The following is a 47,727-nucleotide window of genomic DNA, read 5'->3' on the forward strand; positions in this document are numbered from 1 at the left end:
CCATCGGTGAATCCATCGATGGATTTCATGATCGAGACCCTATCCGAAATGCAATCCGCAACCCCCGCCTCGGAGCGCTGCGCTCCCTCGCCCGATACCCCGCCCGATAGCTCGACCTCGCAAGACAAGACAATCCTTCGCCTAAGCGATCTCTCGGTGAGGCTGACCGCGGCATCGGGTTCGGTGGACGTTCTGCGGAGTATCGATCTCGAATTGTCCGCAGGAGAGACGGTCAGCATCGTCGGTCCCTCCGGAGCGGGCAAGACCACCTTGTTGATGGTGATCGGGGGCTTGGAGCGACCCTCGAAGGGTCGCATCACGGTTGCGGGCATCGACCTCGCAAGCCTCGACGAGGACGGCCTCGCCGACTATCGGGCGCGGCATGTCGGAATCGTTTTTCAGTCCTTTCATTTGATCCCCACGATGACCGCGCTCGAGAACGTAGCGACCCCTTGCGAGCTGGCGGGAAGGACGGATGCCATCGATCGGGCGCGCGAAGAGCTCGAGTCGGTCGGTTTGGGTCATCGTATCGGGCATTATCCCGGTGAGCTCTCCGGCGGCGAGCAGCAGCGGGTGGCCATCGCTCGCGCCCTGATCAACCGCCCCTCCTTGCTGCTGGCGGACGAGCCGACGGGAAACCTCGATATCGATACCGGTCGTCAGATCGTGCACCATCTTTTCGCCCGCAGCACTGATCGCGGTGCGACCTTGGTCCTGATCACCCACGAGCCGAATTTGGCGGATCTCTGCTCCCGCACGCTGCGTATGGTCGATGGATGCGTGGTCGATGATCGCGCTTCGATCGACGAGAGCCTTGGTTGATCCGCCGAGGCGCCCCTTCGTTTTCGCGCATTGCAGCGAACGATCCCGCGCATGATTTTCCTTCGAGCCCCGGTGTCGGGGAGGGCCACGATATGACGACCGTACCCGCAATGGCTTGGCGGATCGCCCGGCGCGATTTGCGACCCGGGCTGCGCGGATTGAAGGGATTTCGGGTTTTCGTGGGTTGTCTTGCCCTCGGCGTGGCGTCCATCACCGGGGTGCAGTCGACCATGAGCGCGATCTTGGGCGGCTTGCGCGATGACGGACGCACGATCTTGGGCGGGGATATCGTGCTGCGCTCGGTTTATCGGGACCTCGCCGTCGAGGATCGGGCATTCATCGAGACCGAGGCCGCGCGCATCACCCACTTCGTGGAACTACGCACGATGGCGCGTCGTTCGGATCGGGTCGAGTCATCCGATACCGGCACCCTCGATCCGGCGGCGGATGCCTCCAACGAGAATTCCCCGGCGGTTCTCGTCGAACTCAAGGCCGTCGACGATCTCTATCCTCTTTTCGGCACCCTCGAAGCCGTGGATGGCCAAGGACGGGCCTTGTCTTTGGACGACGCCCTTGCGAATACCGGGCGTGGCTGGGGGGCATTGGTGGATCCGGCGCTGGCGAATCGTCTTGCGCTCGGCGCCGGCGATCGGCTGGTCTTGGGCGATATGACCTTCGAGGTGCGCGGCACGATCGTGCGAGAGCCCGATCGGGCGTCATCCGGCGGCCCCTTCGGATTCTGGCCGCGGGTGCTCACGAGCGCGCAGGCCATCGAGGATTCGCAGCTGGTGCGAGAAGGCAGTCTCATCTATCACCAATACGCCCTGCGACTGGATCCGGAGGGAGCGGCGGAGCCCGGGGATGCATCCGGCAGGCTCGACGATTCTCGCGAGCGGATCATCGAGCGCTTGCGCGACGAGGGGTGGGGGGTGCGCAGCTACGAGAATGCCGCTCCCGGTATCGAGCGGGCGACGACGCGCTTGGGTACGTTTTTGAGTCTGGTGGGGTTGACCGCTTTGTTGGTCGGAGGGGTGGGGGTCGGCAATGCGGTGCGGGCGTGGTTGGATAACCGCATCGAGACCATTGCGGTTCTCAAATGCCTCGGGGCCTCGCGCTCGGTGATTTTCCTCGCTTTGTTTTTTCAGCTGATGGTGATTGCCGCGATCGGCATTCTCGCCGGACTCGCCCTCGGAGTCATGGCCTCGGTCATGGCGGCGAAGATCGTCGGGGGAATGCTGCCGGTGCCGCTTAAAGTCGGTCTTTATCCCGAGGCGCTGATGCTCAGCGCGGCATTCGGGTTGTTGACCGCGATCGCGTTCACCCTCTGGCCTCTTTCGCGGGCGCAACAGACCCCGGCGACGACGCTTTTTCGCGGCGGGGGGCTCGCCGCCACCCGTGGAGGTCGTCCCCTTCACTTGCTGATGGCCCTGGCGATGGGCGCCGGATTGGCCGGGTTGGCGGCGGTGAGCGCTCAAAATCAGGCGTTTGCGCTGTGGTTCATCGCCGGAGCGGTGCTGCTGTTGATCCTCCTGCGCGCGATGGGATGGGTGACGGTGATCGTCGCCTCGGCTTGGAGTCGTTCGAAGCTATCCAGAACCGGCCGCATCGGAGCGCGATGGCGCATGGCCGTCGCCAACCTCCATCGTCCGGCGAACGCGACTTCGGATACCGTATTGTCGGTAGGCCTCGGGCTCAGCGTGTTGGTGGCGGTGGCATTGGTGGAGGGAAATCTGCGGCGCGGGATCGTCGATTCCCTGCCCGATGACGCCCCGGCCTTTTTCTTCGTCGGCGTGGAGTCGAGCAGGGTCGACGCCCTTGAATCCGCCCTCGAATCGGTGGATGGGGCGAGGGATTTCCTGGCCCTGCCCTTCTTGCGCGGACGCATCGTGCGGGTCAATGGACTCGACCCCCAGCAAGCCCTCGTCGATGACGAGCACGGTTGGCTGATCCGTGGCGATCGCGGCCTTAGCTATTCGGCGCAGGCCCCGGATGCCAAAGTCGTCGCCGGGCAGTGGTGGCCCGAGGACTATGCCGGCCCTCCCCTCCTCTCGGTGGATGTCGATGTCATCGACGCCTTCGACCTCGGGCTGGGGGATACGATCACATTGAGCGTCTTGGGGCGCGAGATCACCGCCGAAGTCCGGCATGTGCGGGAAGTCGAATGGGAGGGGATGCGCGTCGATTTCGCGCTCCTTCTCTCCCCGGAGCCGATGCGTCGCGCTCCCCATAGCGCGGTGGCCACGATCCGCGCCGACGAGGAGGCCGAAGCCCGGATCGAGCGGTTGCTGGCCGAGGAATTCCCCGAAGTGACCGCAGTGCGGACCCGCGAGGCGATGGCCAGGATCGGCGATCTGATGGGCAGTATCGCGACCGCGGCGCGCTCCGTGGGGGGGCTGACCCTGCTCGTCGGGGCGCTGGTCTTGGCGGGAGCGGTGGCCGCAGGTCATCGTCGACGCACCTTCGAAAGCGTGGTGCTCAAGGTGCTCGGGACCAAAAGGCGCGATGTGGCATTGATCCACGGTACGGAGTTCGCCTTGCTCGGTGCGATCACCGGCATATTGGCGGCGCTTGCGGGCACGCTGGGGGCGTGGGCCATGGTGACTCGGGTGCTGGATCAGGATTGGATTTTTCTGCCCGGCACGGTCGCGCTGACCATCGCTTTTTGCATGGCGCTGACCTTGGCCCTGGGCCTGTGGGGGACATGGCGGGCGCTGGGCGAATCGCCCTCCAACTACCTGCGCAATGAATGAGGGACGGACTTTTCTCGACCTTTCGATCCCAAGCCTCGGCGCGCGCTCCTTCGAAGCCCTTCGATCGCCTTGACAGGGCTTTCTCTTTTTCTCAGGCGATATTCGAAGGGATGCGAGAGAGGGGGTCTTGTCGGTAATAGGCCATCAGCTGATCGTGGACTGCGGGGTAGCATCCTTTGAGGATGGCCGGGCATTCGAAGAAATATTCGCTGACGACGGCGAAGAACTCATCCGGACTCTCGGCGGCGTAAGGGTCGATCTGGGTTTCGAGGCCGGCGTCGGTGCGGGCGCAAAAATCCTCGAAGGCGGCGCTGAAATCCCGATACCAGGATCCCCCGTCCATCCCGGGGTGTAGAAGGGGGAATCCATTGACATCCCCGCTTCTCATATCCAGTTTGTGGGCGATCTCGTGGATCACGACGTTGTAGCCGCTCTCGAGTTGTCCCGAGGCGAGGATATCGTCCCATGAGAGCACGATCGGCCCTCGTTCCCAGGATTCCCCGCTGCATCGCTCTTCCCATTGCGATTCGACGCCGGCCTCGTCCACCGCGATCCCCCGGGAGATGAACTCGCCGGGATAGACGATCACCGAACGCCATCCGTCGCAGGCCTCGATGCCGAGATTGAGCACCGGTAGACAGGCCATCGCGGCCACGATCAGGCGGGCTTCGTCGTCGAGCTCGAGGTTGCCTGCGCCCTCGATGGATTTTCGGCGCAGGAAGGATCCGGCGAGTCGGCGGAGTTCGAGCGTTTGCGGCTCCGGCAGGGTTGCGATGATCGGAAAATCATCCCGTAGTTTTTGCCATGCGCCATCGTCGATCGAATCCGGGAGCGCTTTTTCGCGTCGATGATGATCGGGCAGCAGTCTTTCGAATATGCGCATGGCGCCACGGGGAAACATCGAAAATCCTCCAGGAATCGAAAGATCGAACGCTTGGCCTTTAAGCCCGAGAATATCGCTCGCAATACCATCGGATGGTCATGAAAGGAGCGGGCGGCGGATGATTCGAATCGGCGTTCCCGAGATGATCGATCGATGGTGCCGGACTTTCGAACCGGGACTCGAAGATGGCATCGTCGATGGATCCGGTGCCGACGGGGCTTGGGCGAGGATCGTATGATCCCGATCATCTCATCGAAGGATCATACGAAGCCTTTTTCCTTTCGCACCCGTAGCCTAAGCCCAAGGGTGCGAAATCGCGCGGCTATCGCGATCGATCGAGCGCACGCTCGCAGCTCGGCTTTTTTCGTCGAACCCGACTCGTTCGATCATCCGATGATCGTCGAAGGGCGAAGATCCTTCGAATCCGAGCCGATATCGATCATCGCCGAGCGGCAACTCGACCACCGCAGGAGGGTTTGAATCATGCACAACGATACCCGTTTTTCACTCGATAAAGCGCAGGCGGGAGTGGGGATCGAGGATGCTCCTGCACTTTTTCGTTTGCGACAACGCTTCTTGCGACCGGTGGAGGATATCGAGGTTGCGGTTGCGCGCGAGATCGCCCCTTTTCTCGAGGGGGTTCGAAAGGGGCAGCGCATAGCGATCACCGGCTCGAGTCGGGGGATCGTCGATCTGCGTCGGATATTGCGCGCCTGCGTCGATGCTCTGCGCACAGTCGGGGCCGAGCCCTTCGTGGTTCCGGCGATGGGCAGTCATGGCGGGGCCACGGCCGCCGGTCAGCTACGGGTGCTCGAAGAGACCCACGGCATCGACGAGCGGAGCGTGGGATGTCCGATCGAATCGGATATGGAGGTGGTGCAGATCGGTACCACATCCACCGGATTCCCGGTGTTTCAAGACCGGCTTTCGTACGAGGCGGATGGGGTGCTCGTCGTCAATCGCATCAAACCCCATACCGGATTTACCGGTCGGGTGGAAAGCGGTATCTGCAAGATGCTGGTGATCGGGCTCGGCAAGCAGGCCGGGGCCTCGAGGATTCACCAGCAGGCTTTGCGCGAGGATATGGGTCGCTTGGTGCTCGAATCCACCCGCATCATCGTCGAATCGAAGCGTCCCCGCCTGATAGGGGCGATCGCTTTGTTGGAGAACGCTTTCAAGGAAACCGCCTCGGTGCGGGGCATCCCGGTGCACGATTTCGATGCTCTGGTCCAAGCCGAGAGCGAATTGTTGGATCAGGCCCGATCGCTTCTTCCGCGCCTGCCTTTCGAATCCATCGACGCCTTGATCGTCGACGAGATCGGAAAGAATATCAGCGGGTCGGGGATGGATACCAATATCATCGGCAAGAAGCAAGGGATGGATAGCCCTCGAATCGGGGCGATCTATGTCAGAGGATTGAGCGAGGCCACCCACGGAAATGCGACCGGGATCGGCAATGCCGATTTGATCCCGCGCGCCTTGTGGCCCGAGATCGATCTCTCATCGACCTATATGAACGCCTTCACCGCCAAGCGATTGATGATCGCGCGCATCCCGATGATGGTCGAAAACGAACTCCAAGCCTTGCAAGTGCTGCTCAACTTTCGCGCTCGACAAGCCCCCGATTCCTTGCGCTTGCTCTGGATTCGAAACACCTCCGCCTTGGACGAGATGTGGGCCTCGGAATCGTTGCTCGACGAGGCGCAGGCGGATTCCCGGATCGAGGTTTTGAGCCCCCCCGAACCCCTTGGCTTCGACGATAGCCTGGACTTCGTATTGCCGCCCCGGCCTTGAATCGACGGAAATCGCTCGGGTCTTTCGGTATTTCAAAAAATCATCGAAATTCGAAACCGTCGATGCCTTATCGTTCGGCAAGGCCGGCGCCGATGCGCCCCCGACGGGGGATAGGGTTATCATTGCAAGAATGAGACCTTGTGGCGAAGCGACGAGGTCGGTGATTTTCTCGCATGCGGGACCGGCGTTTTTTTGCCGATCCCCGCCTCATTTTCGAAGACCGCCTCGTTTTTTCGATCGAAGAGCCAAAAATTATGACCAGCGACAATCCCCTTTCCTCCCAAGGCAGTGCGATCACCATCGGTGGCGACGGCACGCTTTCGGTCCCCGATCGCCCGATCATTCCCTATATCAGCGGGGACGGCATCGGAGTCGATATCACGCCGGTGATGAAAACGGTCGTCGATGCCGCGGTGGAGCGGGCCTATCGAGGAAGTCGCCGGATCGAGTGGATGGAGGTTTTTGCCGGGGAGAAAGCCAATTCGTTGACGGGATCCTGGCTTCCGGATGAGACCGTCGAAGCCATGAGGAAATACTTGGTCTCGATCAAAGGCCCGCTGACCACTCCGGTCGGTGGAGGCATCCGCTCTCTCAATGTGGCGGTGCGCCAGATCATGGATCTCTATGTCTGTCTGCGACCGGTGCGCTGGTTCGAGGGAGTGCCCTCGCCGGTGCGCCACCCCGAGAAGATGAATATGGTGATCTTTCGGGAGAATACCGAGGATATCTATGCCGGTATCGAATTCGAGTCCGGTAGTGCCCAATGCGCGAAATTCCTGGAATCGTTCGAGCGGAATTTCCCCGAATCCTTCGCAAAAATTCGCTTTCCCGGCAGTTCCGGCATCGGCATCAAGCCGGTATCCCAAGAGGGCTCGGCGCGATTGGCGCGGGCCGCGATTCGCTATGCCATCGACAACGGCCGCAAGAGCGTCACCTTCGTCCACAAGGGCAATATCATGAAGTTCACCGAGGGCGCTTTTCGCAATTGGGGTTATGAAGTGGCCGACCGGGAATTCCACGATCGAACCTATACATGGGCGAAGTGGCAGCGGAGCGTGGATCGAAACGGGCAGGAGGCCGCGGATAAAGAGCAGGAAGAGGCTCTCGCCGCCGGCAAGATCCTATGCAAGGATGCGATAGCGGATATCACTTTGCAGCAGGTACTGTCTCGGCCCGGCACCTTCGACGTGATCGCCACCACCAATCTCAACGGGGATTATCTTTCCGACGCCTTGGCGGCCCAGGTCGGGGGTATCGGCATCGCTCCGGGGGGCAATATCAACTACGAAACCGGGCATGCGGTATTCGAAGCCACCCACGGCACGGCGCCTTCTTATGCGGGCCGCGATATGGTCAACCCCGGATCGCTCGTGCTTTCGGCGGAGATGATGCTGCGTTATATGGGTTGGAAGGAGGCGGCGGATCGGATCGTCGAGGCCATGGACGCAGCGATCGCCTCCAAGCAGGTCACTTATGATTTCCATCGATTGATGAAGGATGCGCGCAAGGTATCGTGCTCGGAATTCGGGGGCATCATGGTCGAGAGTATGCGCGCAAGCGATTGATCGCCTCGAATCCCTCGCTCGTTGGCAAGATGGATCGCCGCCATGACAAAGAGCACCGAGGGCGATGATTCGAATCACTTCCTACCGGAGCTTCGGATGATCGATCCCTCGCCGAAATCCGATCTTCAAGGCGTCCCTTAAGTATCCCGCAGACGGGCGCGAGTGCGAGCGGCGCGCCCGAACTCCTCGAAAAGCCGACGCGAGAGGGTATGCTCTTCCGGCTTCCACTCCGCATGCCATTGCACGCCGACGGTGAAACTGCGATCATCGCGCAGGCGCACCCCCTCGATCACCCCGTCGTGGCTGGTGGCCTCGACCTCGAGATCGTCGGCCAGTCGATCGATGCCCTGACCGTGCAGGGAGTTCACCATCACTTCCTCTTTTCCCGCAAGGCGCTCGAAGAGTCCGCCGGGAGTCAAGCGCACCGGATGGCGAAGTCGGAAGATCTCCTCTCGGCTGACATCCTCGCGCTGGGGCATCCGATGATCGTCGGTATCCTCCAACAGATGCAATCGGTAGTGCAGCGATCCCCCCAAAGCGACATTCATCTCCTGGATGCCGCGGCAGATCCCTAAAACCGGCACCTCGGCCGCGATGCATGCCCGCACCATCGTCAATACCACCGAATCCCGCTCGGGGTCGACGATCTCGTCCTCGGGAAAAGCCTCTCCTTGATAATGATGGGGTTCGATATTCGCCCGCCCCCCGGTGAGAAGTAGCCCATCGATACGGTCGACGAGATCGTCTTTCGCATCCGAATCGAGTCGCGCTCCCGAAGCCGGCAGGAGGAGGGCCAAGCATCCGGTGAAGCGCTCCACGCAATCGATATTGAGCGATCCGGTTGCGTGGATCGGATAATTCCCCCTTGCGGAGAGCATCGTGCTGGTCGAGATGCAAACGAGGGGTTTGGTGAATCGCTTGCGCGTCATTCCGATGTCTCCATGCGCGGATAAAAAAGAACGAGGATGCCCGAAGTGGATTCGATCTTCGATGAGATGGATAAGTGGATGTCTTATAAGATCGTAAGATCGTATGCAGGAAGATCGCAGGTGGTGGAGGGGTATTTTAGACGGCTTGTGAGTCGATGATCTCGGCTTTTCGAAGCGCGGCGTCGATTTCGAAGGGGCTTGCTTCGTCGATCTTAAGACTTATGCGATGATCGCCCTTGTCGCCCGCGGCGTAAAGGCGTCGATCCATTCGAACGATCCGGAGGCGAGATGGGAGGTTTTTACCGCAAGGATCGAGCATCGAAGCCTTGCCTCGAAGAGGGGCGAGGCGCGATCTTCGCCGATCCGAATTCCGATAACGAGGATATCGGGCGGGGCGGTGCGGACAATCACGATCCCGGCGAGTACGAATCATCGGCCTCGTCGAGATCGGGTCCGTCGAGGATCGAGGCGGTGATCGCCGGATGCGGCGATCTGGGGACCGCGCTGGGGTTGATATTGGCGGCCCGAGGAGCCCAAGTCACCGGTATTCGGCGATCGACGATCTCTCTCCCGGCCCCCTTGCGCACCCTTTCTTTGGATCTCGCCGATCTCGATATGTCGAAGGGTCGGCAGGTGCCGTCGCTGATGACCGCCGATATCGTGGTTTATGCGGTCGCCGCCGGTCGCCGGGACGAGGATGCCTATCGAAGAGCCTATATCGAAGGGGTCGATGCGCTGTCGAGGGTGCTGGAGATGCGCGATACCCCCCCCAAGCGGTTTTTTTTCGTCTCCAGTACCTCGGTCTATGGTGAATGCGCCGGTCGTCCGGTGGATGAGGATACCCCGCCGCAGCCGCAGGGTTTCCCCGGGGAGTCGCTTTTGGCGGGGGAGCGGCGAGTGTTGGAGAGCCCGCTTCCGGCCACGGTCGTGCGCTTGGGGGGTATTTACGGCCCCGGTCGCACTTGGTTGATCGATCGCGTTCGACAAGGCGGGCGATGCCTTTTCGATCCGCCCAAGTTCACCAATCGCATCCACCGGGACGATGCGGCCCAGGCCATCGCCCACCTTGCCGATCTTGCGCAGTCTCGGCCGATCGCCGACACCTATATCGCGGTGGATCACGAGCCGGCTGCCGAATGCGAGGTGATGGAATGGCTCGCAAAGCGGATCGGCGCTCCGCCGGTGGAGCGGGCTCGAGGATCGAAGTCCCTCGATTCGACGCCCGGGGCGGGCGGCGGGAAGCGATGTCGCAATGGGCGGCTTCTTTCCGAGGGCTATGTCTTTCGCTATCCGAGTTATCGGGAGGGTTATCGAGCCGTGCTCGAGGGAAAAGGAGTACGCTATCGCCCGGCGAAGGGCGGTCGAGGCGCGATCGTCGAGCCCGTGGAATCCGGCCCTTCATCCTCATGATCGAAGCGAGAGATCTTTTCAATGACGCTTTTTCGCGACGCCCTCGAGCGTTTCGGGGATCGATACCGCCGGGCGGCCGACTGCTCTTTGAACGAGCCGAGTGCGATGACCCTTTCCACGGTCGATGCCGACGGATGTCCGTCGGCCAGGGTGGTGCTGCTCAAGGGTTTCGATGAAAGGGGGTTCGTCTTCTATACCAATACCTTGAGCCGCAAGGGACGGGCTTTATCCGCCGACCCCCGCGCGGCATTGTGTTTTTTCTGGGATCCCTTGATGGAGCAGGTGCGCATCGAGGGTACCGTCGATACCGTATCCGATGCGACCGCCGATGCTTATTGGCAAAGCCGACACCCCGACAGTCGAATAGGCGCTTGGGCATCGAAGCAATCCGAGCCCTTGGAGAGCCGCCGAGCCTTGGAAGACAGGATCGAAGCCTTCGCCACCCGCTTCGAAGAGGAGGGAGATATCCCTCGTCCTGCGCATTGGTCGGGTTATCGCTTGCTCCCGGATCGCATCGAGTTTTGGCGATCGCTGCCGAATCGTTTGCACGAGCGAGTCCTCTATCGAAGGGATGCGACCGCACCCGGCGGATGGAGCATGGGCTTGCTCAATCCGTAGATGTGGTCGATCGGATCCGGTCGCTCGGATTCGCTCGGCCAGTCGAGGGGCGATATCGAGTCTTGGATGCGTTATCCAAGGGATGGATCGAATGGGGATCCAAAGAGGATCGAGAGCCTTTTTTTCCGATGATCGCCTTCGATCTTCTCGATGCACCGGTCAATGCACCGGTCCGACGGGTCGGCCGCCCTCCAAGAGCATTTCGATGATCCGCCGGATTTCGTTCAAACGCTTCAAGGGATCCTCGATTTCGAGAAAATGCTGTTTCCGGACCAAGGGAATCGGCAGCAGCTCGCTCATCCGATAGCCGAGCCAACTGGCATCGTCGAAGCGAGGTGCCGTCGAATGCCCCGAAGGATGCAGATGGGTGTGGATATGGCGCAGTAGATCGGCCATGGGACGATATTCATCGGGGACGATGCAAGCGGGCTCCTCGGGCAGCATCCGGGCCGAGATCGCCACCCGAAGATCATCCGCTCGGATCGTGAAATCGCCGATGCGCACTCTTCGGCCGCCCAAGGCGGTGATGCCGAGCAGCCCGTCTTCGAGCTGTCCCCAATCGACGATGCGGGCGAGGGTGCCGATGCGATGGGTGATCGACCGGCCCGTCTTTTCCTCCCCGTCATCGATTCCAAGGCGATTGCCTTTATCTCCATCGCTCTCGTCGATCGCCTCGCCCTCGCTCCGGTCAATCGCTTCGTTTGTGCGAGTCAAGGCGACGATGAAGGGGGCGTCTTTTTGCAAGCGCTCGCCGACCATATTCACATAGCGAGGCTCGAATATCCTAAGAGGCAAAGAACCCTCGGGATAGAGCACGGTATCGAGCGCGAAGATCGGCACTTCATCCAACACTCGATTCCGATCCGATGCTTGCGAGTCGATCGAGGGCGAATCGCTCGAGGATGCGCCGAGGGTTTTCAATGTCCCGGGCATGGTTTTCTCCCTTGTGCGGGATCGGCTTGGCGATCGCGTCGGTCAATGAGGCCATCGTCTTCGATCTCGGTTTGGCATCATGAACGGCTTTGCAAACGAGCGACGAGGCGCTCTTGAATGCCGGCGAATCCGGCATTGCTCATGACGAGAATCGCATCCCCTTGACGGGCGGCGGCGCCGCATTCGTCGACGATGGTCTTTATATCATCGCATATCCGAAAGTCGTTTCGCGATCGCTCGGCCAAGTTCGAGAGTCGGCTCATTTCATCGGGGGACGAGGATCTCGTCGGTGCGAGGATGCGCACCATATCCGCTCGTGCCAAGCAAATCGGGAGTCGATCATCGTGCGCTCCCGCCCGCATGCTGTTGGATGCGAGCTCGAGCACCGCGATCACCTTTGAAAATCCCATCGATCGAAGGGTGCGGATCGAGGCTTCGATCGCCGTCGGGTGGTGGGCGAAGTCATCGAAGAGGGCAACGCCCTCGATCGTCGCCCGATGCTCCAAGCGTCTTTTCACCCCCGGGAATCCGGCGATGGCGCGGGCCGCGGATTCGGCATCGATGCCGACGTGACTTGCGGCTGCGATGGCCGCAACGGCGTTGGAGATATTGTGCTCCCCGCGCAGATCCCATGCGATTTCGGCGATTGGGCGACCTCGCCTTCGCAGCTCGAAACGGCGACCGTCGAGGGTCATCGACCGTGCGCTCCATTCGACCCTTTGCCCTTGCGGATCCCTCGCCTTGCATCCCTCATCGTGTATGCCGAATCGTTCCACGCTCGTCCAGCATCCCATCTTCAGCACCTCGTCGAGGGCGGCGTCCTCGGCCTTGGCGATGATTTTGCCGGGCAAGGGCGCTTCATCGCTTGCTTGGCTCGTCGGCATGGCCCCTTCGCCTTGCGGGCCGGGCACGATGCGTATCAGGTGATGGAATTGACGCTTGATCGCCGCCAAGTCATCGAAGATATCGGCATGGTCGAACTCGAGATTGTTCAATACGAGGGTGCGGGGGCGGTAGTGGATGAATTTGGAACGTTTGTCGAAAAAGGCGGTGTCGTATTCATCGGCCTCGATAACGAAAACTCGATGCGGACCCCCGCTTCCCAATCGGGCGCCGGCCTTGGATCGGGCCGGGAGGCCCCCGATCAAAAAACCCGGATCGAGCCCCGCTCGGCCTAGGATATGGGCGATCATCGCGCTGGTGGTGGTTTTGCCGTGGGTTCCGGCGACCGCGATGACATGGCGCCCCGGCAATACCCGATCGTGTAGCCATGCGGGGCCGGAGGTATGCCGAAGATCCCGCTCCAAGATGGCTTCGACGCAAGGATTGCCGCGCCCCAGAGCATTGCCGACGATCACCAGATCCGGAGCGGGACGGAGCTGGGCCGGATCGTAGCCATCGATGGGTACGATGCCCTCAGCGTCGAGCAAATCGCTCATCGGAGGGTAGATATTGCGGTCGGCGCCGCTGACTCGATGCCCCATCTCCTTGGCCAGCAGCGCCAGCCCGGCCATGAAGGTGCCGCAGATGCCCAGGAAATGAATATGCATGAGGCAAAGTGGATCTGTGAGCGCTCGACGATTCGGCCCGATGATTCGGCTCGGCGATCCCTATTCCTCGAAGCCATCTTCCGCCGGCGGCGAGCGATCCGGCGGGGCTTGGGATAGCGGCGGCTCGATCCCCGAGGGCATCGCGGCGGGCCCGTCGTCGAGTCCTCCTCGGCTCCGATAGGCGCGCCCTTCGCGGCGATCGCGTCGGAAATGACGATCGTTTCGCTTGGCGCGCCGGGCCGCGGCCCGCTCGCGCCTTGCATCCTCGCTCGTTCGCCGCTCGATACTGTCTTGGGTCTCTTGATATAGCCGCTGGGCCAAAGGGGCGGATCGGCGTCGTTCGTATAATCCGATGACCACGATCTCCCACTCCTGCATCCCGCGCCGCACCCTCACCGATTCCCCGCGTCGCAGCTTCCGCGAGGGCTTGATACGCTGATCCGATATGCGCACATGCCCGCCGGAAATGGCTTGCGTCGCCGCCGAGCGGGTCTTGAAAAAGCGTGCGGCCCAGAGCCATTTATCGATCCGCAACGCATCGAGGGAGGCATCGTCCGCGGGCTCGTCGCGATCGCCTTTTTCGATTCGATCCGGGTTCGGCTCGGGTGCGCGTCGGTGCACCGCCAAGCGAGTCATGTCGGCCCCCGAAGAGAGGCGAGCTGGCGTACGGTCGGCTCGGCGCAGCAGTACCAAGGCTCGGAATGGGCGGGGATGGGAGATCCGATATCCGAGGGCAAGATCGGCGGATCCTCTCCCATGGCCTCGGCGGTGGCGCCAAGGATGCGTTCGAAGGTGGTGCGGCGGGGCTCGTCTCGATCGGCGGCGTCCTGGGCGATGGCCTCCACCCTTTTTTGCAGGGCATCGACGGCCGGATTTCGATGCTGCCAAGGATGGCCGAGGAGTCTTTCGTCGAAATCCCCGACGATATCTTCGAAACCCTCGATTTCGAATAGGAGCGATCCGCCGGGAACCAATAGCCGGATCGCCAGCTGCACCGCAGGCACGCTTTCGACCAAGCGCAGATCGATCAGCCGTTGCAGCAGCTGCATATACCCCGCAAGGCTCGTCCATGGCGTGAAGGGGACGAAGGTCGGGGAAAGAGCGATGCCCGCCTTTCGCACCAGTTCGACCGCCTGCTCGAAGTCGCTTGCCCGATGCCCCTTGGCGAGCCGCTCGAGGATCGCATCGTCGATCGATTCGACCGCGGATATAAGGAAGAGGCAGCCGGTATCGGCGAGTGTCGGCAGGATCTCCCGGTGGCGGACGATGTGTTCGATCTTGATCGTCGCATCGTAGGTGATCGAGGGAAAGCGCCGATTCAAGGCCTCGACGATGCGCAGGGCATGGGTCGGGCCGTTGAGGAAATCGGGGTCTCCGAAGGAGATATGTTCGGCCCCGGCCTGCACTTGATCGGCGATATCGTCGATGACGATATCCACGGGGACGATCCGGAAACGTCCCCGATAGACGGGGGTCACCGGGCAATGGCGACAAAGATGCTTGCATCCGCGCGAGCCCTCGGCGAAACCGAGGGTGCGCGAGTGGCCGTCGGGCATATTCAAAGCCGCATAGCGATCGAGGGCGGGCAGGGAAGCGCGCAAGGGAGGGCGAAAATCGATGCGAGCGGTATCGCCGACGATCCCGAGATCGGGGTCGGTGGATCCTTTTCGTATGCGTTCGGCAAGGGCGAGCAGGTGCGGCTCGTACTCCCCGCCGATGATCGTGCCCACCCCGAGGGCTTGCAAGCGACGAGCGTTGGCCGGAGCGTAGAGGCCATAGGCGCAAAGGACGGCATCCGGAGCGCCCTTTCGAATATCGGCGAGCAGTTCGAAGGCCATCGAAGTGGCGGTATGCATCGGCAGGTGAAGGGCGATCATCGATGCATCGGCAAGCCCTCGGGCGGGCAGCGGATCGACCGCCAAGTCGATGGTTCGAGTATCGAATCCGGCATCGTCGAGCCATCTTGCAGGCTCGGCCAAGCCGAAGGGCTGGCGCCCGAGTTCGTAGAAATTGATCAAAACGACGCGCATCGTCCGATCGCCCGAGAAAGGCCTTGGCGGCGGGATCCGGCGGTGATTTGGCGCTCCCTAGGGGAATCGAACCCCTGTCCCCACCGTGAGAGGGTGGTATCCTGAACCGCTAGACGAAGGGAGCGTTTTCGAAAATATCGCTTGCGGCGAGTGCGACAAGGCGGATAAGAAGAAACGATCATTCGAAAGGAGGCGATGATCGGCGAGCATCCCTTCGAATCCGAAGAAAAAGAACGATGCACCGAAATCCCTGGTTGGTAGAGTATCATATCCAAAATCGACAATCCTCGAAGTTGCGCTCGATCAAGGTTCCAAGCGGATTTTTTACCGTCCAATCTCGGTCGAGACTCGAAAAAAGCCGACGATCGGCAAAGGGCTATCAAGCCAAGGGACGGGGATTTTATCGCCCGATCCCACCGCATCGTCCAATATCGTTTTTCAAAGTGCTTTTTCAAGGATTATTTTCGGGGCCGATTCGGGCCCCTTCCATCGGAGATGAAAGAATCTCGAAACCCGATATCGTCCCCTTGGCGGAGCATGGCATCCGCGAAGGGGATATAAGCCAAGCCTCTTCGGACGTCCTGCGCACTTTGATCGATGCCGGCCACGAGTCCTATCTCGTCGGTGGCAGCGTGCGTGATTTGCTGTTGGGGGTCAAGCCCAAAGACTTCGATGTCGCCACCGATGCCACGCCGGAGTCGGTGCGCGCGCTCTTTCGTCGCTGCCATCTCATCGGTCGTCGCTTTCGTTTGGCCCATGTCCGCATGGGGCGCGAGGTGGTGGAAGTCGCCACCTTCCGCGCCAATCCCGATGCCGACGATGGTAGCGTCGGTGATGACGATCCCCGCTATCGTCGCGTCGATGGCCGCATCGTTCGCGATAATGTCTACGGCAGCCTCGAAGAGGATGCTTGGCGGCGGGATTTCACCGTCAACTGCCTTTATTACGACCCCCGCGATCGGAGCATCGTCGATTTCACGGGGGGGTATGAGGATCTTCGAGAGGGTCGGCTGCGGCTGATCGGCGATCCCGTCGATCGTTATCGCGAAGATCCGGTGCGAATGCTAAGAGCGGCGCGTTTTGCGGGCAAGCTCGGATTCGAGATCGAAGCCGATACCGGCAGGGCCATCGGCGAAATGGTGGGCTTGCTCGAAGATATCCCCGAGGCTCGTCTTTATGAGGAGACGGTCAAATTCCTGATGAGCGGCTCGGCGGTGGCGATTCACGATCGGCTGCGGCATCACGGGCTCTTGCGCTTTCTTTTCCCCGAGCATGCCTTGCATATCGAGAAAAACCCCGATGGTCCGGCGGATCGCTTGGTACGCAGGGCCCTTGCCAACACCGACGAACGCTTGCGCGAGGGCAAGCCCGCCACGCCGGCATTTCTCTTCGCCGCCTTGTTGTGGGAGCAGGTACGCTCGGGTAGCCAAGCCCGCTTGGCCCGAGGGATGTCCCCCGTTCCCGCCTGCGAAGCCGCCGGGGCCGAGGTCATCGCCCGCCAAAGCATCTCCATCCCCAAGCGCATATCCTCGATGATGAACGAGATTTGGGGGATGCAAGCGAGGCTGGCCCATCGTCGGGGGCGTTCGGTGCGTAAACTGACCATCCATCCGCGTTTCAGGGCCGCTTGCGATTTTCTCTTTTTGCGTCATGAAGCGGGAGAGAGCGATCTTGGCGATCTCGTGCAGCGATGGTTTCGTCATTATCAGTCGAGCGAAGGGCAATCCGGCGAAGGCGCCGTCAAAGCGCAAGGGGATGTCGAAGGAAGGGAGCGCACCCCGGCGGCGGCCCGCAAACGCCGCCCGAGGCGGGGGCGGCGCTATTCTCGCCTCGGGCGAGGCGATTCATCGGCCGAGCCCCTCGCCCTTTGATCCTATCGGGAGGGCGCAAGGGCGGGATCGAAAAGGATGGGATCCATCGACGAGATCGAAAAAGGGGGTCGGTGGATGGCATCGACGAGCGCCTGCTTTGCCTGTGATATGCCCTGCGCCCTTATTACCCGACCGCCCCGACGAGGATATAAGGGGATAAAGAGGCGAGAGGCTCTTATCGTCTTGTCGTCGCTCTTCGATCATTGCCCCCGAGGTCATCGCTGACCATGCGCTCGTCATGCGCCTTTATCGGTGTCGGATCGAATCTCGGCGAGTCCTTGATGCGGATTCAAGTCGCTTTGGAGCATCTCGATCGCGCATCGAATATCCGCTTGCGGATGCGCTCTCGCATCTATCGCAATCCCCCGATGGGACCTGTCGACCAGCCCGATTATTTCAACGCCGTCGTTGCCGTCGAGACCGCGCTTGCCCCGGAAAATCTATTGGCCGAACTATGGCGTATCGAAGCCCTCGGAGGGCGCAGGCGGGAAATGGAGAGGGTGCGTTGGGGCCCCAGATCGTTGGATCTCGATCTGCTTCTCTATGACGACGAAGTGATCCGCAGCGATATTTTATCGGTGCCCCATCCGGGGTTGATGAAGCGGATCTTCGTGGTGCGCCCCTTGCTCGAGATCTGCCCGGATGTCTTTATCCCGGGTCACGGCCTCTTACGCTCGATGCCCTTGCCCTCGGGCGCCGAGACCTTGGTGGCGGTGGATGAGGCGGAGACGGACGAGGATATGAAGATGGGTCTTGGATGATATCTCGATGTCCGCTCGATGTCCCGAGGTCGCTCGATGCCCCCGAAGTCGGATGAGCCGGCTAAGCATCGAGTTCGAAGAACGATGAAGAAGGTGGCGATAAGGAAGATATCGAAAGGGGATATTCGATTCGATTCGCTCCCTCGCCGCCGATTGTCCGCAGGCGTTGCCAGGAGCGATAGGAGAGTAAAGTGGTGCCGGGAGCGAGACTCGAACTCGCACACTGTTACCAGTACCGGATTTTGAGTCCGGCGCGTCTACCAATTCCGCCATCCCGGCTCTTTCGCTCGTCCCTCGTATCCGCCCTTTTCATTCCTCTTATATTCCTTCGAATCCCATCGATGGTGCTTGCATTCAAGGCTTCGAATCGAAGCGTCCTCGGATGCGATAACGAGGGGATCGAAATATCCGATAAGGTGATTGCGAGGAATCGAATGCGAATTATAAGGCAAAGCGAGGCATCGAGCCATGAATTTCATGATCGGGCGATCATCGAGGATGAGGATCGAGGCCTCGAACGTCGCGCAAAGATTGCGAGATCGGTGCGATATCTCGGCACCGAGAGCATCTGCTCGGTGATGTTCGCGCGGGATTTGCTACTATCTCGATTTCTTCTTTCGTTTTTTCGCGTTTTTTCGTCGACATGATATTCGCCCCGACTCGGGCCGTGCACCTTTCCGATTTCACTTTCGATCTCCCCGCAGAGTCGATCGCGCAGGAGCCGCCTTTGCGGCGGCGCGACAGTCGCTTGATGGTGCTCGACGATCCGGCTCGCTCGGCATCCCCGATGCACCATCGTTTCCCGGCGCTGCTCGATTATCTTTCCCCCGGCGATTTGGTGGTGTTCAACGATACCCGGGTGATTCAAGGGCGTTGCTTCGCCACCAAGCCCAGTGGCGGCCGGGTCGAAATCATGGCCGAGCGCATCACCGGTCCGAAGCGCCTGCGGGCGTGGTTGCGATCGCGGCGCGCTCCGGCACCGGGGACGGTACTCCTTCCTCGAGATCGGCTCGATCAGGGTGTCGATGAGGCCATCGTCGATGAGGCTATCGTCGAATCGCAAAAAGAATCGCAAAAAACGCCGATGCCCGCTTGTCGTTTCGTGGTCGAAGGTCGCAAAGGCGAGCTTTTCGATCTGGAATTCGAGGGACCGGGGACGGTGAGGGATTTTTTACAAGCATGCGGATCCATTCCCCTGCCGCCCTATATTCGCCGCAAGGCCGATTCTTTGGATAAAGAGCGCTATCAAACCGTCTACGCCCGGCACCCCGGGGCGGTGGCCGCTCCCACCGCCGGCTTGCATTTCGACGAGGAGATGCTCGAGGGGATCGCGCAGCGCGGGGTGGAGGTGGGATTTTTGACCTTGCATGTCGGGGCCGGAACCTTCGCCCCCTTGCGGGGGGAGGATATCGAAAAGCGGACCTTGCATAGCGAGTGGATGGAGGTTTCGCCCGAGCTAAGCGCTGCGATCGCGCGTACCAAGGCGCGTGGAAGGCGGGTGGTCGCCATCGGCACCACCACCTTGCGGGCCTTGGAGAGCGCCTCTTCTTCGGGTCAGACGAAAGCGATGCAATCGGAGAGCGATCTATTCATCCTTCCGGGCTATCGCTTTCGCTGCGTGGATATGCTGCTCACCAATTTTCATCTCCCTCGCTCTTCCTTGTTGTTGCTGGTCTGCGCTTTTTCCGGCACCCGGCGGATCCTCGATGCCTATCGAGAGGCGATCTCCTCGGGCTATCGCTTTTACAGCTACGGCGATGCGATGCTGCTCTTTCGTTCGGCGACGGACGATCCCTCATTCGCCGCCGACCCCCCGATATCGAGGGATGCACCGAGCGACCCCGACAATCCTTACCCAAACGATCCCGATCGCTGATCGCGGCCAAGCGATCTCCAATCCACAATCCGACGATCATCGACCGATGAGCCCTCAGTCCTTCAATACTCACCCCCCCGCCGCCGGTTCTTTTTTCTTTTCCCTCGTCGCAAGCGACGGCGATGCGCGGCGCGGGCGGATGCATTTCCCCAAGGGTCTCGTCGAGACCCCGGCATTCATGCCGGTGGGCACCCGAGCCACGGTCAAATCGATCACCCCCGAGGAGATCGAATCATCGGGGGCCCAGATCATCGTCGCCAATACATTCCATCTGATGCTTCGACCCGGAGCGCAAACCATCGAGACCCTCGGCGGTCTGCATCGCTTCATGCACTTCGAGCGACCGATCCTGACCGATTCGGGTGGCTTTCAGGTCTTCAGTTTGGGGGCGTTGCGGCGGATATCCGAAGCCGGGGTCGAGTTTCGATCCCCCATCGACGGGTCTAGGGTCTTTTTGGATGCGGAGCGCTCGATGGCGGTACAACGCTCGCTGGGATCGGATGTGGTCATGGCTTTCGACGACTGTACCGAGCATCCTGCGGATGAGCGTCGGGTGCGCGAGTCGATGGAACTCTCCTTGCGCTGGGCGGCGCGCTCTCGCCTTGCCCACCGAGGCAATCCGAATGCGCAGTTCGGGATCGTCCAAGGCGGAATGGACCAAGGACTGCGCGAGCGCTCCGCCAAGGCCCTGCAGGATATCGGTTTCGATGGCTATGCGATCGGCGGTTTGGCGGTCGGCGAAGCCTTCGAGATGCGTCTGCGGGTGCTCGATGGAGTCCTGCCGCATCTGCCGCAGGATCGGGTCCGTTATCTGATGGGGGTGGGGACTCCCGAGGATTTGGTCGAGGCGGTGATGCGCGGGGTCGATCTCTTCGACTGCGTATTGCCCACCCGCAATGCGCGCAACGGCTATCTCTTCGTTCCTTGGGGGACGGTGAAGATTCGCAATCGGCGCTATCGCACCGACGAGCGGGCGATCGATCCCGCTTGCGATTGTCCCGCTTGCCTTCATTATTCGAGGGCTTATCTACATCACCTCGATCGCTGCAACGAGATGCTCGGTGCGAGGCTCCAATCCCTGCACAATCTGCACTATTACCAGCGCTTGATGCGCGAAATGCGTAAGGCCATCGTCGAACGGCGCTTCGCCGCTTGGAGGGATGATTTCATCGAGCGTCGATCACCCAAGGAAAACGACGATGGCGGATGATCTGCGAAAGTGAGATGCGAAAGAGGAATCGGCGGCGAAAAGGCGCTTTTTTCCGCAGCGCTTCGTCCTTCGATGATCGTCGGCTGAAAAAAAGCGCGCAAAAGCCCATCCATCGACGGATATCATGCGATAATAGCCCGATAGAGAAAAAGGGATTCGAAGGCGCAAAAGATCGAGATCGAGAAGGCGAAAGGGATCATCGCCCCTGTCGGGCGATGATGCGACGAAAGCGAGCGAAAACGGGGCTTCGGCGTTCACCGGCCAAGCACCTTTTCAATCGTTTTTTTTCGCCTCTTTCAGACCATCGAATCCCGAGGCATCGATATCTTCCATCTCGAAGGCCCGAGCAAGGCGAGGGTCGATGATCGAGATATCGATCATGCCGAGCGCGCTTCTTGCGGTTCGGGAAATCGCGAAACCATTCATCCGAGCGGAATTCATCATGGAATTTTTCATCGCCGACGCTCTTGCCCAAGGCGGCGGGCAGCAAGGGGGAGGCATGGCCACCATCGTCATGATGATCGCCATCTTCGCCATTTTCTACTTCGTCTTCATTCGCCCCCAAGCCAAGCGTCAAAAGGAGCATCGGGCGATGATCGCCGCCCTCGGCAAGGGAGACGAGGTCGTCACCAATGGCGGAATGCTCGGGAAGATCACCCGCCTCGACGACGCCTTCGTCACCTTGGAGGTCGATGGCAAGGGGACGAGGGTCATGGTGCAGCGCCCCTCGGTGGCGGTCGTGATGCCCAAGGGAACGATCAAATCGGCATCGGGAGGACAGCAGGGCAAGTCGAATTCGAAGGATGCCGAGGAAGAAGCGACCGAGGAGGGCTCCACCTGAGCCTTTACGACGATGCGGATTCGCCCTCGACAAGGCAGGTCCCTTCGGCACCCTCGCTTTCAACCTTGAAAGGGTATTCGATGAGCGGGAAAAGTCGGATGAGTGTCATGGGAGTGTCCTGCTCGTCGAACGAGTCCTTAAATCTTGTATCCATGAATGTTGTCTTTCGCCGACGATTTCGAAATCGATCCTGTCGAACGACATGACGCTTCGAGACTCTCGTCGCTTTTGAATCTCCCCGAGGTGTCGATCGCCCTCGACGAAGATCCCTCGTCTCGACTCTTTTCCTGCAAGGCCTGTCCATGATCAACCACTATCCCCTATGGAAATATGCCCTGATCCTCATCGTCTTGGGGGTGGGGACGCTCTACGCTTTGCCCAATCTATTCGGTGAAGATCCCGCGGTTCAAGTGTCGGCGTCTCGCGCGAGCATCAACGACAATCTGCGTGACAGAATGGTCGGCGAGCTCGCCAACGAGGAGATCGAGATCAAGGAGTCCGAGGTCAGCGATCGATTGCTGATTCGCCTGCATTCGGAAGAGGATCAGCTCAAAGCCCTCGAAGTGATCGAGAACGCTTTGGATCGGCAATATGTCACCGCCCTCAATCTCGCCCCCGCGACCCCTGAATGGTTGACATTCATCAGAGCCCTACCGATGTACTTGGGGCTCGATCTGCGCGGAGGCGTGCACTTTTTGATGGAAGTGGATTTGGCCGGAGCCGTTCGGCAAGCGGAGCAGAGCTACGCCGGGGATCTGCGCACCCTATTGCGCGAGAATAAAATCCGTCAACGATCGATCCTCTCGCGTTCGAGCGGAGGATTCGTCATTCGTTTCCAAGATGCCGACAATCGGGATCGAGCCTACGAGCTCATCCGCGCTCGCAACCCCGAACTCGAAGTCACCTCGACCGATGCCGCCGAGGAGCCGGTGCTCGAGGTTCTTTTGGGCGAGGATGCCAGACGCGAGATCGAGAGTTTCGCGGTGCAGCAGAACATCACCACCTTGCGCAATCGAGTGAACGAACTCGGGGTGGCGGAGCCCGTTATCCAGCGTCAAGGCGGCGATCGGATCGTGGTGCAGCTACCGGGGGTTCAAGATACGGTGCGGGCCAAGGAGATCCTCGGGGCGACGGCGACCCTCGAGTTCCGCATGGTGCACGAGGAATCCGCAGGCTCGCTGGCCAGCGGGGAGCTCCCCGGAACCGGAAAGCGTTATGAGGATCGATCGGGGGTGCCGATCATCTTGCAGCGCAATGTGATGCTGACCGGCGAGTACATCACCGATGCCGCCTCGGGGATCGAACAGCAGACCGGTTCCCCCGCCGTTTTCATCACCTTGGATGGCAAGGGCGCGCGCCTTTTCTCGGAGCGGACCCGCGATCGCATCGGGCAAACGATGGCCGTCGTCTATATCGAGCATAAATCCTTTACCGAGATCGTCGACGGGGAGCGGGTGCGCCAAAAGGAAATCGTCGAGGAGGTGATCAACACCGCGGTGATTCGCGATCAGCTCGGCAAACGCTTCCAAATCACCGGTCTTGGCAATACCGAGGAGGCGCGGGATCTCGCGCTGCTGCTGCGGGCCGGAGCCTTGGCGGCCCCGATCGATATCATCGAGGAGCGAACCGTCGGGCCCAGCCTCGGACAGGCGAATATCGATCAAGGCTTTCGTTCGGTGGTGATCGGATTTCTCCTCGTGCTGGTGCTGATGGCCATCCGCTACCGCGTTTTCGGGATGGTCGCCAACCTCGCCTTGACCTTCAATCTCGTATTGGTGATCGCATTGCTTTCGCTGTTGCAGGCGACCCTCACCTTGCCGGGGATTGCCGGTATCGTGTTGACGGTGGGGATGGCCGTGGATGCCAATGTATTGATCTTCGAGCGCATTCGAGAGGAGATCCGTAACGGGAACACCCCCCAAGCGAGTATCCACTCCGGCTACGAGAAAGCCTTTTCGACGATTGCCGATGCCAATATCACGACCCTGATCGCGGCGGTGCTCCTTTTCGGGTTCGGCACCGGCCCGATCAAGGGCTTTGCCATCACCCTGTCTTTGGGGATCATCACATCGATGTTCACCGCGATCATGTTCACGCGGGCGCTGATCAACTTGATCTATGGCGGACGTCGTTTGAAGACCCTTTCGATCGGAGGGCAGCAAGGGCGCATCGACGGCCGCCCGGCCTGAAAAGCCCTCTAGGATCGATGGTCGCAATCTCATATTCACGGACGAGGTAACGATGTTCGAATCAAGATTGAAAGGGGAGATCGACTTCCTCAAATGGCGTCGAGCCACCGGCTTGATATCGACCGTGCTGCTGGTGGTCTCGATCGCCTCGCTGGCGGTACGGGGCTTGGTTTTCGGCATCGATTTCACCGGTGGAACCCTCGTCGAAGTCGGTTATTCGCAGGCCGTCGATCTCGAACCGGTGAGGGCTTCGCTGGACGAGGCGGGATTCGAAGGCGCGGTGGTGCAGCATTTCGGTACCGCCAAGGATGTCTTGGTGCGCATCGCCCCCAAGGAGGATGTGGAGCAATCCCAACTCAGCGATCGCATTCTCGACGCCCTTCGCGCCGGCGATCTCGAAGTCGAGATGCGTCGGGTCGAGTTCGTGGGACCCCAAGTCGGCGAGGAGCTCACCGAGCAAGGCGGGCTTGCGATGCTGATCGCTCTGGCGGCGATCTTCATCTACGTGATGTTCCGTTTCGAATGGAAATTCTCGGCCGGGGCGGTGGCGGCGCTCTTTCACGATGTCATCATCACCTTGGGCTTTTTCTCCCTGCTGGGTTTGGAATTCGATCTCACGGTCCTCGCCGCCGTCCTTGCGGTGATCGGGTATTCGCTCAACGATACCATCGTGGTTTTCGATCGCATCCGCGAGAATTTCCGCCGGATGCGGCGCGGCACATCCCGAACCATCATCAACACCTCGTTGAATCAGACCCTCGCCCGCACCCTGATGACCTCGCTCACTACCTTGCTGGTATTGATCGCCTTGTTTTTTCTCGGGGGCGAGTTGATCCATGGTTTCGCGACCGCTCTGATCGTCGGGGTCCTGATCGGTACCTATTCATCGATTTATGTGGCGAGCATGATCGCCTTGCGTCTTGGCGTACAGAAAGCGGATTTGATGCCGGTGGCCAAGGAAGGGGCGAATGCCGATGTCGATACCCTTCGAGATAGCGGCTTTTGATGCAAGACACGACAGTGCCCCGGGCTCGGGACGAAAAAGGGGAGTTCCGGTCTCGATCCGAGCGAGCGAAGAACGACGATGCGATCAATTGAAAACCACCATCGCCCATCCTTGCGCCGGCGAGGGCCGAAGCCGTGGATTCGTATGATATCGATGCTGCTGCTGTTGGGGGCGATCGGGGGAGCGAATCGAGTGGCGGCCGATATCGGACATCCGGCGGCGCAGCTGGTCAAGGAAACCACCCTCGATGTTCGAAGGGCGCTGACTTCCTGCGACGAGCAGGGGCGATCCGATTGCCATCGATCGGTCGTCAGCGAATACATCGCCCCGATATTCGATACCGAGGGGATGGCGGGGAGGCTTCTCGGAAAACAGTGGAAGACCTTCCCCGATGATCCCAAGGGGCGTTTTCTCGTCAACTTCCAAAGCCTGTTGGTCTGTGCCTATGCCTCGGTCATCGAGCGTTTTCGCAATCAGGAGGTGATCGTTCGAGGTATCGAATCCGCAGCGGATGAAAACGGGGTTCGCATTTCCACGACGATCGAATCTTTGGATGAAAGCGCCCCCGTCGATGTCATGTACAGCATGCGAGATACGGGGCAGGAGTGGTTGGTCGACGATGTTCTCGTTTCCGGAGTGAGCATCGTATTGGCCTATCGCTCGTCCTTTAGGTCGGAGATCCGAAAAACCGGTATCGACGGGCTCAATCAGCGGATCGAAAAGGAAATCATGGCCCGATCCTGCGGCGCTTGAGCCCGATTCGTATCGGTGTTTTTTTCGATGCTCATCGATCCCGACCGCAACTTGGGCGGGGAGATGCGCTTTTCATTTCGGATTCGATGGATGAGGAGTCGGACGTGGAACCCCATGAGATCGAGGAGTTGATTCGACAGGGGCTTGATTGCATCCATGTCAAGGTCAGCGGTGACGGCCGTCATTTCGATGCGGTGGTCGTCAGTGCCGCCTTCGAGGGCAAGCCGATGGTGCGCCGACATCGAATGGTCTATCGGACATTGGGAAGCCGCTTCGATGACGAGCGCTTGCATGCCCTTGCACTGCGCACCCTGACCCCCGATAAGTGGCGCGACCTCGGCTCCGGCGACGGTGCCTGAGTCGTCGTTCGAAAAGAAGATCGGCGAATGGATAAGCTGAGCATCACCGGCGGCATCCCCCTCGAGGGGGAAGTGCATATATCCGGGGCCAAGAATGCCGCCTTGCCGATACTGGCCGCCACCTTGCTTGCCGATAGCCCGGCGAGGGTCGGGAATATTCCCCACTTGAACGATATCACCACGACCATGGAGCTGCTCGGGCGCATGGGCGTGGAGCTGATGGTCGACGAGCATATGAATATCGAGGTGGACTGCTCGAATATTCGCCATCTATTCGCCCCTTACGAGCTCGTCAAATCGATGCGAGCCTCCATCCTGGTCCTCGGTCCGATGCTCGCCCGATACGGCGAGGCCGTGGTATCCCTCCCCGGGGGATGCGCGATCGGCTCTCGTCCGGTCAATCTGCATATCGAGGGGCTGAGCAAGATGGGGGCGGATATCCATATCGAGGGCGGCTATATCCGCGCCAAGGCGAAGCGCCTGAAAGGGGCGCATTTGGTCATGGATCTGGTGACGGTGACCGGCACCGAGAATCTGATGATGGCCGCAACGCTCGCCGATGGGCAGACCCGTATCGAGAACGCCGCCCGGGAGCCGGAGGTCGTCGATCTGGCGAATTGCCTGAATTCGATGGGAGCGAAGATCGAGGGAGCGGGCAGCGATACGATCACCATCGAAGGGGTCGATGCCCTTGCGGGAACCCGCTATGACGTTTTGCCGGATCGCATCGAGAGCGGGACTTATCTGGTGGCGGCGGCGATCACCGGAGGGCGGGTATGCATCCGATCCACCCGCCCCGAGACCTTGGATGCGGTGATCGAGAAGCTGCGCGAAGCCGGGGCGGAGATCGAGATCGGCGACGATTGGATCGACCTGGATATGCATGGCCACCGTCCTCGCGCCATCAATATCCGGACCTCCCCCTATCCCGCTTTCCCCACCGACATGCAAGCCCAGTTCACGGTGCTCAATGCGGTTGCCGAAGGCACGGCGACGATCTCGGAAACGGTTTTCGAAAACCGCTTCATGCATGTGCAAGAACTCCAAAGATTGGGCGCCGATATTCAGTTGGAGGGCAATACGGTGGTGACCCGGGGGGTGGAGCGACTGGCGGCGGCCCCGGTGATGGCTACCGATTTGCGGGCATCGGCCAGTTTGGTCTTGGCCGGTCTGGTCGCCAAGGGGGAGACGGTGGTCGATCGCATCTACCATATCGATCGCGGCTACGAGAGTATCGAGGAAAAACTCGCCAAGCTCGGAGCCTGTATCCGGCGTTTCCCCGATTGAGGCGCTCCTGGGGTGTTCGAGGTTCGTATTTTCAAGGCACTGACCGACCGAGGGGCGCTCTTTCGAATATGCTGACCATCGCCCTATCCAAAGGCCGAATTTGCAAAGAGGCGGTCTCTTTGCTGGCCCGCGCCGATATCCATCTCCTCGAGGATCCGGAGCGAAGCCGTCGCCTCTCGATCGCCACCTCGCACCCCGGGGTGCGAATATTGGTCTTGCGCGCCCAAGATGTGCCGACCTTCGTCGAGCATGGAGCGGCGGATCTCGGAGTTACCGGAAAGGATGTCCTCTTGGAGCGCGACGGGGCCGGTTATTACGAGCCCGTGGATCTCGAGATCGCCCGTTGTCGATTGGTCTTCGCCGAGCCCATCGAGGCCGTCTCGTCCTTCTCCCGATCCCGATTGGCGATGCCTCGGGTGGCGACGAAATATATCCGGACCACCCGCCGCTTCTTCGCCGAACGCGGAGTGCAAGCGGAGATCATTCGCCTTTACGGATCGATGGAGATCGCCCCGGCGGCGGGTCTTGCCGACGGCATCGTCGATCTCGTGGAAAGCGGCAAGACCCTGGCCGCCAACGGCCTCGAGGTGCGCGAGGTCATCGCCTCGATCACCTCGCGTTTGATCGTCAACAAGGCGGCGATGAAATTCCGCCGGCGGCAGGTGGAGGATATCGTCGAGGGAATTGCCCGGGCCGTGGCGGTGCCTGCTGCGAACGACGATGCTCTCGAATACCGATCCCCCATCGAACAAGCATCGCCATGAAAACCATGCCATCGCGTCTTCGTTCTTGCGATGCCGATTTCCTCGGCGCCTTCGAGGCTTTGTTGGCGAGGGAGTCGGCCGTCGATGCGCAAACCGAGAGCGCGGTGCGCGAGATCATCGAGGCCGTTCGCCGCCGGGGCGACGCCGCGGTGCTCGAATTCACCCGCCGCTTCGACGGAATCGAGGCCGAGCGCCTCTCTGATCTTCGTATCCCCGCGCAGGCCATCGAATCGGCGTGGGCCGCGATCGATGACGAGCAGCGCATGGCGTTGTCGACGGCGGCCGAGCGTATCGAGCGCTACCACGCTCGTCAGAATCAGGAGTCTTGGCGCTACGAGGATGAAAACGGAACGATCCTCGGCCAGAAGATCACCCCCTTGGATCGGGTGGGGATCTACGTGCCCGGAGGAAAGGCGAGCTATCCATCGTCGGTATTGATGAATGCGATACCGGCCAAGGTGGCCGGGGTAGGGGAGATCGTGATGACGGTTCCCGCTCCCGCCAAGGAGGTCAATCCCTTGGTGCTCGCCGCCGCCCGCGTTGCCGGGGTGGAGGAGATCCTCACCATCGGTGGAGCCCAGGCGATCGCGGCCCTCGCTTTCGGCACCGAGAGTCTGGCGGCGGTGGACAAAATCACGGGCCCTGGCAATCGATTCGTGGCCACGGCCAAGCGCTTGGTTTTCGGCGCCACGGGGATCGACATGATCGCCGGTCCCTCGGAGATCGTCATCGTCAGCGACGGGGGCGTACCGGCGCATTGGATCGCGATGGATCTTCTATCCCAAGCGGAGCATGACGAGGAGGCAAGGGCGATTTTGATCTCCCCGGATCGTCCTTTTCTCGATCGGGTACAAGATGCGATCGAGGAGATCCTGCCCACCCTCGAGCGGGCGGAGATCGCTCGTCGGGCATTGGCGGAAAATGGAGCCCTGATCGAGGTTCGAGATATCGACGAGGCCATCACCCTCGTCAATCGTTTGGCTCCCGAGCATCTGGAGTTGGCGGTGGCCGATGCCGACGATCGATTGGAATCGGTGCGTCATGCGGGGGCGATCTTCCTCGGCTCCCATACCCCCGAGGCCTTCGGGGATTATTGCGCCGGTCCCAACCATGTTCTCCCGACGGCTCGCACCGCTCGCTTCTCCTCGCCCTTGGGTACCCGGGATTTCCAAAAATGCAGCAGCATCATCCGCTGCTCTCCTGCCGCTGCCCGGTCCCTTTCCGAGATCGCTTCGATATTGGCCAGGGGCGAGGGGTTGACGGCCCATGCCCTATCCGCCGAGCTTCGAAACGGGAACCATTCGCCGGATCTTCCATCCTCGCCGAAGGCGGCATCGGGTTCGATGCTCGGGTGAATACCGGGCGCACCTAGGATATCGGTCCTTTGCGACAAGGCGGGATGCAGGCCAAGATTCCAAGCGAAATATCGAGTCGAATTATCGAAATAAAGACGGACTCGCATCGCCCAAGGATGCGTGGATATTCGCCCTTTTCGGGTATCGGGGCGATGGTGGTACTTGAAGACTCCCCCCGTCGAGATTCGCCTTATCGAGTCTTTGTATCGGTGGATTTCGCTCGCCCGGGACCACCTTGCGCGTTCGAACCTATCCGAAGACGGTGTCGATCTTCGTCGCTCATGCTTCGATCTGCGTTTTCGTTCACTGTGATAGGCCGATCTCCTTCGGATCCAGCCAGAGCGTGCCATTTTGCCCATAGCATTTTCCGTCGAGCGCTCCCTCGATCGGCGGGGCGAGGAGCTCTATCAGGGTATCCGGCACGGGATCGACATAAGCGATCTTGGTTTCCGGATGCGGGTAGTACACGAGCCCTTGCACGCTTGTCTCGCCGATCTCGATCAGGGCTTTGGCGAAGGAGAAATGCTCCGCAGGCATCGAGGGATGCCACTTGATATCACGCAAGGTAAGAAAAGGATGGTGGATTGAAAATCGCTTGGGGGAAATATCCGCATTCAGCGTACCGTTGAAGTACCCCCCGAGATCCAGCCCTCGTTCTAAAAAAAAGGGCTTTTGGCGCGCGATCGACCCCCCGAATTCCTGATATTCCCGCCTTCCCGAAGCCGCACCTCGCCCTGAAACCAAAACAAAGCGCAGACGGTGAAATCCATCCGGGGCGGACGGAGCGGGCCCTTCGAAAGGGGCATGGTCCTTTTCGCGCTCATGCCGAGCGCTTCGATGGTTGTCGCTCATCGATCCTTGCCGAGAATCGGTGGAAAAAAGGGACGGCCGGCAAAATATGCCCAAGACATGGTATGCGACATTGGCCTTGCTCGCCGAGCCTTGAAATTCGATATCTCTTTCGAGTTCTTCGCTCGATATCTTCGAAGTGTTGAAGGAAATATCCCTTGCCGGCACCGATCATGCCCGATGGCTTCGGGCGTCGATCCCATGCCATGATATCGCTCGGTGCATCGCTCGCACTCGGGTTCGATAGCGATTTCACGAGATCCCATCGCAAGCCTCTTGCGGTGCTCGGCCCCCATCATCGATATCGATATCGGCGCCGGAGTCGCCCTTCGATTCATGAAATCGGCATGACGTTGTATAATCCCCCATCGGTGATGAAAATGGTATTCGATCCTTATGATTTGCGAACGATTGACGCTTCGCAAATGACGCAGGTGATCAATCGATGAGCAATGCAACGGATAATCCGAGGCGGCGTTTTCTGACCGGCGCGGCGACCGTGGTCGGAGGGGTCGGTGCGGCCTTCGCCATCTGGCCCTTCGCCTCCGCTTGGCAGCCGAGCGAACGAGCCAAGGCGATAGGCGCTCCGGTGGATGTCGATATCGCGAAACTCGAGCCCGGGGCGCGTATCACCGTTCAATGGCGCGGCAAGCCGGTATGGATCGTCCGGCGCACCCAAGAGACGATCGACACGCTGGCGGCCCTCGATGGACAAATGCGGGATCCGGATTCCATCGTGCCCCAGCAGCCTGATTATGCCCGCAACCGTTATCGCTCCATCAAGCCGGAAATTCTCGTATTGATCGGTCTTTGCACTCATCTCGGCTGTGCTCCGTCGCATGTGAAGCAAGGCGAGGGGGCCTTGGGTGCGGATTGGAAAGGTGGATTTTTCTGCCCCTGTCATGGATCGAGATTCGATTATGCCGGCCGGGTCTATCAAGGGGTGCCGGCCCCCACGAACCTCGAAGTTCCTCCGCATCGCTATATCGACGATACCCGCATCGTCATCGGTCAGGGTCAGGAGACGGCGTGATGAGAGCCATGTTGAACGGTCTTCTTGCATGGACCGATGCCCGCTTCCCGCTCAGCAAGCTGTGGAACGAGCATCTGGCTCGCTATTATGCGCCGAAGAATTTCAATTTCTGGTATTACTTCGGTGGCTTGGCGCTGCTGGTTCTCGTCATGCAGCTAGCGACCGGGCTTTGGCTGGCGATGTTCTATAAACCGGATGCGGCACTGGCCTTCGGCTCCGTCGAATATATCATGCGGGATGTGCAGTGGGGATGGTTGATCCGCTATATGCATTCCACCGGAGCCTCGGCATTCTTCATCATCATCTACTTGCATATGTTTCGGGCATTGATGTATGGCTCATACAAGGCTCCGAGAGAGCTGCTGTGGGTCATCGGCATGCTCATCTACCTTTGTCTGATGGCCGAAGCCTTTTTCGGTTATCTATTGCCGTGGGGTCAGATGTCCTATTGGGGAGCCCAAGTCATCATCTCCCTTTTCGGGGCCTTGCCCTTCGGTATCGGTGAAGCCTTGGCCCTATGGATTCGAGGCGATTATGTCGTTTCCGATGCGACCTTGAGCCGTTTTTATTCCCTCCACGTCGTCGGGATTCCGCTGCTGCTTCTCGGTCTGGTGGCGGTGCATCTGATGGCGTTGCACGAAGTCGGATCGAATAATCCCGATGGAGTGGAAATCAAGAAGAACAAGGATGCAGCGGGAGTCCCGGCCGATGGAGTGCGCTTCCATCCTTACTATACGGTCAAGGATCTATGGGGCGTGGGGGTTTTTCTGACCCTGTTCATGTTGGTGGTGTTCTATGCCCCGGAATTCGGAGGATGGTTCTTGGAAAGCGCGAATTTCGTGCCCGCCAATCCTCTGCAAACCCCGGAACATATCCTGCCGGTTTGGTATTTCACCCCTTATTACGCGATTTTGCGGGCCATCCCCGACAAGCTCACCGGGGTGATCGCGATGTTCGCCGCGACATTGATCTTCTTCGTTCTGCCGTGGCTGGATCGTCATCCGGTCAAATCGATTCGCTATCGATCCCTTCTTTTCAAGGGGGCGTTGATGCTCTTCGCCGTGACCTTCATCCTTTTGGGTTGGCTCGGCACCGAGCCCCCGACCCCGTTCAAATCCGAACTGGGACTGCGCTTGGGCGAACTTTATTTTCTTTTCTTCTTCGTGCTTTGGTTTTATTCGAAGGAGCGCAGTGTCCGCTTTGGTTATGCGATCTTCGGCATAGTGATGGTGTTGATGGTGATCGCCGATGTGATCCGCTTCGATGCCTCCAAGCAGATGTTGATCCTGACAAGCGCGTTGATCCCCGTTGCATATTCGGCGATATTCCTTTTGTTGCCGATGCATACGCGCTTGAACGAATCCCGGGCGGTACCGGAAAGGGTGAATTGATGAAGCGTTTCCTTGCCGTTTTGATATGCCTTGGCTGGTCTTCCATCGTTTTGGGGGCCGCAGGCGGGGTGGCACCGCTCGAAGCCAGGATCGATATCGAGGATAGCCCATCCTTGCAGCGAGGAGCGCAGCTTTATGTGAACTACTGCCTCGGTTGTCATTCTCTTTCTTATATGCGTTACGATCGAGTGGGAAGGGATCTGGGACTCGATGCAAAGCAGACCGAAGAGAATCTTCTTTTCGCATCGGATCGCATCACCGAGCCGATGAATATCTCGATGCCCCCGGAAAAAGCGGCCAAATGGTTCGGGGTCGCTCCCCCGGATCTTTCCTTGATCGCCCGCTCTCGGGGTGCGGATTGGCTTTATTCCTATTTGGTGACATTCTATTCGGATCCCGATCCATCCCGACCCTTCAAAGTCAATAATGTGATGTTCGGCGATGTCGGGATGCCCCATGTCCTCCAAGGGCTACAGGGGGTGCAAGAATATATCCCCGGGGATATTCCGAACGAAGCCACGAATATCCAACCGGTCGGCTTGGAAATCAGAGCCGACGATATCCTCGTACGCAAAAGCGCGACGATGCCCGATGGAAGCCATGTCGAAATCCTCGATACCTTGAAGGTCGTGCAGGCCGGAGAGATGGACCCTTCTATTTATCGTAGCGCCATGCGGGATTTGGTCAATTTCCTGGTTTATGTCGGCGAGCCCGCTCGTTTGGAACGCCAAGCACTCGGCTTTTGGGTTGTCCTTTTCCTGGTCTTCTTTACCGTGCTGCTCAGAGCGCTCTACAAGGAATATTGGCGTGATGTGCACTGATTCCCTTGGCCTGCTGCCGATGAAGCGCCGATGAAGAGCAGACAGCGCGGCGATCATACGAGTGATACGAGATGGATCCGGCTTCTCGTTGCCGGCGCTTCCTTGTCGGTGTCGACCGACATAAAAGAACGATGTCGAGAGTGAGTTGATGAAAGATATCGATTCAGGACTGCTTTCTAGCCGACGCTCCGTGATGTCTCTTTATTCGCATCCGACGGATCCGGCGAGTCATGCGGTGCGATTGGTGATCGCCGAAAAAGCCATCGGTGCGAATATCCACTTGATCAACGAAGGCAATCGACCCGAGGATCTGCTGCATCTCAATCCCTATGGAGATATCCTCACTTTGGTGGATCAAGATCTGGTGATCTTCGAACCGCAGATCATCATGGAATATCTCGACGATCGTTATCCGCATCCTTCCTTGGTGGTCAACGATCCGGTATCGCGGGCGAGAAATCGCCTCTTTCGTTATCGCTTGGAGCGCGATATCTATCCCTTGGTCAGGCGATTGTTGGGGGAGGGCAGAGCCAAGAGTGCGGCGAAGAACGCCGCCCGCCAGGCGTTATACGATCACATAATGGTCATCTCGAGGATGTTGGAAGAGCAAGTCAATGATTATGTGATCTCGGAGGAGTTTTCTTTGGCGGATTGTTTCTTGGCCCCGGTCATTTTGCGCCTCGGGCGCTGCGGTATCACCATCCCCGGGGAAGCGAGGATTATGTGGAGATATTGCCGCGGGATTTTACAGCGCGAGGCCTTTCCCCAGAGCATGACCGATTTGGAGCACGAGATTTATGTCGGTGCAGGCTAGTTTTCGCATTGGAATCCTTGGTAACACCCGGCAAGGATACCGATCGCTTCGCCGAGTCCTTTATCGATCCCCCTTATCGTCGTCGATTCGTGATTCGAAGTATCGACTTTTCTCGGTGAAGATATCTTCTTGCCGAAAGTCTTCCATGTAGAAAAGGCATCTCGTATTGCCGGAACGAGGCATGAAAACAATCCCGACATCGACCATGACCTCGAGTCGCCCCTACCTCGTGCGCGCGATTCGCGAATGGATCATCGACAATCACCTGACTCCCCTCATCATCGTCGATGCCAAGCGAGAGGGGGTGAAGGCCCCCTCCCTCGCCGAGCGGGACGGCAATATCGTCTTCAATATTTCCGATAGCGCGGTCCACCGGTTGATGATCGACAATGAAAGGGTGGAGTTCAGCGCTCGTTTCGGGGGGCGACCATCGGATATCTCGATCCCGCACCATGCCATCATGGCCATCGTGGCTCGAGAAAACGGAGTCGGTATGAGTTTCCCGCTCGACGACGAAGCCAAAGACCTTCATTCCAAAGCGGAAAAAACCCGAGGTCCGGTGCTGGTCGATAATGGGGCTTTCGGAAGTAACGGAGAATCCGCCGACGTGGACGATGCGAATTCCGATGCCCTCGATCCAGAAGATGCGAGCGATGCGCCACCATCGCCGCCGAACGAGCAATCCGAATCCCCGCCGAAACCGAGCCCCGGCTCACCCCCCGATCTGAGGGTGATCAAATAGCCGATACCCGAGATCTGAGAGTTCCCATCGAAAAACCCTTTGCTATCGAAAGTGCATACTCGTCATTTTGACAAAACGAGGGCTTCGAAGACGATAGATAACCCTCGATGATATCGATACTATCGATGATAGATTCGATAAAGACGATATGACATCTGCCATATCGTCTTGTTGACGATCGACTATCGATGACAGGCTATCGAAAATGCGCCCGGTTTGGATATCCCTTATGCGTCTTCGTCCTCGGGCTGGATATATTCGAAGATTTCGACGACGCGTCGAACCCCGCTTTGCTGTCGCGCAACCTCCCGAGCTTTTTCCGCCTCTTCCCGGGTCAGCAGTCCCATCAGATAGATCACCCCGCGTTCGCTGATCACCTTGACTTGAGTGGGTTTGATGGTGTCGTCGCCGGAGACGTTTTCTTTGAACAAGGCGGTCTTGACTTTGGTTGTCAGCCAAGCGTCTTTGGATCGAGAGCCGAATCCGCTTAGATCATCGACCACGATTTCGTTATGCACCCCTCGCACCCGATTGACCCCGCGCGCAAAGTCCTCGATCCGATCGCGCGATTCGGGGTCCAAGACCTCGCCCGTCAGCAGTACGATGCCGTTGAAGCCGGCAACCCCGATGTGGGTGCGCTCGCGCAATCGTTCGCTGTCGTTGATGAAGGTCAGGATTTTATGCTCGATCAAGTTATCGTCGATGATGGTGCCCGCGGTTCGACGATCTTGGGAAATCATGGCGCCGGCGCCGACCGCAATCACGGGGGCGGCGCAGCCCTGCAATAGAAAAGGGATATAAAGAACGAGTATCGGGGCCAGAAATCTCACGGCTCGTGGGCACTTCATGGGGGGCTCCTTGTTGTCGGATGTCGACCATCGGGGGTTATTTGCCAAGCGATCGTCTTCGTGGGCGTCGCATGACGAAGATCGGCGCTTTACTTTTCAGAATTCGAATGCATCCTTGATCCACTCGACTCGCACTTCATGCTCCGGGCCGTCGATGGCGAGGATATCGAAGCGACACGCGATATCCGTTCCCACCTCATGGCTCGTCAGATAGTGCTCGGCGGTGGCCGTCAGCCTCTTTTGTTTGTGATGGTCGACGCTCTCCGCCCCGCCGCCGAAGAATTCATTGCTTCTTCTTCTGACCTCGACGAAGACCAGGCTTTCTTCGTCGCGCATGACGAGATCGATCTCCCCTCGGCGGCATCGATAGTTGCGGGCGATTGGAACGAGACCTTTTCCTGTCAGCCAGCGTTCCGCGAAATCCTCCGTCGCCCGACCGATCCGATGGGCAAGGATCGTCTTCATGATTCGGCGGGGGCAAGCGCCGGGATCGGCTCCGGGGGTGGGGTCTCGTCCGCGCTCGCAGGCAAATCCATCGTCTCACCGGATAGCGAATCGGGATCGATTTCCGGCCACTGTATCGGAACCCCGTCTTGGAAGCGGGCCCATGACAGCGATCGCCGGATCCGGCGATCGCTTCCCAAAGAGAGTTCGCCGGTATGACCTCGAAAGGAAGCGCCCTCGCTGCCGGCGATCCGGCGTAGACGAACCGCCAATCGATAGGCATCGGCGCCGAAAGCGTAGAGTCGATTCAACTGGACTTTGCGATTTTCGATCGAGAGGTCGAGGGTTTGCCTTAGTTCCCGATCTTTTTGCATGGGGGCGATCAGCCAAGGCATATCGGCGAAGACGATGCCTTCCAGATCGATATCCTTGCTCGGATCGTGGGCTCCGCCGTAGACATGCGAGGTGGAATAGACCGGCAGATCCCTCGCATGGTGGAAGGAGATCTGGGGTTTCGTCTGGCGCGCTCCGACAGGAAAATCGGCCATGAAGATGAAGTCGATATCCTTGCGGCGGCGCGGCTCGTGGCCGAGCTCCTCCGTTGCGAGTATTTTGCGCATATCCAGCGCCCGCTTTTCGCTTTTCCGGATCTGCAGGCTTTCGGCAACGGTTTCCCCGACCAAGGTGGCATCGGCGGGCAAGGCGCGCCGGTCGACGACGATGCCCCCGACCGCTTCCCAAGCATCGATGAATCCGCGAGCGACGCGCTTCCCCCATTCCCCGTCTCGCACGAGCACCGCCGCTTTTTCGAATCCCTCCCGATAGGCTCTTTCGGCCACTTGACGGGCTTCGGCTCCCGGTGCGAGATCGAAGTGGTAGAGCCTTAGATCTTCCGCGTCTCGAGGGCATTCGGGGGAGGGATCCGCTCCGTCTTCATCCTCGGGGGCGCGCCGTGCTTCGCTTTCGTTGAGGGCCAAGGTGGTGACCGGCAAGGGGGATTCGCAGAGCAAGGATGCGACTTTCATCCTTTCCAAAGGGCCGACCACGAAGTCCGCTCCGTTCTCGACCGCGCGGTGATAAACCGCGGCGATATCTTGCGACGATGAATCGTGAATTTCGACGCTCGCCCGCTCTCGATTCGGATCATCGGCATACCAAGCGGCGAGGAATCCGTCTCGGACGGCGCCGCCGGCCTCGGCGAAATCCCCGAGCAGCGGCAGCAGCAGGGCGATATGCGTCGGGCGATTGATCGGGGTGAGGATCGAGCCCAGCATCATTCCCACGATTTCGTTCTTGGCGGGATGGGTGGGGAAATCGCGGAGCCAAGCGGTGAGTTCTCGACGCAAGGCGTTCGGGGCATGGCGGTGCGATGCCCAAGCGTCGGCCAAGCGGATCCAACCGTCGAGGGAGGGGCTGGCCCCGGCTCGGGCTTTCTTGCGATCCGCAGGCGGAAGTTCGAAGAGCAGATCCCAAAGCGCGGAGCGATTGGCCTCCCGACGCGTCGGATCGTCGATCAGGAAATCCAATACATCGCGCTCGCGGGCCGCCGCCAGCCATTGTCCGATATCCTCGAAGGCCCGCGCCCGAAGCAAGCGATAGCTTCTGCGGGCATGCTCGTTGCTGCCGTCATCGGGGAGTTCGGGGGGGACGGCGAGGATATCGAGCACCCGCTCGGGCTCTGCGCGCCACAGGGCGATCCGAGCCGCCAGCAGCGAATAGCCCGGTGGCGATTCTTCCGGTTCGTCGATTCGGAATCGATCGAGGAGTTCGGCGGCCCGATCCGGTTGTCCATTCTCGAAAAGGATGGTGATCGCCTCGAGCTGCCACCTCTTGGCCAGATTTCTTTCCGCTTCTTGCGCCCGCTCGAGATATTCATCCGCTTTGAGTCGGATTTCGCGTTCGAGATCGGGGTCGATGGGATATTCGCTCGGCACCAAGGTCGGATCGACGGGATCGACCTCAACGACGGGATCGGCTCGATCGACGGCTTTTGAAACCCCGGCGAGATCGACGGGGGCCATGGGATCGACGGTATCGACGCTCTCGGGTTTTGGGGGTTTGAAAGTGATGATGGGAGGGTGCGGCGAGCGACTTCTTTCGCTGATCGAAGTGGCGATTCGGACTTCGGCTTCGGTTTCGACCTCGATGCCCGCTTCCATCTCCGCTTCCGTCTCCGCCTCGGGTGAGGGCATGACCGGCGAAGGAAAGGGGAAGGGCGGATGGGAGGTGAAAGGATAGGCCGGAGGCATGAAGGCCGAGGCTTTCTCCTCTTCTCGATCGTCGCTCATCGAGCGAGGGGGCGATGGGAAAGGAAAGGAAAAAGATTGATTCGTCGTCGGTGCCCTTTGAAAGCCGGGGCTTTCCAAGAGCGATTGATCGATGCCGGACTCCTCGGCCAGTGTTTCTTCGACCCTCGATCCCTCGATGATCGGGCTATCGACTTCGGGTTCATCGACGATCGATTCTTCCGATACGATCGGGCTTTCCTCGATGCCGACCGGGTTTTCGAGCGGCGCATCGGGTGCCGAAGTCAGCGAATCATCGGGCTTGGGATCCGGGGACGAGCCGCAGCCGGCAAGAACGAGGCCGGCAAGGGTGGCGGATAGGATAGTTCTCATCGAGGCGGATCCGGTGGAGGATGGGTTGAGGAGCGGGGTATGGGAGCCACAGGAGCGAGGTGAGGGGGAATTGTGCGTCAAGATTCCCATCGAAGCAAAAAGACGATCGTTTTTCGGGCGTCGAAGGCCAAAGAAGAGGGATCGTCATCGCAGATCATCGGCCGATTCTTTCGTCGGTGATTCGATGATGAAATTCGACATCCGGATATTTTTCGCATATCCATCTTCCATTTTCCAATCACCGGGTGGTTTTTGCGCATGAACGATGAGCCGGATCCGAGCCCGGGGGCTCTTTTCGTGGTCGCCACTCCGATCGGCAATCTTTCCGATCTATCCCCCAGGGCTCGTTCCACCCTTGCCGAGGTGGATACCATCCTCGCCGAGGATACCCGCCGGACCGGGATCTTGTTGGCGCATTGCGGGATCTCGACCCCCTTGCGGTCTTTTCATGATCATAACGAGGATCGGGAAATTCCTCGCATTCTTTCGCGCATCGCCGCCGGAGAGAAGTTCGCCTTGGTCAGCGATGCCGGGACCCCCTTGATCAGCGATCCCGGTTATACCCTGTTGAGGCAAGCTAGAAAGAGCGACCTTCGCGTTTACTGCGTTCCCGGACCGTGCGCCCTCGTCGCCGCTTTGAGCGTATCCGGCCTGCCGGTGGATCGCTTCGTCTTCGCCGGATTTCTTCCGCCCCGCCCCTCCTTGCGTCGGCGCGAGCTGCGCCTTTTCGCACGCGAGACCAAGACCATGGTTTTTTACGAGGCGCCTCATCGGTTGGCGAGCGCATTGTCGGATATGGGCGAGATCCTGGGCGAGGATCGCGAAGCGGCGATCGCCAGGGAGCTGACCAAGCGCTTCGAGTCGGTCCATTGCGCGACCTTGGGCAGCCTCTTGTCTCGGGTGCGCAGCGAGAGCATCGTCGCCCGGGGGGAGATTGTATTGGTGGTGCGAGGCGCCCTCGAATCGAGCGAGCAAGCGGGGGATGATGGTGCAGTCACCTCGCTCTTGTCGGCGATGCTCGCCGAGGGGATATCGGTGCGGCAGGCGGCGGCGGTCGCCGCCCGATTGGATAAAGGCCCTCGCAATGCGCTGTATCGCCAAGCGCTTTCGCTGGCCAAAAAAGAGGAATAAAGCGACGAGATGGCGGGCGCTTGCGCTCAATCTCTTTGCATCTTGCATCTTGCATTTCGGTTTTTCGGCTCATCGGGTGCGCGATCGTCTTGGCATCTTCGAAGCCGGGGCTTGCAAGAAAATGCGAATCTGCCAGACTTCAGCTCGGCGGGAGTCGGACAGGCAGTCGCTGCCTCGGATCCATCGAGGCAGAGGAAAGTCCGGGCTCCAAAGGGCAGGGTGCCAGGTAATGCCTGGGGGGCGCAAGCCTACGGAAAGTGCCACAGAAAACAAACCGCCTTGTATCGGCGATCCGATATCCAAGGTAAGGGTGAAAAGGTGCGGTAAGAGCGCACCGCGCCGACGGTAACGTCGGTGGCAGGGTAAACCCCACCCGGAGCAAGACCAAATAGGGGAGCTGTCCGTGAAAACGGCAAGGTGTGGCCCGCATCGCTCCCGGGTAGGTCGCTAGAGGCGTATGGTGACATGCGTCGCAGATGAATGGCTGCCCTCGACAGAACCCGGCTTATCGGCCGACTCCCGCCCTTTTTGTCGATGAGCGTTGCGCTAAGGATCCGATCGGCGATATCGTCGGGATATCCGAAGATCCGCAGGCCGCGCCCGAGCATTCCCTCCGAGCATTTCCTTTGCAAGTCCCAAGACCTCGATATCCTGGATGGTCGAGCCGCCCGCCCTCGGCATCGCTGTCGACCCGGTGCCCATCCCATCCCAAGTCGAGGTGCGATCGAATCGTTCGATATCCTTTGAAGACCATGGCGCAATGCCGGTCGGTCCTTCGAAGATGAATGCCCGTCGAACGCCGATCGACGGTCGCTCGATGCGAGATCCCCGCTCGCAAGCAGGTCGAATCCGAGAGAGTCGACGGCGACTTCTATCTTCATCCAAAGGAGATTTCTTCGAATTCTTCGAATTCTTCGAATTCTTCGAATTCTTCGAATTCTTCGAATCTCTCGGACAAGCCCTATCTATTTTTTGCCTTTCGGGTCTATCCGGCGGGATTTTTGCCGCTTTCGAATCCATGGATGGTAGGGAAGGGTGTCGGAACCCCCTCGTTTTGTTGTTTTGCGTTTTCAATTGACACTTCTTTGCCCTAAAATCGGAGGCGATATCGTTTTTTGTATTCATTAGATGTATTGATAAAGATATAAAAGTGGAGTATTATGGAGGGAAGTGGGGGAAAGTGGAAATCGAGGAGATCGATTAGCGATGTTTCGTGGCCAATATCCACTGACGATGGACGCCAAGGGTCGAATTGCGATCCCGGCTCGCTATCGCGCGCAGCTCGATGCCGCCGGCGGGCAGGTCATCACCACGGTGGATCTATACCAACGATGCATCGCGGTCTATCCCTTCGCTATTTGGGAGCCGATCGAGGGGAGTTTGAACAATGTCCCCATCGGTGATCTGGTTGGTCAAAAACTCAGGCGGCGTTTGGTGGGACGGGCTGTCGATTGCGAGTTGGATGCCCAAGGGCGCATCTTGCTCGCCGCGGAGCTGCGCCAATACGCAGGGTTGGAAAAACGGGTGCAGATGGTCGGTCTGGGCAAGAAATTCGAGTTATGGGACGAGGAGAATCTTCATCGATACCGCCGGGACGAACAAGAAGATCCCGAGCAGGCGGGCAATCTGCGCCAAGAGGAGTTGAGCGCGCATTCGCTGCTCGGCACGCTTCCTCTTTGAAACCCGGGGCGCGCCTGCCAAATGGAAGGATCGAGCATTTCACCGGAACGATAACCAAGGATGACAACGATGGCTTCGACGAATCATCGAACTTGGATGTCCAGCGTCTCGATCAAAGGCCCCGTATATCTTGTCGGCGCGATGCCTTCGTCACTCGTCGAAATCCGGGCTCGCCGTCTTGCGCGAAATCGCCGCGCCCTTCGTCCTTGAAAGTCTTGCGAGCGGCGGGGAATGAACGGTGATGCCTTGTCTTTCTCGCATCGTTCGGTCATGTCGAGGGAATTGGTCGAGGCCCTCGCTCCGCGCGCCGGAGGGATTTATGTGGATTGCACCTTCGGCCGCGGCGGCCATGCAAGAGCCATCCTCGAGCGGATCGGCGCCGATGGTCGATTGCTGGCCATCGATCGGGATCCGCAAGCGGTGGAATGCGCCCGAGCCATCGCCCGCAGCGACCCGCGTTTGCGAGCCATCCAAGCCCCTTTCGGATCCATCGCCCGGGTCGTGGCCGAGGCGGGTTTTTTACCCGAGATTGACGGCATCGTGATGGACTTGGGCGTCTCCTCTCCTCAGCTGGACGATCCCGAAAGGGGTTTCGGCTTCTCGCATGATGGCCCGCTGGATATGCGTATGAACCCCGCCGCCGGTTTTTCCGCGGCCGAGTGGCTTGCCGAGGCCGGGGATAAGGAGATCGCGCAGGTGCTGCATGAATTCGGCGAGGAGCGAGCGGCCAAGCGCATCGCTCGCACCATCGTCGCTAAGCGCAAGACCGAAGGGGAATTGCGGACCACGTCTCAACTGGCATCGTTGGTGTCTCGGATCGCGCCGATGAAGCCCTCTTCTCCAAGAAGGACCCCGGCGATGCGCAAGCATCCCGCTACCCGCACCTTCCAAGCCATCAGGATGCATGTCAACGACGAGATCGGTGAGCTCGAACGGGCCCTCGCCGCGATACCGGATCTTCTGGTCCGGGGCGGCCGGTTGGTGGTCATCACATTTCATTCTTTGGAAGATCGCTTGGTCAAGCGGGCCATGCGAGGTCCGCTCGACCGAGGTTTTCCCAGGCGCTTGCCATTGTCGGACCAGGCGCTTTCGGCGGATCGAGGGCGTGCAGCGCTTTCGTCGATCGCTCCGCTTCGTCGCCCGGACCCCCAAGAGATCGCGAATAACCATCGCGCCCGCAGCGCGAAGCTGCGAGTTGCGGAGCGCCGCCGGTGATGGTTCGGGCGTCGGTCTTGGGCATCGCCCTGTTGGCGGTGGTCGCCAGTGCGGTGGCGGTGGTGCATACCCATCATCAGCGGCGAACTCTGGTGGTGGCCTTGGAGAGGATGGAGGAGCGCCGCGATCACCTTCGGATCGAATGGGCCATGCTCCATTTGGAACACAGCACGTGGGCCGCCGGGGAACGCATCGAGAAGATCGCCGCCGATTCGCTGGGTCTTTATCGCCCCCCGACAGGGGTGGTGAGGCAGGTGACGATCGAGCGTCGAGAGATCGCCCCGGAAGCCTTGCCGGCGATCGATATCCCCAAGGCCGGTCATTTGCGCACCGGATATGACTCGGGCGCGACCGCCATGCCGAAGGAAAGCGTGCGATGAGCGGGCATCCTTCTTCCGGCTTCGGGGCCCGGCGCTGGTTTTTGATCCTGATGACGCTCGCCTGCGCCGGAGGGCTGATCGGGCGGGCGGTGGATCTGCAGGTCAACCGTCATGAATTCCTCAAAGGGGAGGGGAACGCTCGCCATCTGCGAGTGGCGACGATTCCCGTTCGCCGCGGCATGCTCTTGGATCGCAACGGCGAGCCCCTTGCCGCCACCGCCCCGGTGCAATCGGTGTGGATCAACCCCCAGGAGCTGGATGAAAGAGGCGAAACCCCGGGGTGGACAGCGATCGAAAAGATGCTCTCGTTGAGCAAGGGAACGATTCACGATATCGCCTTGGAGCGAGGCGATCGTCAATTCGTCTACCTCAGGCGTCATGTCGAGCCCTCCCTTGCCCAAGAGATCGATGCCCTGGGCGTTTTGGGGGTTCACTTGCAACGCGAGGATCGGCGCTATTACCCGATGGGCGAAGCCGCGGCTCATGTCGTCGGTTTTACCGATATCGACAATCGAGGGCAGGAGGGAATCGAGCTCGCCTTCGACAAGGTATTGAGCGGGGAGAGCGGAAAAAAACGCGTGATTCGGGATCGACTCGGGCGCAATGTCGAGGATGTGGAGAGCATCCATCCCGCTTGGCCGGGCCGAGATCTGACATTGAGCATCGATCGCCGTATCCAAGCGGTCGCCCATCGTTCCTTGCTCGAAGCGGTGCGTCGACACGATGCCAAGGCGGGCTCCGCGGTGGTGTTGAACGTGCACAGCGGCGAGGTGCTGGCCGTCGTCAACCAACCCTCCTACAACCCCAATAAACGCGGCGATCGCTCCAACCACAAGCTGCGCAATCGGGCGATCACGGATCTTTTCGAGCCCGGTTCCACCGTCAAACCCTTCACGGTCGCCGCCGCCCTCGCCTCCGGCTCGGTACAACCGGATACCGAGGTGAATACCAGCCCCGGATTCATGCGGGTCGGGGGCTATGTCATTCGCGATATTCGTGATTTCGGGGTGCTCGACGTTACCGGGATCATTCGCAAGTCGAGCAATGTGGGGGCGGCGAAACTGGGGCTTTCCCTCGCCCCGCGCGATCTTTGGCGCGGGCTCGATCGGATGGGATTGGCGACCTCCACCGGCAGCGGCTTCCCCGGCGAAGCCTACGGAACGCTACCGGATTTCTCCACGTGGGGCGAGGCGCGACAGGTCACCTTGTCTTATGGCTACGGGCTTTCCGTCACCCTATTGCAGTTGGCACGGGCCTACGCCATTTTCGGCAACGGCGGATTGCTGCCCGATTTGCGCTTTCTCAAAACGCAAGGAGTGCCCCCGGCGCCCAGGGTCATGGATGCCGCGATCGCCGATGCCATCTGCCGAATGCTCGAGGAGGTGGTGCAGCCCGGGGGGACCGCGGTATTGGCGCAGGTCGAGGGTTATCGCATCGGGGGCAAGACGGGAACGATTCGCAAATTGGAAGATGGCGGCTACGTCGATAGCCATGTCGCCCTTTTCGCAGGTCTGGCCCCCATGAGCGCGCCGCTGCTATCGGTGGCGGTGGTCATCGACGAGCCGAGCGATGGGATCTATTACGGCGGTCGGGTCGCGGCCCCGGTTTTTTCCGAGATCGTCGCCGAGAGCCTGCGTTTTTTGAAGATCCCGCCCGATGTCCCGGATCCCGCCTCGCCCAAGTCGCCCTCGGGGACGATGGCGGGGATCGAAGCCGCCTTCGATCCCCTCGTGGTCGGAAGCGGCTATCCGAATAACGAGAACGCCTCGCGATGAATGCCATCGGATCCGAATCCGCCGGGGCATTTGCGCCTCGCCCTCCCGCCGATCGGACTGCAAGGACGGCCCCGATGACCTTTTCGGCGGTCGGAAGGGGGATATCGCAAGAGGCGGCCACGCCCGGTTCGGCGGCCGAGCCCGCTCCTTCCGATCTTCCCCGCCTTGCGTATTTGCTCGAAGGCCATGCCTTGATTCCTCCGGCTTTCGATCGAGGAATCAGCCAAGTTTGCGACGATAGTCGCGAAGTGATCCCCGGTGCCTTGTTCTTCGCCCGTCGAGGGGGAAGGGTCGATGCCCGGCGCTTTGTCGCCGACGCCATCGGAAGCGGAGCCAAGGCGGTGGTCATCGAGGGCGATCAGGCCAATCCCTGCTGGGATCGGGGGGCGGTCGTGGTGGGGGTGGCCGATATCGTCGGCGCCATCGGCCATGCCGCGGATCGTTTTCACGACCATCCATCCCGCCATTTGAAAGTGGCGGCGATCACCGGTACCAATGGCAAGACCAGCGTCGCCTATCTGGCGGCCTTGGGCGGCGGGGAGCGCTGGGCCTTTCTCGGTACCTTGGGTTCGGGAACCCCGGATCGCATCGAGGACAGTCCGCTGACCACTCCGGGGACCATCGAAATCCAAAAGCGATTGGCGCGCTTTCGGGATCGAGGTTTTGCCCACGTGGCCCTCGAAGCCTCCTCCCATGCCTTGGAGCAACGCCGCTTGGAAGGGGTGTCGATCCGCACCGCGGCATTCACCAACCTGAGCCGGGATCACCTCGACTATCACCGCACGATGGAGGATTATGCGCGCGCCAAATCATCGCTCTTCGACATCATGGATCTCGAATATGCGGTGATCAATCGAGATGATCCCCACGGCTCGAAGTTATTGGAAACCCTCGCACCGAGGATGGATTGCGTGGCGATCACCTTGGACGATTCCCGCTCCTTGGATCCGAAGAGCCGGCTCGTGCGAGGGCGAATATCGAGCCCGCGGCAAGACGATCCCTTGCGATCCCCCGCCACCGAGTCCGCGCTGCCCGGTCTGTCCCTCGAGATCGATTCTCCTTTCGGACGAGGAAGGCTCGATACCCGACTGATCGGGGCCTTCAATGCCTATAACTTGCTGATCGCGATCACCATCGCCTGCCTCCACGGACACCCCTTCGAGGATGTGATCCGCCGGTTGACCGGTGCCGGTGCGGTGAGCGGAAGGATGCAGGCCCTGGGGGGCGGTTCCAAGCCCTTGGCGGTGATCGATTACGCCCACACTCCCGAGGCCTTGCTATTCGCTCTCAAGGCCTTGCGATCGACGGTGCCGGGGACCCTGTGGTGCATTTTCGGTTGCGGGGGAGAGCGCGATCGGGGCAAGCGAGCGCAGATGGCGCGGGCGGCCCAAGCGGTGGCGGATCGGGTGATCGTCAGCGATGACAACCCTCGAGGCGAGGACGCCGATGCCATCGTCGCCGATATCTTGGGGGGGTTCGAAGCCCCCGAGGCGGTGATTGTCGAGCGGGATCGGGCGTTGGCCATCCGCCATGCCATCGAGAGCGCTCACGCCGGGGATGCGGTGCTGATCGCCGGCAAGGGTCATGAGAATTGGCAGGAGATAGGCGGACATCGCCGACCCTTCTCCGATCTCGAACAGGCGCATCGGGCGCTGGATGCCAAAAGATGATCCGGATGTCCCTTTCCGATGCGGCCGCTTCGCTCCGATCGGCAGGAGTCGGAAGCGGCGGGAATATCCCCTTGGATGGGGAATTTCTCGGGATCAGCATCGATTCGCGTACCACCTTGCCGCAGTCCCTGTTCGTGGCCTTGGCCGGTGCGCGTTTCGACGCCCATGATTTCATCGACCAGGCCGCGGATCGTCGAGCGGCGGCGGCCTTGGTCGAGCGCGATCTCCCGGGGGCTCGACTCCCCCTGCTGCGGGTGGACGACACCTTGCAGGCCTTGGGAGTTCTGGCTTCGGCTTGGCGCGAGCGCTTTCGCGATATCAAGATGGTGGCGATCACCGGCAGCAACGGCAAGACCACCGTCAAGGAGATGGTGGCGGCGATCTTTCGGGAAGTGGGTCCGGTGTGTTCCACCCGCGGCAACTTCAACAACGAGATCGGGGTCCCTCTCACCCTATGCTCTTTGAGCGAGGGGCAGCGGATGGCGGTGTTGGAGCTCGGCGCGAATCATCCGGGCGAAATCGCAAGCCTTGCGCGCTTGGTCCGTCCCACGGTCGGCGTCATCACCCAATGCGCTCCGGCGCATTTGGAGGGTTTCGGCAGCCTCGATGCCGTCGCCCAAGCCAAGGGCGAGCTGATCGAGGGATTGGCCGATGACGCCATCGCGGTGATCAATGCCGATGACGCCTACGCTCCTGCCTCTCCTTCGGCACCGGCAAAGACGCCGATATCAGGGTGCAGCAGGCCGAATCCGGAGCCATT

General features: G+C 60.1%; 39 protein-coding genes, 2 tRNA genes, 1 other RNA gene and 1 pseudogene. 31 read left to right on the forward strand and 12 right to left on the reverse strand.

Going from position 1 to position 47,727, the window contains the following annotated elements; all coding sequences use genetic code 11:
- The first annotated feature begins 6 nt into the window (after nt 1–6).
- Both BF99_RS0107135 and BF99_RS0107140 read left to right on the forward strand, forming a co-directional pair.
- Entirely contained in the window at nt 7–822 is an 816-nt protein-coding gene (locus BF99_RS0107135; RefSeq protein ID WP_231471337.1) for an ABC transporter ATP-binding protein, read from the forward strand.
- Nucleotides 823–914: 92 nt separating this feature from the next.
- Nucleotides 915–3,572 (forward strand): ABC transporter permease, encoded by a 2,658-nt coding sequence (locus BF99_RS0107140; RefSeq protein WP_025770329.1) that lies wholly within the window; start codon nt 915–917, stop codon nt 3,570–3,572.
- Nucleotides 3,573–3,663: 91 nt separating this feature from the next.
- Here BF99_RS0107140 and BF99_RS0107145 read toward each other — a convergent pair whose 3' ends face one another.
- Nucleotides 3,664–4,473, reverse strand: coding sequence for a zinc-dependent peptidase (locus BF99_RS0107145; protein ID WP_156013211.1), 810 nt, complete (start codon nt 4,471–4,473; stop codon nt 3,664–3,666).
- Between the two features lie 465 nt (nt 4,474–4,938).
- Between BF99_RS0107145 and BF99_RS0107160 the strand changes: the two genes are divergently transcribed.
- Nucleotides 4,939–6,249, forward strand: a complete 1,311-nt coding sequence (locus BF99_RS0107160) for a lactate racemase domain-containing protein (RefSeq protein WP_025770332.1) — start codon at nt 4,939–4,941, stop codon at nt 6,247–6,249.
- A gap of 254 nt (nt 6,250–6,503) precedes the next feature.
- Nucleotides 6,504–7,814, forward strand: a complete 1,311-nt coding sequence (gene icd, locus BF99_RS0107165) for an NADP-dependent isocitrate dehydrogenase (RefSeq protein ID WP_025770333.1) — start codon at nt 6,504–6,506, stop codon at nt 7,812–7,814.
- Between the two features lie 137 nt (nt 7,815–7,951).
- Here icd and BF99_RS0107175 read toward each other — a convergent pair whose 3' ends face one another.
- On the reverse strand, nt 7,952–8,743 hold the full coding sequence (locus BF99_RS0107175; protein WP_025770334.1) for a gamma-glutamyl-gamma-aminobutyrate hydrolase family protein: 792 nt from the start codon (nt 8,741–8,743) through the stop codon (nt 7,952–7,954).
- A 288-nt stretch (nt 8,744–9,031) separates the two neighbouring features.
- Here BF99_RS0107175 and BF99_RS20380 point away from each other — a divergent pair, with 288 nt between their 5' ends.
- A complete protein-coding gene (locus BF99_RS20380; protein ID WP_025770335.1) occupies nt 9,032–10,153 on the forward strand; it encodes an SDR family oxidoreductase in 1,122 nt (373 codons plus the stop codon).
- A gap of 21 nt (nt 10,154–10,174) precedes the next feature.
- Nucleotides 10,175–10,771, forward strand: coding sequence for a pyridoxamine 5'-phosphate oxidase (pdxH, locus tag BF99_RS0107190; RefSeq protein WP_025770336.1), 597 nt, complete (start codon nt 10,175–10,177; stop codon nt 10,769–10,771).
- A 159-nt stretch (nt 10,772–10,930) separates the two neighbouring features.
- Here the strand turns inward: pdxH and BF99_RS0107200 are convergent, their stop codons facing one another.
- The 5 genes from BF99_RS0107200 to BF99_RS0107225 form a co-directional block, all read right to left on the reverse strand.
- Nucleotides 10,931–11,704, reverse strand: coding sequence for an LON peptidase substrate-binding domain-containing protein (locus tag BF99_RS0107200; protein WP_025770337.1), 774 nt, complete (start codon nt 11,702–11,704; stop codon nt 10,931–10,933).
- Nucleotides 11,705–11,781: 77 nt separating this feature from the next.
- Nucleotides 11,782–13,254, reverse strand: a complete 1,473-nt coding sequence (mpl, locus tag BF99_RS0107210) for a UDP-N-acetylmuramate:L-alanyl-gamma-D-glutamyl-meso-diaminopimelate ligase (RefSeq protein ID WP_025770338.1) — start codon at nt 13,252–13,254, stop codon at nt 11,782–11,784.
- 60 nt (nt 13,255–13,314) lie between these two features.
- Entirely contained in the window at nt 13,315–13,890 is a 576-nt protein-coding gene (locus tag BF99_RS20385; RefSeq protein ID WP_025770339.1) for an RNA-binding S4 domain-containing protein, read from the reverse strand.
- Complete coding sequence (locus BF99_RS0107220; RefSeq protein WP_025770340.1) at nt 13,887–15,284, reverse strand: CUAEP/CCAEP-tail radical SAM (seleno)protein; 1,398 nt, start codon at nt 15,282–15,284, stop codon at nt 13,887–13,889. The genes BF99_RS20385 and BF99_RS0107220 overlap by 4 nt, the downstream gene beginning before the upstream one ends.
- 48 nt (nt 15,285–15,332) lie before the next feature.
- Nucleotides 15,333–15,408 (reverse strand) — tRNA-Glu (locus BF99_RS0107225).
- 403 nt (nt 15,409–15,811) lie between these two features.
- Here BF99_RS0107225 and pcnB point away from each other — a divergent pair.
- Nucleotides 15,812–17,155, forward strand: coding sequence for a polynucleotide adenylyltransferase PcnB (gene pcnB, locus BF99_RS20390; RefSeq protein WP_231471335.1), 1,344 nt, complete (start codon nt 15,812–15,814; stop codon nt 17,153–17,155).
- Nucleotides 17,156–17,382: 227 nt separating this feature from the next.
- Nucleotides 17,383–17,916, forward strand: coding sequence for a 2-amino-4-hydroxy-6-hydroxymethyldihydropteridine diphosphokinase (gene folK / locus BF99_RS0107240; protein ID WP_025770342.1), 534 nt, complete (start codon nt 17,383–17,385; stop codon nt 17,914–17,916).
- Nucleotides 17,917–18,108: 192 nt separating this feature from the next.
- Here folK and BF99_RS0107245 read toward each other — a convergent pair.
- Nucleotides 18,109–18,195: transfer RNA gene (locus BF99_RS0107245), tRNA-Leu, on the reverse strand.
- 388 nt (nt 18,196–18,583) lie between these two features.
- On the opposite strand from BF99_RS0107245, the gene queA reads away from it, so the two are divergent.
- The 10 genes and pseudogenes from queA to hisD all read left to right on the forward strand — a co-directional run bounded on the left by queA (nt 18,584) and on the right by hisD (nt 29,556).
- Nucleotides 18,584–19,792, forward strand: coding sequence for a tRNA preQ1(34) S-adenosylmethionine ribosyltransferase-isomerase QueA (gene queA, locus BF99_RS0107255; protein ID WP_025770344.1), 1,209 nt, complete (start codon nt 18,584–18,586; stop codon nt 19,790–19,792).
- 46 nt (nt 19,793–19,838) lie between these two features.
- Complete coding sequence (tgt, locus tag BF99_RS0107260; protein WP_051482824.1) at nt 19,839–21,002, forward strand: tRNA guanosine(34) transglycosylase Tgt; 1,164 nt, start codon at nt 19,839–19,841, stop codon at nt 21,000–21,002.
- A 442-nt stretch (nt 21,003–21,444) separates the two neighbouring features.
- A pseudogene (yajC, locus tag BF99_RS0107275) lies at nt 21,445–21,765 on the forward strand (preprotein translocase subunit YajC); the annotation flags it as partial.
- 380 nt (nt 21,766–22,145) lie between these two features.
- Entirely contained in the window at nt 22,146–24,032 is a 1,887-nt protein-coding gene (gene secD / locus BF99_RS0107290) for a protein translocase subunit SecD (RefSeq protein ID WP_197019069.1), read from the forward strand.
- A 52-nt stretch (nt 24,033–24,084) separates the two neighbouring features.
- Nucleotides 24,085–25,038 carry a protein translocase subunit SecF gene (gene secF / locus BF99_RS0107295; protein WP_025770349.1) on the forward strand — a complete coding sequence of 318 codons (954 nt, stop codon included), beginning with the start codon at nt 24,085–24,087 and terminating at the stop codon, nt 25,036–25,038.
- Between the two features lie 78 nt (nt 25,039–25,116).
- Nucleotides 25,117–25,791: an MlaC/ttg2D family ABC transporter substrate-binding protein gene (locus BF99_RS0107305; RefSeq protein ID WP_081759152.1), complete on the forward strand. Its 675-nt coding sequence runs from the start codon at nt 25,117–25,119 to the stop codon at nt 25,789–25,791.
- A 104-nt stretch (nt 25,792–25,895) separates the two neighbouring features.
- The gene (locus BF99_RS0107310; protein ID WP_025770351.1) at nt 25,896–26,150 is read left to right on the forward strand and encodes a BolA family protein; all 255 of its coding nucleotides are present in this window, start codon (nt 25,896–25,898) and stop codon (nt 26,148–26,150) included.
- 27 nt (nt 26,151–26,177) lie between these two features.
- Nucleotides 26,178–27,437, forward strand: a complete 1,260-nt coding sequence (murA, locus tag BF99_RS0107315; RefSeq protein WP_025770352.1) for a UDP-N-acetylglucosamine 1-carboxyvinyltransferase — start codon at nt 26,178–26,180, stop codon at nt 27,435–27,437.
- A gap of 68 nt (nt 27,438–27,505) precedes the next feature.
- On the forward strand, nt 27,506–28,201 hold the full coding sequence (gene hisG, locus BF99_RS0107320; RefSeq protein ID WP_025770353.1) for an ATP phosphoribosyltransferase: 696 nt from the start codon (nt 27,506–27,508) through the stop codon (nt 28,199–28,201).
- Between the two features lie 5 nt (nt 28,202–28,206).
- A complete protein-coding gene (gene hisD, locus BF99_RS0107325; RefSeq protein WP_197019070.1) occupies nt 28,207–29,556 on the forward strand; it encodes a histidinol dehydrogenase in 1,350 nt (449 codons plus the stop codon).
- Nucleotides 29,557–29,859: 303 nt separating this feature from the next.
- On the opposite strand, the gene BF99_RS21895 is transcribed toward hisD, so the two are convergent.
- Entirely contained in the window at nt 29,860–30,408 is a 549-nt protein-coding gene (locus BF99_RS21895) for a hypothetical protein (RefSeq protein WP_156013212.1), read from the reverse strand.
- 442 nt (nt 30,409–30,850) lie between these two features.
- On the opposite strand from BF99_RS21895, the gene petA reads away from it, so the two are divergent.
- From petA to BF99_RS0107370, 5 genes are all read left to right on the forward strand, one after another.
- On the forward strand, nt 30,851–31,438 hold the full coding sequence (gene petA / locus BF99_RS0107345; protein WP_025770358.1) for a ubiquinol-cytochrome c reductase iron-sulfur subunit: 588 nt from the start codon (nt 30,851–30,853) through the stop codon (nt 31,436–31,438).
- On the forward strand, nt 31,438–32,829 hold the full coding sequence (locus BF99_RS0107350) for a cytochrome b (RefSeq protein ID WP_025770359.1): 1,392 nt from the start codon (nt 31,438–31,440) through the stop codon (nt 32,827–32,829). Before petA ends, BF99_RS0107350 begins: the two co-directional genes overlap by 1 nt.
- The gene (locus tag BF99_RS0107355) at nt 32,829–33,650 is read left to right on the forward strand and encodes a cytochrome c1 (RefSeq protein ID WP_025770360.1); all 822 of its coding nucleotides are present in this window, start codon (nt 32,829–32,831) and stop codon (nt 33,648–33,650) included. The genes BF99_RS0107350 and BF99_RS0107355 overlap by 1 nt, the downstream gene beginning before the upstream one ends.
- A gap of 148 nt (nt 33,651–33,798) precedes the next feature.
- Nucleotides 33,799–34,464, forward strand: coding sequence for a glutathione S-transferase N-terminal domain-containing protein (locus BF99_RS0107360; protein ID WP_038097645.1), 666 nt, complete (start codon nt 33,799–33,801; stop codon nt 34,462–34,464).
- Between the two features lie 181 nt (nt 34,465–34,645).
- On the forward strand, nt 34,646–35,206 hold the full coding sequence (locus BF99_RS0107370; RefSeq protein ID WP_081759154.1) for a ClpXP protease specificity-enhancing factor: 561 nt from the start codon (nt 34,646–34,648) through the stop codon (nt 35,204–35,206).
- Nucleotides 35,207–35,433: 227 nt separating this feature from the next.
- On the opposite strand, the gene BF99_RS0107375 is transcribed toward BF99_RS0107370, so the two are convergent.
- The 3 genes from BF99_RS0107375 to BF99_RS0107385 all read right to left on the reverse strand — a co-directional run bounded on the left by BF99_RS0107375 (nt 35,434) and on the right by BF99_RS0107385 (nt 39,116).
- Nucleotides 35,434–36,054 carry a BON domain-containing protein gene (locus BF99_RS0107375; RefSeq protein WP_081759155.1) on the reverse strand — a complete coding sequence of 207 codons (621 nt, stop codon included), beginning with the start codon at nt 36,052–36,054 and terminating at the stop codon, nt 35,434–35,436.
- A gap of 96 nt (nt 36,055–36,150) precedes the next feature.
- Nucleotides 36,151–36,519 carry a YraN family protein gene (locus tag BF99_RS0107380; RefSeq protein ID WP_025770364.1) on the reverse strand — a complete coding sequence of 123 codons (369 nt, stop codon included), beginning with the start codon at nt 36,517–36,519 and terminating at the stop codon, nt 36,151–36,153.
- Nucleotides 36,516–39,116 carry a penicillin-binding protein activator gene (locus BF99_RS0107385; protein WP_197019071.1) on the reverse strand — a complete coding sequence of 867 codons (2,601 nt, stop codon included), beginning with the start codon at nt 39,114–39,116 and terminating at the stop codon, nt 36,516–36,518. The genes BF99_RS0107380 and BF99_RS0107385 overlap by 4 nt, the downstream gene beginning before the upstream one ends.
- 258 nt (nt 39,117–39,374) lie before the next feature.
- Here BF99_RS0107385 and rsmI point away from each other — a divergent pair, with 258 nt between their 5' ends.
- From rsmI to BF99_RS0107445, 8 genes are all read left to right on the forward strand, one after another.
- On the forward strand, nt 39,375–40,247 hold the full coding sequence (rsmI, locus tag BF99_RS0107400) for a 16S rRNA (cytidine(1402)-2'-O)-methyltransferase (protein ID WP_025770366.1): 873 nt from the start codon (nt 39,375–39,377) through the stop codon (nt 40,245–40,247).
- Nucleotides 40,248–40,397: 150 nt separating this feature from the next.
- Nucleotides 40,398–40,771: RNase P RNA component class A (rnpB, locus tag BF99_RS21900), an RNA gene on the forward strand.
- 682 nt (nt 40,772–41,453) lie between these two features.
- Entirely contained in the window at nt 41,454–41,927 is a 474-nt protein-coding gene (gene mraZ, locus BF99_RS0107415) for a division/cell wall cluster transcriptional repressor MraZ (protein ID WP_025770369.1), read from the forward strand.
- Between the two features lie 231 nt (nt 41,928–42,158).
- Nucleotides 42,159–43,142, forward strand: a complete 984-nt coding sequence (rsmH, locus tag BF99_RS0107425; protein WP_025770371.1) for a 16S rRNA (cytosine(1402)-N(4))-methyltransferase RsmH — start codon at nt 42,159–42,161, stop codon at nt 43,140–43,142.
- On the forward strand, nt 43,142–43,522 hold the full coding sequence (gene ftsL, locus BF99_RS20400; protein ID WP_025770372.1) for a cell division protein FtsL: 381 nt from the start codon (nt 43,142–43,144) through the stop codon (nt 43,520–43,522). Before rsmH ends, ftsL begins: the two co-directional genes overlap by 1 nt.
- A complete protein-coding gene (locus BF99_RS0107435; protein WP_025770373.1) occupies nt 43,519–45,297 on the forward strand; it encodes a peptidoglycan D,D-transpeptidase FtsI family protein in 1,779 nt (592 codons plus the stop codon). The genes ftsL and BF99_RS0107435 overlap by 4 nt, the downstream gene beginning before the upstream one ends.
- 74 nt (nt 45,298–45,371) lie before the next feature.
- Nucleotides 45,372–46,967, forward strand: coding sequence for a UDP-N-acetylmuramoyl-L-alanyl-D-glutamate--2,6-diaminopimelate ligase (locus BF99_RS0107440; protein ID WP_197019072.1), 1,596 nt, complete (start codon nt 45,372–45,374; stop codon nt 46,965–46,967).
- A 5-nt stretch (nt 46,968–46,972) separates the two neighbouring features.
- On the forward strand, nt 46,973–47,727 hold a 755-nt coding region (locus BF99_RS0107445), incomplete at its 3' end, for a UDP-N-acetylmuramoyl-tripeptide--D-alanyl-D-alanine ligase (RefSeq protein ID WP_231471336.1).

This window comes from Thioalkalivibrio sp. HK1 (genome assembly GCA_000583135.1).
Lineage (GTDB): Bacteria > Pseudomonadota > Gammaproteobacteria > HK1 > HK1 > HK1.

What these genes read in the sequence shown, in the direction of transcription:
- BF99_RS0107360 (WP_038097645.1), top strand. Translation starts at nt 33,799, where the DNA reads ATGAAAGATATCGATTCAGGACTGCTTTCTAGCCGACGCTCCGTGATG.
- BF99_RS0107175 (WP_025770334.1), bottom strand. Translation starts at nt 8,743, where the DNA reads ATGACGCGCAAGCGATTCACCAAACCCCTCGTTTGCATCTCGACCAGC.
- mpl (WP_025770338.1), bottom strand. Translation starts at nt 13,254, where the DNA reads ATGCATATTCATTTCCTGGGCATCTGCGGCACCTTCATGGCCGGGCTG.
- folK (WP_025770342.1), top strand. Translation starts at nt 17,383, where the DNA reads ATGCGCTCGTCATGCGCCTTTATCGGTGTCGGATCGAATCTCGGCGAG.
- mraZ (WP_025770369.1), top strand. Translation starts at nt 41,454, where the DNA reads ATGTTTCGTGGCCAATATCCACTGACGATGGACGCCAAGGGTCGAATT.
- BF99_RS20380 (WP_025770335.1), top strand. Translation starts at nt 9,032, where the DNA reads ATGGGAGGTTTTTACCGCAAGGATCGAGCATCGAAGCCTTGCCTCGAA.
- tgt (WP_051482824.1), top strand. Translation starts at nt 19,839, where the DNA reads ATGAGCCCTCAGTCCTTCAATACTCACCCCCCCGCCGCCGGTTCTTTT.
- ftsL (WP_025770372.1), top strand. Translation starts at nt 43,142, where the DNA reads ATGGTTCGGGCGTCGGTCTTGGGCATCGCCCTGTTGGCGGTGGTCGCC.
- hisG (WP_025770353.1), top strand. Translation starts at nt 27,506, where the DNA reads ATGCTGACCATCGCCCTATCCAAAGGCCGAATTTGCAAAGAGGCGGTC.
- BF99_RS0107380 (WP_025770364.1), bottom strand. Translation starts at nt 36,519, where the DNA reads ATGAAGACGATCCTTGCCCATCGGATCGGTCGGGCGACGGAGGATTTC.
- BF99_RS0107145 (WP_156013211.1), bottom strand. Translation starts at nt 4,473, where the DNA reads ATGTTTCCCCGTGGCGCCATGCGCATATTCGAAAGACTGCTGCCCGAT.
- BF99_RS0107385 (WP_197019071.1), bottom strand. Translation starts at nt 39,116, where the DNA reads ATGAGAACTATCCTATCCGCCACCCTTGCCGGCCTCGTTCTTGCCGGC.
- BF99_RS0107350 (WP_025770359.1), top strand. Translation starts at nt 31,438, where the DNA reads ATGAGAGCCATGTTGAACGGTCTTCTTGCATGGACCGATGCCCGCTTC.
- BF99_RS0107220 (WP_025770340.1), bottom strand. Translation starts at nt 15,284, where the DNA reads ATGCGCGTCGTTTTGATCAATTTCTACGAACTCGGGCGCCAGCCCTTC.
- BF99_RS0107375 (WP_081759155.1), bottom strand. Translation starts at nt 36,054, where the DNA reads ATGAAGTGCCCACGAGCCGTGAGATTTCTGGCCCCGATACTCGTTCTT.
- pdxH (WP_025770336.1), top strand. Translation starts at nt 10,175, where the DNA reads ATGACGCTTTTTCGCGACGCCCTCGAGCGTTTCGGGGATCGATACCGC.
- hisD (WP_197019070.1), top strand. Translation starts at nt 28,207, where the DNA reads ATGCCATCGCGTCTTCGTTCTTGCGATGCCGATTTCCTCGGCGCCTTC.
- rsmI (WP_025770366.1), top strand. Translation starts at nt 39,375, where the DNA reads ATGAACGATGAGCCGGATCCGAGCCCGGGGGCTCTTTTCGTGGTCGCC.
- murA (WP_025770352.1), top strand. Translation starts at nt 26,178, where the DNA reads ATGGATAAGCTGAGCATCACCGGCGGCATCCCCCTCGAGGGGGAAGTG.
- rsmH (WP_025770371.1), top strand. Translation starts at nt 42,159, where the DNA reads ATGAACGGTGATGCCTTGTCTTTCTCGCATCGTTCGGTCATGTCGAGG.
- icd (WP_025770333.1), top strand. Translation starts at nt 6,504, where the DNA reads ATGACCAGCGACAATCCCCTTTCCTCCCAAGGCAGTGCGATCACCATC.
- BF99_RS0107435 (WP_025770373.1), top strand. Translation starts at nt 43,519, where the DNA reads ATGAGCGGGCATCCTTCTTCCGGCTTCGGGGCCCGGCGCTGGTTTTTG.
- BF99_RS20385 (WP_025770339.1), bottom strand. Translation starts at nt 13,890, where the DNA reads ATGACTCGCTTGGCGGTGCACCGACGCGCACCCGAGCCGAACCCGGAT.
- BF99_RS0107200 (WP_025770337.1), bottom strand. Translation starts at nt 11,704, where the DNA reads ATGCCCGGGACATTGAAAACCCTCGGCGCATCCTCGAGCGATTCGCCC.
- BF99_RS0107160 (WP_025770332.1), top strand. Translation starts at nt 4,939, where the DNA reads ATGCACAACGATACCCGTTTTTCACTCGATAAAGCGCAGGCGGGAGTG.
- BF99_RS0107140 (WP_025770329.1), top strand. Translation starts at nt 915, where the DNA reads ATGACGACCGTACCCGCAATGGCTTGGCGGATCGCCCGGCGCGATTTG.
- secF (WP_025770349.1), top strand. Translation starts at nt 24,085, where the DNA reads ATGTTCGAATCAAGATTGAAAGGGGAGATCGACTTCCTCAAATGGCGT.
- BF99_RS0107305 (WP_081759152.1), top strand. Translation starts at nt 25,117, where the DNA reads ATGCGATCAATTGAAAACCACCATCGCCCATCCTTGCGCCGGCGAGGG.
- petA (WP_025770358.1), top strand. Translation starts at nt 30,851, where the DNA reads ATGAGCAATGCAACGGATAATCCGAGGCGGCGTTTTCTGACCGGCGCG.
- BF99_RS0107440 (WP_197019072.1), top strand. Translation starts at nt 45,372, where the DNA reads ATGACCTTTTCGGCGGTCGGAAGGGGGATATCGCAAGAGGCGGCCACG.
- BF99_RS0107355 (WP_025770360.1), top strand. Translation starts at nt 32,829, where the DNA reads ATGAAGCGTTTCCTTGCCGTTTTGATATGCCTTGGCTGGTCTTCCATC.
- BF99_RS0107370 (WP_081759154.1), top strand. Translation starts at nt 34,646, where the DNA reads ATGAAAACAATCCCGACATCGACCATGACCTCGAGTCGCCCCTACCTC.
- BF99_RS21895 (WP_156013212.1), bottom strand. Translation starts at nt 30,408, where the DNA reads ATGAGCGACAACCATCGAAGCGCTCGGCATGAGCGCGAAAAGGACCAT.
- secD (WP_197019069.1), top strand. Translation starts at nt 22,146, where the DNA reads ATGATCAACCACTATCCCCTATGGAAATATGCCCTGATCCTCATCGTC.